Here is a 55,900-nt window from a genome sequence, read left to right as displayed (position 1 = left end):
CGCAGCCGTCCACCGCTTTCATGATAGCTTCGGCACCGGCGGCAACATCCACGCGCACGGTACGACCCTGAGCCTGCAGCTCCAGGTTACCGGCGGGTATTGCGCGCGCTTTGACGTCGCCGGATGGCGTTTTAACCACCACGGCGGAACGGTTGCCAATCAGCGCGCGCGCCATCGGGACGATGTTTTTCGTCTCATCGGCGTTGAGATTAAATACGGTGGCGATGCCGTAAGGGTTGGAGAGGGTTTCGATAACCTTTCCCGGCACGGCGACTTCAATCGCCGCCAGCATCCCCAGCGGAATGCGGTCGATGTACAGCACTTCATCGACAATCGGTAGCGATTTTTCCAGCCGGTTGCTGACCAGTACGCCATCGTCGCGCTGCAAAATGACGCCGGTAATCTGGTATCCGGCGCGCATTGAGGCGTTGATAACATTGGCGATATCAGCAAAATCAAAGGCTGACGATACCACCAGAATATAGGACGAGTCCGCCGGGCGGGTTAACAGCTCCTCCGGCGTAATCGTGATACCCACACCAAGGCCTGCTCCGCCCGGCGTTTTTGGGTTATGGCCGATCATTGTCGATTCGGTGATGATGGTTTCGGTAATGGTTTCCATCGCCACATCGCCAATCACCGGCGTGGCTTCGTTAATGCGGATGAGCGAAATATCGCTGACATTGATCCCCGCGCGCTTTGCAACGAGGGCGAGCGCTTCCTGAATGCCGAACACGTTACGCAACGTGCCTTTGATCCCGGTCGTTTCCGCCAGCGCGCTGTGGGTGATTGTCAGTGCGCCAGTCTCATCTTGCCGCGCCAGTGCGACTTCCGTTGATGAGTTACCGATGTCAATGCCAGCTATATATCGCATACGAAATCCTTAATCGTCGCCTTTGAGTTTTTTACGCTCAACGTACAGCCCTGCCGCTTCACGAACGAAAGCTGCGCAAATCTTTGCCTGATAACGGTTTTCGAGATCGTCGGCGATAGCGAGCAGCTCTTCTTTCGTTGAACGATACGGACGAAGGGCGTTGTAGATTTCAAGAATGCGATCGTCCGGTACCGCGGTCAGTTCGGCGGCGCGTTCGAAGTTCATCGCCAGCCGGTCGCGGCCCGCATCTTTGGCGATAGACGCCTGTAAGCGCAGGGTTTCCGGGGTAATACGCATATCCTGAGCGGTGACTTTATTGCTCAGCACGTTTTCCAGCGTAAAGTCGTCCAGCGTTTTATTGGTGGCGGTTTTCACCCATTCCGGGTGTTTGTTCGCCAGCGGGTAGTCGCTGACCTTTGCGCTGCGGGACGTGCCGCCTGCCGCAGGAGCCGCTGCTGGCGCATCGCCCTGCAGGCTGTTCATGCGGCTCAATACGTCCCGAACCATCGATTCAATTGCGTCGGTATTCATGGAGTTATCCTTTATCAAAGTGCCACGCGCAGTTCCTGCGGGTTTTTGCCCGTCACGACGTACTTGGTCTCTTTAATGTGCAAAATGGCCGACTTTGCCTGGTACTTCGGGCGTGCCATCTGGTCATTCAGCGTAGGGACCGGCTGTGGTGATTCGCGTTTCGCATAGCGGGCGGCGTTTTTACCAATCTGACGGTAGGTTTCCAGCGTCAGCAGCGGCGCCTGCGGGAACAGCTCCAGGTTGGAGAGCGGCGGTAGCCCCTGCTGGTGGATAACCGTAGTACCTTTCGACTGGATGCCGATGGAGATGCCGGAGCCGCTCAGGCGGTTACCTTCAACGGCGACGAACGCCACGTCGGAAGATTTAAAGCAGCGAATCACGCGCGCCCTGATACCTTCTTCTTCAATACCGGCAATGACTTCGCGCAGGATGCTCTTATGCGGTAAGCCGACGATATTAACAGTCTGTGCCAGGCCAAATGCCGGGCCGACGGCGATAATGACTTCGTCCTGCTGAGTGCCCTGGCGCGCTTCGCCCACTTCGGTCAGAAAGCCGTCGCCCGCAGGCGCAGCGGTCTGTGGTGCTATAGATGCCGCAGGCGCATTAAACGAGACGGGTTTATCGCTGCCCTTCATATCGCGGAGCACGTCTTCAATTATCTGGCGCAGCAATTTTTCATTAATTTCCATTTCTCACCCCTTAATCAATCTCGTTGGGATCAAGAGCGCCAGGGATGTTTTTAATCTCTTCCCAGCGTTCTCCCTGCAGGCGATAACCTGTTGCCGGACCGGCATAGTCATTGACGTCATTAACCGCAGAGAGCACTTGTCCGTCGCCGACGATAATGGCGGAGGTGTGCAAATAGTCGCCGGTTAGCTTGGCTTTCTGGATGTTGAGCATGTCCTGGGCCACGTCGGTAAACCCGCCCTGCGCCAGCGCTTTAACGACTTCCAGACCGTTGCGGTTTTTATTGATGATTTCCTGGGCGAACTTGATGTCTTCGACGATGTTACGCTCCGGCATATCTTTCGAACCGTGGGCATAGGTCGCGGCTTCAACTTCTTCATCGGTAATCGGCGGTAGTCCCATTCCGGCAAACACGGCCTGCAGCGCGCGGGCGGCTTTGTTACGGATGGCGATAACGTCCTCTTCGCGAACCGGGCGCAGACCGCCGTCCACTTTCAGGTCACGCTGGATAACGTTGTAGTCGTCAAAGTCTTCCGCATCTTCGTTGGAACCGGCGAACATGTTGTCGTAGTTCGGCACCGCGGAATAACCGGAGGAGATAAAGTCGGTACCCGGCAGGAACTGCATCAGCAGGCGCGCGGTACGACGCATATCGGAGTGGGTGAAGGTCTGGTCGTTACTGGAGGCGCATTCCAGATCCAGTGACGAGCAGATCAGGTTTTCCGCCAGCACGGCACGAATGCCTGATGGCACGGCAGACGGTACGCCGATACAGCTTACGGAGCCATTTTGCAGACCCTGAACGCCAGCCGCTTTGGTGATATAGATGCAGCGCGCTTCCAGATACAGCATGGATTTGCCTTCGGCGTAGCCCATCTGCACTTCGGATCCGGAGCCGGAGGTGAAGCGCATTTTCAGGCCGCGAGAGGCGTAGGAAGAGGCTAAGAAGCCTTTCGACCATGGCGTATCGTCACCGTCGGTGAAGACCGGCTCGGTGCCGTAAACGGAAATGGTTTCGGCGTAGCAGGTGTGGCCCAGCATGCCGAGCTTCAGCTCGGTGGCTTCTTCCAGGGAGCACTGCGTCAGTACGCCCGGACGACCAACCTGAGAGCCGACCAACAGCGCGATGGCGTTGAACGGCGCGTAGCGTGCTACCGCAACCGTGGTTTCTTGTTCGTCAAACCCGCGCCATGCGCCTTCGGCGGCATCGGCGGCAATTTGCACCGGGTTATCCTTGACGTTGGTGACGTGCGCCTGCTGAGACGGCGTGCGGCGTGCGCGCATTTTCTGCATCGCCATCATCATCTCAACCACGTTCATATGCGAAACCACTTCAACAATTTTCGCCGGGGTCATGGCGGTGGTCAGCGGAACGATTTCGCTGCGCTTGACGTTCGGATCGCAGAGCATGTTAGCCAGCTTGACCGAATCCATCGCCATCACTTCTTCGGCGCGGTTCAGGTTGATGCCGTAGCGGGCGATAAAGTGGTCGATCAGGTCGAATTCGCTAACCGGTTTTCCGTCCAGCTCGGTCACCGCGCCGTTAACGATTTTAATCGACGGTTTTGGATCGTTCGGGCTTTCCATCGCGATAAAGCCTTCTTCGATCCACTCCTTAACAAAGCCGTCCTGATTCACAGGGCGTTTCGCCAGTGCTTCAAATCTTTTCGATCTCATGAATCAGCCTCGTGGGTATCAGATGTAGGACGGGCGATCGTTTTTCGGTTCAGAACCGAGGGTCGCAAGGACGGTTTTGCCGATTTCGCGGGCGGAGGTCACCGCCTGACGGACCGCGCCGGAGTCGCCGGAAATCACCAGAATGGCTTCGTTACTAAAGCTGGTGCCGTGCGCCGGAGAGCTGTACGCCACGACTTCAACGTTGGCTGACTTCAGGGCGGTATCGGCCATCAGTACGCCGACGGAAGCCGGAGCGCCGACGATGACGCCGCAGGCACGGCCAATCGGCGCGCCGAACGCTTTTTCCAGCGCGTAGCTGGCGCGAGCGGTGTACTGCAGCTCGATATGCCCGGCTTCGTTGCCGTAAACATCACCGAAGGTGCGGTCCAGTTCTTTCAGCGCGACTTCGATACCGCGCTTGACGTCGGATACATCGTTACCGCCTAAAATAATCAGCGAACCGTGGCCCGCTCCGCCTTTGGTATCGCGCGGCAGCTCAATGCTGACCACTTCGGTGTTGGTGGCTTTCACCGCTTCGTCCGCCGCCATAATGTGCGGGCCTGCGCCGGTGCGGGCGCCGAGAATGCCGATGGAACGATAGCGCTTCTCAAGCTTCATCGCGTCCAGCAGGGCGGTATCGACGTTGGCGATAACCAGGCCCAGGGTATCGCCAATGGCGGTCCCGACAAATTCCGTTAAACTGCAGCTTTTTTCTGCCATAGCCGTCTCTCGTATAGGTTGGGGTTGACCAGGGATGGCCTGTTGTTCCGGCGTTGCCACACGGGCAATCACCTGCGCCATGATCTGTTCCACCAGCTCATTGCTGCTCATTGGCTAATTCCCTTCGGTAAGATTTTTTCTACATCGGTGTGAGGGCGTGGGATGACGTGTACGGCTTTCACTTCACCCACGTTGCGTGCGGCTGCGGCACCTGCATCGGTGGCCGCTTTGACCGCGCCAACATCGCCGCGCACGATGACGGTTACCAGCCCGGAGCCAATCTTTTCATAGCCCACTAACATCACATTGGCTGACTTAACCATTGCATCAGCGGCCTCTATGGCTGCGGTTAAGCCTTTGGTTTCTACCATTCCTAGTGCTTCTTGTTGCATAAAGACCTCGCATGGAGTGTTCCGATAGTTGGGACTATAAGAAGATGCGAGGAAAAAGAATGGCTGACTTGCTGTTGAGCATCAGAAAATAATGGGAAAGCAATATGACTAAATTGCCTTTTATTTTTATAACTGATTGATAATTAACATTTAATTTATTATTGTCTATGTGATTATTTTGTTTTTATTATTTCATTTTTACATTTTTGTTAGTGACGAGAGTATTTCTATTTGATATAGCGAAAGACGCAAAATGTGATGCTTATTCGAAATTGATAAGTTGGCTTGTGCAATATTTTATTATTTCAACAGGCGTATTTTATAGCTCAAATTTCCCGTGTGATGGGCTGATAAAAATATCGGAAAAGCAAAATTTTGCTATCGCAACACGATTTTTCCGGAAGGCAGGCCCGCAGGTTGCCAACAATTTACAGGCGGCACTTTTTATAGTGAGGTTAGCTGTACTCTACCGCCAGCCGAAACTTGCGCTGGCCAGGACACGAACTTTGCTCAGAAGGTGTCACATGAATGATTCTCTAAAGGCGCAATGTGGTGCGGAATTTTTAGGCACCGGACTCTTTTTGTTTTTTGGTATCGGTTGTTTGAGCGCGCTCAAAGTCGCAGGCGCCAGCCTCGGATTATGGGAGATTTGCATTATTTGGGGGCTTGGGATTTCACTGGCCGTTTACCTTACGGCCGGCATCTCCGGCGGACATCTTAACCCTGCGGTGACGATTGCGCTGTGGCTGTTTGCCTGCTTCCCCAAACAGAAAGTATTGCCTTATATTATTGCCCAGTTTGCCGGCGCTTTTGGCGGCGCTCTGCTGGCGTATGTGCTTTATAGTAGCCTTTTTACTGAATTTGAGACTGCGCATCATATGGTGCGCGGTAGCGTCGAAAGTTTGCAATTAGCCAGCATTTTCAGTACCTATCCGGCCGCAGCGCTAAATGTATGGCAGGCTGCGTTGGTGGAAGTGGTCATTACGTCGATTCTGATGGGCATGATCATGGCATTGACGGATGATGGCAATGGCATTCCTAAAGGGCCGCTTGCGCCTTTGCTTATTGGGATACTGGTTGCCGTTATCGGCGCGTCTACTGGACCCCTTACCGGTTTTGCAATGAACCCGGCGCGTGATTTCGGTCCCAAACTGTTCACATGGTTAGCGGGGTGGGGGAGCATGGCGATGAGCGGTGGGCGAGAGATCCCTTATTTTATCGTGCCGATTGTCGCGCCTGTTATCGGCGCCTGTGCCGGAGCAGCCATATATCGCTATTTTATTGGTAAGAATTTACCTTGTAACCGCTGTGAACTGTAAGAAAATGCGAACCAGATTCACAGCAATGATGTATCGTAAAAACAGGTGAGATAATTTCGTGATCTGCTTTCACGAACTGATCAAAACGTCTCCCAGCAATGGGAGACTTTTGATATTGTCATTGTACTTTTTATCAGGGCCAGGATAATGCTAATAAAAAGTGAATGTAAATAATGTGTTTTGTTTATAACAATAAATTAACTGAGGGGTTTTATCATGATTTCTGCGAGCGCTCTGAACTCAGAACTCATTAATAAAATCGCACAGGATTTTGCACAAGCCACCGGTCTGGCGGTTGTGGTTGTCAATATTCATGGTGATGAAATATCTGAGCTATTCAATTTCACGCCGTTTTGTCAGTTGATGCGGCAGCATCCCCAGCATAGTACACGTTGTCGTATGAGCGATCGCTGCGGGGGACTGGAGGCATCGAAGTCCGATCAACCCTGTATTTATCGTTGTCATGCCGGTCTAACGGATTTTTCTATTCCGCTGGTAATCGCAGGGCATTTAGTTGGCTTTGTTTTATGCGGGCAGGTTCGTTTAAGTAATGACGTGGAGCTGGTAAACATTCTTAATGTCGACGATCGCTGGCAGGCTGACCCTGAGCTCTTGAATGAATTTCGGAATGTGCCAGAGATGGACTATTCACGCGTTATTGCTTCCGCCGATCTTCTTAAACTGATTGTTGAGAATTGCCTGAAAAAACAGCTCAATTTCGTGGTTATCAAAGACAATCCGCAGCAATCGGAGGCAAATAAAACCACTCGTGGCCCCACTCCGCATGACAGTAAAATGAAAAAAGCGCTTCGCTATATTGATGCGCATTTGTCCGACGATCTTCGTCTTGAGGATGTCGCCTCACATGTCTATCTCAGCCCCTATTACTTCAGTAAACTATTCAAGAAATATCAGGGAATCGGATTTAATGCGTGGGTAAACCGCCAGAGAATGGTTAGCGCCAGAGAATTGCTTTGCCATAGTGACTGGAGTATTGCCAGTATTGCGCGTAATTTAGGCTTTTCGCAAACCAGCTATTTTTGCAAAGTCTTCCGCCAGACCTATCAGGTTACGCCGCAGGCTTATCGCCAGCAGATAAATGAGAATTCTCATCCTCCATCGTTATGAATAGCAATATTTTGCTATTGCCGATTTTTGATAGTCTTTTGTATCTTAATCATTTCAGAAAGAAAATTTATCTGGTGTAACAATAAATTGTCATAGCGCAACAAAATAATAAAATTTAGGGCATAAACTGCACCAGTTTTTATTTTTGTGATGAAGTACAGTGTCAGGAAAGATAAGTTTTATTACGCTTTGTCGATACGTTTTATCGTCAATATACCGATAAGGATGAGTAGATTAACGTCAGATGAGCAACCGCTCAGGCTATTGCTCACAGAAATGTAAAACGTAGCACATTATTAATTGCCGTTATGGGTGTGCCGTACAGCCATAACGTAAACCAACAGGTTTGCCACATTTGTGGTAGGGAAGGGGGTGAAAATCCCCCGCAGCCCCCGCTGCTGTGATGCTGACGACCCCGTAAAGACCACTGATCGCAAGATTGGGAAGGACGGGCGAGGAGGACGCTAAGCCAGAAGACCTGCCTGTCGGTGATAACCAACAACTTCGGTGGGAAGTGGGTTGCGAAGACGCGTACAGTCGAAAGACTGAACATGCGCGTACCTGTATACCCCTACCACCCTGAACAGGATCAGGGTAATGGCGGCAAGGCATCACGCATTTATTCTTGCAGGCACAGGAAGCGGTTGCGGCAAAACCACGGTGACGCTTGGTTTGTTGAGGCTGCTGCAAAAACGCGCGCTGCGCGTACAGCCGTTTAAAGTTGGGCCAGATTACCTTGATACCGGCTGGCATACCGCTATCTGTGGCGTGGCGTCCCGTAATCTTGACAGTTTCATGCTTCCTCCTCCTGTTCTCAACGCCTTATTTTGCGAACAAATGCGGCAGGCGGATATCGCTGTCATTGAAGGGGTCATGGGGCTGTATGACGGCTATGGCGTCGACCCCAATTACTGCAGCACAGCCGCGATGGCCAAACAGCTTGGTTGCCCGGTCATCCTACTGGTGGACGGCAAGGCTGTTTCAACGTCGCTTGCGGCTACCGTTATGGGATTTCAGCACTTTGACCCGACCCTCAACCTCGCGGGCGTGATTGTGAATCGCGTCACTAGCGACGCCCACTATCAGCTCCTCAAAAATGCCATTGAACATTATTGCTCACTGCCGGTACTGGGGTATCTCCCTCCTTGCGACGGCGTCGCATTACCTGAACGCCACCTGGGGTTGATTACCGCCAGAGAATCCCTCGTCAATCAGCAATCATGGCATGATTTTGCCGCCACGCTGGAACAAACAGTGGATGTGGATGCGCTACTCTCGCTGAGCGTGTTATCAGCGCTTCCGACGGGAATGTGGCCTGAGCGCCCCGATAACACAGCGGGGGCAGGGCTGACGCTTGCTCTGGCGGATGATGAGGCCTTTAACTTTTATTATCCCGATAACATCGATTTGCTGGAGCGTGCCGGCGTTAACATTGTGCGTTTTAGCCCACTGCATGACCGCGCGTTGCCTGATTGTCAGATGATCTGGCTGGGCGGTGGATATCCTGAATTATACGCCGCAGAGCTGGCGGCAAATACGACGATGTTAAAACATTTGCGGGCAGCGCATCAGCGCGGCGTGGCGATTTACGCGGAGTGTGGCGGTCTGATGTATTTGGGGAGCACTCTGGAGGATAGCGGTGGGGAAATTCATCAGATGGCGAATATTATCCCCGGTCACAGCAAAATGGGTAAGCGACTTACCCGCTTTGGCTACTGTGAGGCGCAGGCTATGCAGCCAACGCTATTGGCGGCGCCTGGCGAGATAGTGCGCGGCCATGAATTTCACTACTCAGATTTTATTCCCGAAACACCCGCCGTTATGGCCTGTCGTAAGGTTCGCGATGGCCGCGTGTTACAGGAATGGACTGGCGGCTGGCAGACAGGCAACACGTTTGCCAGCTATCTGCACGTCCATTTCGCCCAGCGTCCGGAAATGTTGCAGCACTGGCTGGCGGCGGCGAGGCGCGTATTATGACGATTCTTGCCTGGTGTATCGCCTGGGTGCTGGATTTTATCATCGGCGACCCTCAACACTGGCCCCATCCGGTACGCTGGATAGGTCGTTTAATCACGTTTGTGCAGCGTATTGTGCGTCGCTATTGTCCCGGCGATAAAGCGCTGCGGATTGGCGGCGGCGTAATGTGGGTTGTGGTTGTCGGGGCGACCTGGGGCGTGGCATGGGGCGTACTGGCGCTGGCGCAGCGGATTCACCCCTGGTTTGGCTGGCTCGTTGAAGTCTGGATGATCTTTACCACGCTGGCCGGACGCTCTCTGGCCCGCGCCGCGCAGGAGGTTGAACGACCGTTGCGGGAGAACGACCTTGCGGAAAGCCGAATAAAACTCTCCTGGATCGTCGGGCGCGATACGTCGCAACTTCAGCCAGCGCAGATCAATCGCGCCGTGGTGGAAACGGTTGCAGAAAACACCGTTGACGGCATTATCGCGCCGCTCTTTTTCCTCTTTCTCGGCGGCGCGCCGCTGGCGATGGCCTACAAAGCCGTCAATACCCTGGATTCAATGGTGGGCTACAAACATGAAAAATACCGGGCGATTGGTATGGTCAGCGCCCGTATGGACGACGTAGCGAACTATCTTCCTGCCCGACTGAGCTGGCTGTTGCTGGGCATTGCGGCAGGACTGTGTCGCCTGAGTGGTTGGCGGGCGCTGCGTATTGGCTGGCGTGACCGTTATAACCACAGTAGCCCAAATTGCGCCTGGTCGGAAGCGTGTGTGGCCGGCGCCTTAGGAATCCAGCTCGGTGGCCCAAATAACTACTTTGGCGAGCGTGTGGACAAGCCCTGGATAGGCGACGCGCAGCGCGATATTTCCGTGGACGATATTTCCCGAACGATTCGATTGATGTGGGTCGCTTCAACCCTGGCGCTGGCGCTGTTTATTGCGGCGCGGTGCGGGTTATCTGGCGTGGCCTGAGGACGACAGTATGCATTATATCCAGCAGCCCCAAACCATTGAGGCCAACAGTTTCACCATTATTAGCGACATTATTCGCGAAACGCGTCCTGATTACCGTTTCGCCAGTCCGCTCCATGAGGCCATTATCAAGCGGGTTATTCATACCACCGCCGATTTCGACTGGCTGGACATTTTGTGGTTCTCTGCCGATGCGCTGGAACAGCTTTGTGATGCGCTACGTCAACCTGGCATTATTTATACCGATACCACGATGGCGCTGTCCGGCATTAATAAAAGATTACTGGCGACGTTTGGCGGCGAGTGTCGCTGTTATATCAGCGATCCGCGCGTGGTGCGCGCCGCAAAAACGCAGGGGATTACCCGCTCAATGGCCGCCGTCGATATCGCTATCGCCGAGGAGGAGAAAAACAAGCTCTTTGTTTTCGGTAATGCGCCGACGGCCCTGTTCCGTTTGCTTGAACATAACGTGACGGTGAGCGGCGTGGTGGGCGTACCGGTAGGCTTTGTCGGCGCGGCGGAGTCCAAAGAGGCGCTCACCCATAGCCATTTCCCCGCGGTTGCCGCGTTAGGGCGTAAAGGCGGCAGTAACGTGGCTGCCGCTATCGTCAATGCGCTGCTCTATCACCTCCGGGAGGCCTGATGAGCGAGCTTTCTTTTGACGCGCCGGTCTGGCGCCACGGTAAAGCGTTACGTAAAGGATATACCACCGGTTCCTGCGCGACGGCGGCGGCAAAAGTCGCCGCGCTGATGGTATTGCGTCAACATCTGATTTATCAGGTCTCCATCGTCACGCCGTCGGGCGTCACGCTATGCCTGAACGTGGAGTCGCCGCACATTGAAGGCCAGCAGGCGATAGCCGCAATTCGTAAAGATGGCGGCGATGATGTGGATGCCACGCACGGAATGCTGATTTTTGCCCGCGTTACGCTCAACGACAGCGGTGAGATTACGCTCACTGGCGGAGAAGGTATTGGTACGGTAACGCGTAAAGGGGTTGGACTACCGCTCGGGAGCGCCGCCATCAATCGTACGCCGCGCCATACCATTGAATCTGCGGTGCGCGAAGCGATAGGCCCGGCGCGTGGGGCCGATGTGGAGATTTTTGCCCCGGAAGGCGAAGTGCGGGCGCAAAAAACGTATAACTCGCGGCTTGGCATTCTTGGCGGCATTTCCATTATTGGCACTACCGGCATTGTGACGCCGATGTCGGAAGAAAGCTGGAAACGCTCGCTATCGCTGGAACTGGAGATCAAACGGGCGTCAGGATTAACGCGGGTGATACTCGTGCCGGGCAACCACGGCGAACGGTTTGTTCGCGAACAAATGGGCGTCGACACACAGGCAGTCGTCACCATGAGCAATTTTGTCGGCTACATGATTGAAGAGGCGGTACGGCTGGGATTTTGCCAGATAGTGCTGGTGGGTCATCCTGGAAAATTGATCAAAATCGCCGCCGGGATCTTTCATACCCATAGCCATATTGCCGATGCGCGCATGGAAACGCTGGTCGCGCATTTAGCTTTACTGGGCGCGCCGCTGGAGTTACTCACCCTGGTCAGCGATTGCGATACCACCGAAGCGGCAATGGAGCACATTGAAGCATATGGCTTCGGGCATATCTATAACCATCTTGCCAGGCGTATTTGTTTGCGAGTCATGCAGATGCTGCGTTTTACCAAAACGCCGCCTGTCTGCGACGCCATCCTGTTTTCTTTTGATAACCATATTCTCGGCAGTAATCGTCCCGTCGACGAGATTGCTAAGGAGCTGCAATGCTAACGGTCGTGGGAATGGGGCCCGCTGGACGGCATTTGATGACGCCTGCGGCGCTGGAAGCGATAGACCACGCCGATGCGCTGGCAGGCGGTAAACGGCATTTGGCGCAGTTTCCGGCGTTTGGCGGCGAACGATTTACGCTGGGCGCGGATATTGGCGCGTTGTTGTCATGGATTGCCGCCCGTCGGGATAAAGGGATCGTGGTGCTGGCCTCCGGCGATCCGCTGTTTTATGGCATCGGTACACGCCTGGTGGCGCATTTTGGTATCGAACAGGTTCGCATTATCCCTGGCATCAGCGCCGTACAGTATCTGTGCGCACAGGCTGGAATTGATATGAATGACATGTGGTTGACCAGTAGCCACGGTCGTTGCGTCAGCTTCGAGCAGTTGGCGAACCATCGCAAAGTGGCGATGGTCACGGATGCCCGCTGCGGGCCGCGAGAAATCGCGCGGGAACTGGTCGCGCGCGGTAAAGGGCATCGCTTAATGGTGATTGGTGAAAATCTGGCGATGGAAAATGAGCGGATCCACTGGCTACCCGTCAGTGCGGTCAACGCCGACTATGAAATGAATGCAGTGGTGATCCTTGATGAAAGATGAGCTTTTTCTGCGCGGCGAGAACGTGCCGATGACCAAAGAGGCGGTACGGGCGCTGGCACTGTCGAAACTTGAGCTCCACCGCGCCAGTCACCTGATTGACGTCGGGGCGGGAACGGGAAGCGTCTCAATTGAAGCGGCGCTGCAATTTCCTTCGTTGCAGGTGACGGCTATCGAGCGTAATCCTGCCGCGCTACGGCTGCTTGATGAGAATCGTCAGCGCTTTGCCTGCGGCAATATCGATATTCTCCCCGGCGAAGCGCCAATGACCATAACCGGGAAAGCCGATGCGGTGTTTATGGGCGGCAGCGGCGGGCATCTGACGGCGCTGATTGACTGGGCGATGGGGCATCTGCATCCCGGTGGCCGTCTGGTGATGACCTTTATCTTGCAGGAAAACCTCCATAGCGCGCTGGCGCATCTTGCCCACATCGGCGCATGTCGAATGGACTGTGTACAGCTTCAGCTTTCATCGTTAACGCCGCTGGGGGCGGGACACTATTTCAAACCGAACAACCCTGTTTTTGTTATCGCCTGTCAGAAGGAAGAAAACCATGTCAGAGACATTTGATCCACGCTGTGTATGGTTCGTCGGCGCCGGGCCGGGCGATCGCGAGCTGATCACGCTTAAAGGCTACCGCCTGCTGCAACAGGCGCAGGTAGTTATCTATGCCGGTTCGCTGATCAATACCGAACTGCTGGATTATTGCCCCGCGCAGGCAGAACGCTACGACAGCGCCGAACTGCATCTTGAGCAGATTATCGAGCTGATGGCTGCGGGCGTGAAAGCGGGAAAAACGGTGGTGCGGTTGCAAACGGGCGATGTCTCGCTGTACGGCTCCGTACGTGAGCAAGGCGAAGAGTTAACCCGCCGTGGTATCGACTGGCAGGTAGTGCCTGGCGTCAGCGCGTTTCTCGGCGCTGCGGCGGAGCTGGGTGTGGAATATACCGTACCGGAGGTATCGCAGAGTCTCATTATTACCCGTCTGGAAGGGCGTACGCCAGTACCGGCGCGCGAACAACTGGAGGCGTTCGCCAGTCACCAGACGTCGATGGCGATTTATCTCTCCGTTCAGCGTATTCACCGAGTGGCGGAACGTCTCATTGCCGGCGGTTATCCGGCAGCTACGCCTGTCGCGGTCATCTATAAGGCTACCTGGCCGGAAAGCCAGACCGTTCGCGGCACATTAGCGGATATTAGCGACAAAGTACGTGATGCTGGCATCCGTAAGACGGCGCTAATCCTGGTCGGGAATTTTCTGGGTAAGGAGTATCACTACTCAAGACTTTATGCAGCGGACTTTAGCCATGAATACCGTAAAGCCTGAATCCATTGCGTTGTTTTGCCTGACGCCCGGCGGCGTGGCGCTGGCAAAGAGACTCGCCGCGATGCTGCCGTTAACCTGCTTTACCAGTGAAAAACTGCGGGAAGAGGGATTTATTCCCTTCGATGGCGGATTCGCTAATACCGCCCGGCAGGCTTTTACCACTTATACCGCGCTTATTTTTATCGGCGCGACCGGCATCGCCGTTCGTGTCCTGGCGCCGTTAGTGAACGACAAGTTCAGCGATCCGGCGGTGGTCGTCATTGATGAACGTGGTCAGCATGTCATTAGCCTGCTTTCCGGTCATGCGGGCGGGGCCAATGCCTTGACGCGCTACCTGGCAGGAATGTTAGGCGCCGATCCGGTGATTACCACGGCAACGGATGTCAATGAGATGTCCGCGTTGGACACCTTAGCTTTCCAGCTTAACGCCCGCATGTCCGATCTTCGAACGGCGGTAAAAACCGTTAACCAGATGTTGGTCAGTCATCAACGTGTGGGGTTATGGTGGGATGCCGAACTAACGGAAGAGATCGGCCAGTGCGATATTCGCGGTTTTATCCCTGTTGATGATTTGCAGCGGTTGCCTGAACTGGATGCGCTTATCTGCGTCTCTTTGCGTAATGACCTCCCTGAGCTTCCCGTACCGCACTGGAAACTGGTGCCCCAGCGTGTGGTGGCGGGAATTGGCTGTCGCCGCGATACGCCATTTCCCCTGTTAGCGACATTACTGGCGCGTCAGCTTGAAGCGCAGAAACTCGATCCGCTGGCGTTAAAAGCGATTGGCAGCGTCACGCTCAAAAAAGGGGAGCCGGGGCTTATTCAGCTCGCCTCCTGCTGCCGCGTGCCTTTTAAAACCTTTACCGCCGAAGCGTTGCGCGAATTCGAACACCATTTTCCCGGTTCTGGCTTCGTCAGAAAAACGGTGGGCGTTGGCAGCGTATCCGGCCCGGCTGCGTGGTTATTAAGCCAGGGACAATTGTTAGGCGAAACCCTGCGCGAACAGGGCGTCACTATTACTTTGGGAGTTTCACACTGATGTTAAGCGTAATCGGAATTGGCCCTGGCTCACAGGCAATGATGACGATGGAGGCGATTGAGGCGCTTCAGGCGGCGGAAATCGTCGTGGGCTACAAAACCTATACCCATCTGGTTAAAGCATTCACCGGCGACAAACAGGTGATCAAGACCGGCATGTGTAAGGAAATTGAACGCTGCCAGGCGGCTATTGAACTGGCGCAGGCCGGGCATAACGTAGCGCTGATTAGCAGCGGCGATGCCGGTATTTACGGCATGGCGGGTCTGGTGCTGGAACTGGTCGGCAAGCAAAAACTGGACGTCGAGGTGCGGCTCATTCCTGGCATGACCGCCAGCATCGCCGCCGCCTCGCTGCTGGGCGCGCCGCTGATGCATGACTTCTGCCATATCAGCCTCAGCGACCTGCTGACTCCGTGGCCGGTGATTGAAAAACGCATCGTTGCCGCCGGAGAGGCAGACTTTGTTATCTGTTTTTACAACCCGCGCAGCCGCGGGCGCGAAGGGCATCTGGCGCGCGCGTTTGACCTGCTTGCCGCCAGTAAAAGCGCGCAAACGCCGGTTGGCGTGGTGAAATCCGCCGGGCGTAAGAAAGAGGAAAAATGGCTGACCACCCTGGGGGAGATGGATTTTGAACCCGTCGATATGACCAGTCTGGTCATCGTTGGTAATAAAACGACCTATGTTCAAGATGGGCTGATGATCACGCCGCGAGGTTACACGCTGTGAATGAGGGGGAGGTGCTGGTGGTGGGCGGCACCAGCGACGCGCGGGCGCTATGCCAACAGCTGGACGCGGCGCAGGTCAAATACACCCTGTCGGTGGCAACGCCGACCGGCCAGCAGCTGGCTGGCGACATTAAAGGACAGGTGCGCTGTGGTCGTCTGGAATACGGGCAGATGGTCGACTGGCTAAAAGAAAATCGTACTCGCTGGGTAATAGATGCGTCACATCCTTATGCAGAAATGGTCAGCCATAACCTCCTTCGCGCCTGTGAAACGGCGGGCGTGTTGTTAAGTCGTTATCAGCGCCCGGAGCAGCTTAGCAATCTGACGCATCCGCTTCTCTATACGGCGCGCAGTATTGCCGATGCCTGCGAGATAGCGAGGCGTTTTGGTCCGCGCGTGTTACTGACGACCGGCAGTAAAGATCTGGCCGTCTGGCGTGCCGGGCTGGCGGAAAAAACGTTGCTGGCGCGCGTACTGCCCGTGGCGGAGGTGATTCAACGCTGCAGCGAACTGGGGTTCGGCGTTGGAGAAATTTTCGCTCTGTGTGGGCCGTTCAGCGCTGATTTTAACGCCGCGTTTTACCACCAGTGCCGGGCCGACGTAGTCATTACCAAAGCGTCCGGCGCGGAGGGGGGATATCAGGAAAAAGTTCAGCCCTGTCTGGATGCGGGCATTCCCTGCATCGTTATTGCGCGCCCGACGCCGCTTGTGACGGGTGATGAGTTACTGGAAAGCCAGGCCGCCTTTGCGCAGCGTTTATCGCGCTGGCTGGCCGCAGCTAAGGAGTAAAAATGAAAAAAGCGCTTCTGGTAGTCAGTTTTGGCACCAGCTATCACGACACCTGTGAAAAAAACATTGTGGCGTGCGAACGTGATCTGGCGGCGTCCTGTCCCGATCGCGACCTGTTTCGCGCCTTCACTTCCGGAATGATCATTCGCAAGCTTCGCCAGCGTGACGGTATCGACATCGATACGCCATTACAGGCTTTGCAAAAGCTTGCCGCACAGGGATATCAGGACGTGGCGATTCAGTCGTTGCACATTATTAACGGCGACGAATATGAAAAAATTGTCCGTGAGGTACAACTCTTGCGTCCGTTATTCACTCGCCTGACGCTGGGCGTGCCGCTGCTGAGCAGCCATAACGATTATGTGCAGCTAATGCAGGCGTTGCGACAACAGATGCCATCGCTCAGACAAACGGAGAAAGTCGTTTTTATGGGCCACGGCGCCAGCCATCACGCATTCGCAGCTTATGCCTGTCTCGATCATATGATGACCGCGCAGTGCTTCCCGGCGCGCGTCGGCGCCGTAGAAAGCTACCCGGAGGTCGACATTCTGATCGACAGCCTGCGTGACGAAGGCGTCACCGGCGTACATTTGATGCCATTAATGCTGGTGGCGGGCGATCACGCCATTAATGATATGGCTTCAGACGACGGCGACTCATGGAAAATGCGCTTTAACGCGGCGGGCATTCCGGCGACGCCGTGGCTGAGCGGGCTGGGAGAAAACCCGGCTATCCGGGCGATGTTTGTCGCGCATTTGCACCAGGCGCTGAACATGGCGGTAGAGGAGGCGGCATGAACGGTAAATTATACGCATTAAGTACCGGGCCAGGCGCGCCCGACCTGATAACCGTCCGCGCAGCGCGGATTCTTGGCTCGCTGGACATTCTGTATGCGCCCGCCGGTCGTAAGGGGGGCGATAGTCTGGCGCTGTCGATTGTGCGCGACTATCTCGGCGAGCAGACGGAAGTACGTTGTTGCCATTTCCCTATGAGCGCTGACGGCGCCGAGAAAGAAGCGGTCTGGAACGAGGTTGCCGCCGCGCTTACCGCAGAGGTGGAAGCAGGTAAACAGGTCGGTTTTATTACCCTGGGCGATGCGATGCTATTCAGTACCTGGATTTTTTTACTCCACCGAATCGGCTGCCCGGAGTGGCTGGAGATTGTCCCCGGCGTCACGTCCTTCGCCGCGATAGCCGCCCGCGCGAAAATGCCGCTCGCCATAGAACGGCAATCGCTGGCGGTTATTTCTTGTACCGCGCCGGAAGCGGAAATAGCCCAGGCGCTACAACAGCATGATAGCCTGGTGTTGATGAAAGTGTATGGCCGGTTCGCCCGTATTAAAGCGTTGCTGGCGCAGGCTGGCCTGCTGGAATGCGCCTTAATGATGTCCGAGGCCACACTGCCCGGCGAGCAGTGCTGGCGCCATCTCCACGAGGTCAACGATGATCGACCGTTGCCCTATTTTTCGACCATTCTGGTCAATAAACAGTGGGAGTATGCAGAATGAAACTTGAACAGCAGCTTCGACAGTTGTCTTTCAGTGGACTGGCTGCAGCGCTATTGCTGATGGTTGTCCCGCAACAGGCGTTTGCGATGCATATCATGGAGGGTTTTTTACCGCCAGTGTGGGCGCTGGCCTGGTGGTTACTGTTTTTACCCTGCTTGTGGTATGGACTGGTGCGCTTACGGCGTATTGTGCAGGAGGATAATCATCAGAAGGTACTGCTGGCGCTGTGCGGCGCGTTTATTTTTGTCCTGTCCGCGCTCAAAATTCCGTCGGTAACGGGGAGTTGTTCACATCCGACCGGCGTTGGTCTGGCGGTTATCTTGTTCGGGCCCGGGGTGGTGGCGATTCTCGGCGCGGTTGTGCTGTTGTTTCAGGCGCTGTTGCTGGCGCACGGCGGCCTGACGACGCTTGGCGCAAACGGAATGTCGATGGCGGTGATTGGCCCGGTTGTCGGTTATCTGGTGTGGAAAATGGCCTGCCGTGCCGGACTGCGCCGCGATGTCGCCGTTTTTCTGTGCGCGATGCTGGCGGATTTGGCGACCTATTTTGTGACTTCAGTCCAGCTTGGCGTTGCGTTTCCCGATCCCCATGCCGGAGCGACAGGGTCTGTTGTGAAATTTATGGGGATTTTCTGCCTCACACAGATTCCTGTCGCCATTGCTGAAGGTTTATTAACCGTCATGATTTATGACCAGTTAACCAAACGGCAAGTGATTACCGTACAAGGACATTAAAATGAAAAAAACGTTGATGTTGTTAGCGATGGTGGTGGCGCTGGTGATTCTGCCGTTTTTTATTAACCATGGCGGTGAATATGGCGGTTCAGACGGCGAAGCGGAAAGCCAGATTCAGGCTATTGCGCCGCAGTATAAACCCTGGGTTCAGCCGTTATATGAACCTGCCAGCGGTGAAATTGAAAGCCTGCTGTTTACCCTTCAGGGCTCTCTTGGCGCGGCGGTGATTTTTTATATCCTGGGGTATTGCAAAGGTAAACAACGCCGTGATGACCGGGCTTGATCGACTCAGCTATCAAAGCCGCTGGGCACACGTTGCGCCGCAGCGCAAGTTTTTGCTGTGGCTGGCGATGATGATACTGGCGTTTGTTCTGCCGCCTGTAGGGCAGGGCATTGAGCTGCTGATCATTGCCGGATTGAGCTGTTGGCTATTGCGCATATCCCTCTGGCGCTGGTGTCGATGGATGGCGATACCTTTTGGATTTTTGTTGGTCGGCGTGATAACGATTATCTTCAGCATCAGCCGCGAGCCGCAAATGCTGCTGGCTGGCATATCTGTTGGGCCGTACTGGATCGGGATTACCCGTGCGGGCGTGGTTACGGCGAATGAAACGTTCTGGCGTAGCCTGACGGCGCTGTCCGCGACGTTGTGGCTGGTGATGAACCTACCGTTTCCGCAGTTAATTAGCTTGCTTAAGCGCGCGCATATTCCACGCCTGCTTACCGAGCAAATCCTGTTAACGTGGCGCTTTCTCTTTATTCTTCTGGATGAGGCGGCGGCAATTCGTCGCTCGCAAACGCTGCGTTTTGGTTATTGCAGCCTGCCGAACGGCTATCGATCTCTGGCAATGCTGACTGGACTCCTGTTTACGCGGGTGTTAATGCGTTATCAGCAAATGACCACCACGCTGGATATCAAACTGTATCAGGGTGATTTTCACCTGTAAGGACTATTATGCTTGCCACTTCAGACCTGTGGTTTCGTTATCAGAATGAGCCGGTACTTAAAGGGTTAAATCTGGATTTTTCGCTTTCGCCTGTTACCGGTTTGGTGGGCGCGAACGGCTGTGGGAAGTCTACGCTTTTTATGAACCTGAGCGGCCTGTTGCGTCCGCAAAAAGGGGCCGTGTTGTGGCAGGGAAAACCGCTGGATTACAGCAAGCGCGGACTACTGGCGCTGCGCCAGCAAGTTGCGACGGTTTTTCAGGACCCTGAACAGCAGATTTTTTATACTGATATCGATAGCGATATTGCATTTAGTTTACGTAATTTGGGGGTGCCGGAGGCGGAAATCACGCGCCGCGTCGACGAGGCGCTAACGCTGGTTGACGCCCAACATTTTCGCCATCAGCCCATTCAGTGTTTGAGTCATGGGCAAAAAAAACGTGTGGCTATCGCCGGAGCGCTGGTGCTACAGGCGCGCTATCTATTGCTGGATGAACCCACTGCTGGTCTCGATCCCGCAGGGCGCACTCAGATGATTGCTATCATCAGGCGGATTGTGGCGCAGGGCAATCATGTCATTATCTCCAGCCATGATATCGATCTTATTTATGAAATTAGCGATGCCGTATACGTATTACGCCAGGGCCAGATCCTGACGCATGGCGCGCCTGGCGAGGTTTTCGCGTGTACGGAAGCGATGGAACAAGCGGGGCTAACCCAGCCCTGGCTGGTCAAACTTCATACTCAACTGGGACTGCCGCTGTGTAAAACAGAAACGGAGTTTTTTCATCGAATGCAAAAGTGCGCATTCAGGGAGGCGTCATGACGCAGGCAGTTATGTTGCAGGGGACGGCATCCGACGTCGGCAAAAGTGTGCTGGCGGCGGGTTTATGCCGCATTTTTTATCAGGATGGTCTGCGTACCGCGCCGTTTAAATCGCAAAATATGGCGCTTAATTCTGGTATTACGCCGGATGGTAAAGAGATGGGGCGGGCGCAAATTTTTCAGGCGGAAGCCGCGGGGATCACGCCAGATGTGCGTATGAACCCGGTGCTGCTCAAACCGACCAGCGATCGCCAGGCGCAGGTCGTGCTGATGGGGAAAGTGGCGACCAATATGGATGCGGTGAGTTACCATGACTATAAACCGCGTTTGCGTGAGCAAATCCTTGCGGTCTATAACAGCCTGGCGCAGGAATATGACGTTATTGTGCTGGAAGGCGCCGGAAGCCCGGCGGAAATCAATCTGCGCGATCGCGATATCGTCAATATGGGAATGGCGGAAATGGCCCAGTGTCCGGTTATTCTGGTGGCGGATATCGACCGGGGCGGCGTATTCGCCGCTATTTATGGCACGCTGGCGCTGCTGCAGAAACAGGAGCGTGACAGAGTAAAGGGCGTCATTATCAACAAATTCCGCGGCGACGTGGCGCTACTCTATTCCGGTATCGAACAAATCGAATCGCTTACCGGCGTCCCGATCCTGGGAGTGATGCCATGGCTGGATGTGGATCTGGAAGATGAAGATGGCGTCGCGCTGCAAAACGATAAATATCGCGGTAACGCCCCCCGTGATATCACTATTGCCATTGTGCAACTGCCACATATTTCTAACTTTACGGATTTTAACGCTCTGGCGGCGCAGCCGGATGTGCGCATACGCTATATTCGCCGCCCGGAAGCGTTGACTGACGTTGATCTGGTGATCCTGCCGGGCAGTAAGAATACGCTGAGCGACCTCGCCTGGCTGCGCGAAAGCGGGATGGCGGATGCGGTATTGCAGACACATCGGCAGGGCGTGCCGGTGATGGGGATTTGCGGCGGCTACCAGATGCTGGGCGACACCATTGTGGATGAGGTGGAGTCGGGGCTGGGTACGCAGCCGGGCCTGGGGCTGCTTAATACGATCACTCGCTTTGCACAGGATAAAACCACGACGCAGGTTAACGCGACAATGTCAGGCGAGCTGCCCGGCTGGCTGGCTGCCGCGGCGGGGCTACCGGTACGCGGTTATGAAATTCACATGGGGGAAACGGTGCTGCAGGAAGGATGCTGTACGGCCATGACGTTACAGAAAAATGGATGCTCTGTGGCGGATGGCGCGGTCACCGCCGACGGACTGGCGTTTGGCACTTACCTTCACGGCCTGTTTGACAGCGATGCCTTTACCCGTGCGGTGGTCAATGGGTTACGGGCGCGAAAAGGGCTTGCGCCGTGGGAAACGACTTTTTGTTATGCGGAGCATAAAGCGCGGCAATTTGATCTGCTGGCGGAAGCGATGCGGCAACATATTGATATTGATAAAATTTATACCATCATGCAACAACATCAGGAGCCGGTATGATGATTCTGGTGACGGGCGGGGCACGTAGTGGTAAAAGCCGTCATGCTGAAGCCTTAATTGGCGATGCGCCGCAGGTACTGTATATCGCCACCTCGCAGATTCTTGATGACGAGATGGCGGCGAGAATTCAGCATCATAAATATGGCAGGCCGGCACACTGGCGGACCGCAGAATGCTGGCGGCATCTTGATACGTTGATTACCGCGGATCTTGCCCCTGACGACGCGATTTTGCTGGAATGTATTACCACCATGGTGACGAATCTGCTGTTTGCGCTGGGAGGCGAAAACGATCCCGAGCAGTGGGATTATGCGGCGATGGAGCGCGCCATTGACGATGAAATTCAGATTTTAATTGCAGCCTGCCAGCGCTGCCCGGCGAAAGTGGTACTGGTGACAAATGAGGTGGGAATGGGGATCGTCCCGGAAAACCGTCTGGCGCGCCATTTTCGTGATATTGCTGGTCGGGTCAACCAACGACTGGCGGCAGCGGCGGATGAGGTCTGGCTGGTAGTCTCAGGTATTGGAGTCAAAATTAAATGAGTAAGCTGTTTTGGGCCATGCTCGCTTTTATTAGCCGCTTGCCCGTGCCGTCACGCTGGTCGCAGGGACTGGATTTCGAGCAGTATTCGCGTGGGATCGTGATGTTTCCCTTTATCGGGTTGATTCTGGGGGGCGTAAGCGGCCTGATTTTCATCCTCCTGCAATCCTGGTGCGGTATTCCGCTAGCGGCGTTGTTCTGTATTCTGGCGCTGGCGCTGCTGACCGGTGGTTTTCACCTGGATGGGTTGGCCGATACCTGCGATGGTATTTTTTCCGCGCGCCGCCGTGAGCGAATGCTGGAGATTATGCGTGATAGTCGTCTGGGAACCCATGGCGGGCTGGCGCTTATTTTTGTGCTACTGGCAAAAATTCTGGTGGTCAGCGAACTGGCGTTACGTGGAACGCCAATGTTGGCGGCGCTGGCAGCGGCCTGTGCGGCTGGGCGCGGCAGCGCCGTTTTATTGATGTACCGTCATCGCTACGCCCGTGAAGAGGGGCTTGGCAATGTATTTATCGGTAAAGTCAGCGGACGGCAAACCTGCATTACTCTGGGATTGGCGGTAATCGTCGCCACGGTATTACTGCCTGGTATGCAAGGACTGGCCGCAATGGTGGTCACACTCGCGGCGATTTTCATCCTTGGCCAGTTGCTTAAACGTACGCTTGGCGGTCAAACCGGCGATACGCTGGGCGCGGCGATCGAACTTGGCGAACTGATCTTTCTGCTGGCTCTATTATGAGCCGATTATTACGGACGAGACATCTTATGCAGACACTGCACGCTTTACTCCGTGACATTCCTGCGCCGGACGCCGAGGCGATGGCGCGTGCGCAGCAACATATTGACGGCCTGCTCAAACCGCCGGGCAGCCTGGGCAGACTGGAAACCTTAGCCGTTCAGCTCGCGGGAATGCCGGGTCTTAACGGTACGCCGCAGATAGGTGAAAAGGCGGTGCTGGTGATGTGCGCCGACCATGGCGTCTGGGATGAAGGCGTAGCGGTTTCGCCCAAAATCGTGACGGCGATTCAGGCGGCGAATATGACGCGGGGAACAACCGGCGTATGCGTGCTTGCCGCTCAGGCCGGTGCGAAGGTGCATGTCATTGATGTCGGTATTGATGCCGAACCTATTCCTGGCGTAGTTGATATGCGCGTCGCGCGCGGCTGCGGAAATATTGCCGTTGGCCCGGCGATGAGTCGCTCGCAGGCTGAAGCGCTTTTGTTGGAGGTTTCCCGCTACACCTGCGACCTGGCGCAACGCGGCGTGACCTTATTTGGCGTAGGGGAGCTGGGAATGGCGAACACTACGCCAGCCGCCGCGATGGTCAGCGTTTTTACAGGAAGTGATGCAAAAGAGGTGGTGGGGATTGGCGCGAATCTTCCGCCTTCCCGCATCGATAATAAAGTGGACGTCGTGCGGCGGGCGATTGCGATTAATCAGCCCAATCCGCGCGACGGCATTGATGTGTTGTCGAAGGTGGGTGGTTTTGATCTGGTCGGGATGACCGGCGTGATGCTTGGCGCGGCAAGGTGTGGCTTACCCGTATTGCTGGATGGCTTTCTTTCCTACTCGGCAGCGCTGGCGGCCTGTCAGATTGCGCCTGCGGTGAGACCTTATCTGATCCCGTCGCACTTTTCGGCGGAAAAGGGCGCCCGCATCGCGCTCGCGCATTTGTCTATGGAACCCTATTTGCATATGGCGATGCGGTTAGGTGAAGGAAGCGGCGCGGCGCTGGCGATGCCGATCGTGGAAGCCGCGTGCGCCATGTTCCACAATATGGGGGAGTTAGCGGCCAGTAATATTGTCCTGCCGGAGGGGAACGCAAACGCAACATAACCCGGGCGCACAACACCAGCCATGTGAGAAAAAAGCTATACTTAACGCACACCTGCCGCGACAAAGGAAGGGATATAATGCGTCGTATCACACCTTTTTTTCCGTTTTTCGTCTTGTTGGTAAGCCATTTCTCGCTGGCTATAAGCTATCCGTTGCCGCCCGAAGGCAGTCGTCTGGTAGGACAGCCTGTCACAATCGCCGTACCACAGAACAATACTCAGCCCTTAGAGTCATTTGCCGCCCGCTACGGTCAGGGGCTGAGTAATATGCTTGAAGCGAATCCCGGCGTGGATGTGTTTTTACCTCAGTCTGGTTCCACACTGGTAGTGCCGCAGCAGTTGATTCTGCCTGACACCGTTCGTGAAGGTATTGTGGTAAACGTCGCCGAGATGCGCCTTTATTATTATCCCGCAGGCACGAATACGGTTGAGGTGCTACCCATTGGTATTGGTCAGGCTGGCCGTGAAACGCCGCGCAACTGGGTAACTGCGGTTGAACGCAAACAAGATGGCCCGGTTTGGGTGCCAACGGCTAATACGCGTCGGGAATATGCTAAAGAGGGAAAAACGCTGCCCGCGATGGTGCCTGCGGGGCCGGATAACCCTATGGGGCTATACGCAATATATATCGGCAGGTTATATGCCATCCATGGCACTAATGCTAACTTTGGCATTGGCCTTCGCGTCAGTCAGGGCTGTATCCGTTTACGCAATGACGATATTAAATATTTATTCGACCATGTTCCTGTAGGAACCCGCGTTCAGATTATCGACAGGCCCGTTAAATTTTCGGTAGAGCCGGATGGCAGTCGTTGGCTGGAGGTACACGAACCGCTTTCTCGCAACCGTGCTGAATTTGAGTCAGACAAAAAAGTTCCATTGCCCGTTACGCCAGTGCTGCGCACGTTTATCAAAGGGGATGACGTTGATACTTCGCGGGTTAATGAGGTGCTGGAGCGCCGTTCCGGAATGCCGGTCAACATTAGCGCGGGCAGGTCTGGCCTTTAAATATCCTGCCACATTGCTGGTTTTCATGGGCTGGAGCATCTGTATTAGTAGTGAGTGTCATGGCAGGGGCTCCATTTTCTCAACGAACCGTGAGGCCCCCGATTAAGCTCAAAGCTATAAATCTTTTCTCCGGCATCGCCGGAGATTTTTCATATGCGTCTGCAAGGCTCTCTTATCCACCGCGCCGAGTATTCTTTTCGGTCGAAATGATATTTGAGATACCAGAGGCGGGAACCGCCCGGATTGATAAGCAGATACAGACCGTGAGAAGCGGTCAGTTTAAAGGGAGTTGGTGAAGGTTTAGTAGCGCGGATTTTACTGTCAGTAAGGGGCATATGGTGATCACTCCTTTATCTAACTGAAATGACCCCAAAGCAGACCACCAATTTGTCCCGATGCGGAGAGATAAATCAATATGCACTGAGACAGTTTTCTACGCTAACTCTCTGAATCAAAATACTATTGAGACATGCTGAGATGCCTGAAAACAGGAATTTGGCTCCTCTGACTGGGTGCGTTTTTTATCTCATTGAATAATAAAATATTTATTTTCTAAATTCAAAATAAGGCCCTTATAAAAGCCCCGATCGTAATGATGCACTAAGAATGTGATTTTTATCACATTTTAAAAGTGGGATTATTTCCCCCCATCTTGCCATTTCCACTAGATATTATTAACGGATACTTGAATTAATTCGATTATTCAATAATGATTGAAATATTGAATCATAGAGGGCCGCCCCACATTATGAACAAACAAACTGCCACAACCATCTTTGAATCCCTCTCCTCCGGCGTGCGTCTGGATGTATATCGCCTACTGATCAAAATGGGTACCGAGGGCATGGTTGCCGGGGAGATCGCTTCAACGCTGGATATCCCGCCGACTAACTTATCGTTTCATTTAAAGGCGCTGACGCAAGCCGGGATGCTGACGGTAGAACAGGAAGGTCGTTACCAGCGTTATCGTGCCAACATCCCACTGATGCTGGATTTAATCGGCTGGCTGACCGAGGAGTGTTGTTCAGGCCACCCGGAACAATGCGCAGATTTTCGTTCGGCTTCTTCCTGCTCAGAAGCCGTTTTACCCCCACTCAACACCACGAAAAAGAGTAAATCATGAACGTACTTTTTCTCTGTACCGGCAACTCCTGCCGTTCCGTGCTGGCCGAAGCCACGTTTAACCATCTGGCTCTTGCCGGATGGCGCGCCATGAGCGCAGGCAGTCACCCGGCGGGTTACGTACATCCGCGAGCACTGGCGTTGTTGGCGCGGGAAGGAATTTCAACAGAAGGCTATTTCAGCAAATCGTGGGATGGCCTACCGCAGACGCCGGATATTGTCGTGACAGTCTGTTCAAACGCTGCCGGAGAAACCTGTCCGGCCTGGCTCGGTAACGTGATGCGTACCCATTGGGGCGTTGACGATCCGGCTCATGCTACCGGTAGCGATGCCGAAATCGATGCGGCTTTTGTCACTGCTTACCAGACATTACGTGCGCGTATTGAAGCTTTTCTGGCGCTGCCGCTGAATGAATTGCTGCACGATCGCGCTCGTCTGAAAGTCGAACTGGATCGTATTGGTGAAATTTTTTAACGACCTGTATTTCAATAATTGATGGAGAGTCAAATGAAGACGATTCAGATTTTCGATCCCGCTTTATGCTGTTCTTCCGGTGTCTGTGGCCCGGAAACCGATCCGGCGCTGGTAGCGTTCACCGCTGATTTTGAGTGGGCCAGAACGCAGGGCGTCAATATTGAGCGTTTCAATCTGGCACAGCAACCATTGCTCTTCGCACAGAACGAAATCGTTAAAGGCTTTCTGGCCCGTTCCGGCAAAGAGGCGCTACCGCTGATTCTGGTGGATGGTGAAGTCGCACTGGCTGGTCGTTACCCTCGCAGAGAGGAACTGGCGCGTTGGATGGGGCTTACCGTCTATTCGAGTTTTACGCCAGCGACTTCCTCCTGTTGCGGTGGCGATAAGTGCTGCTGATGGACTGATTTCCCGCTTTATTTAATTTAAAGGAGTCTTTTTTATGCTGATGCTTCGGCAGGTGCCCCCCTTTTTGTTTTTTACCGGTAAAGGCGGTGTGGGTAAAACATCGCTGGCCTGCGCTACCGCGATTCATCTGACCGCCTCTGGCAAACGTGTACTGTTGGTCAGCACCGATCCGGCTTCCAATGTGGCGCAGGTATTTGAACAGACTATCGGTCATCAGATAACCCCGATTGCAGCGGTCAACGGACTGGCTGCGCTGGAAGTCGATCCGTCCGCTGCCGCAGCGACATACCGTGAGCGCATTGTTGGACCGGTGCGTGGAATTCTGCCGGACGATATCGTGGCGGGTATTGAGGAACAGCTCTCCGGTGCCTGTACCACCGAGATTGCCGCCTTTGACGAATTCACCGCGCTGCTGACTAATCAACAACTGCGCGATGAGTACGATCATATTGTGTTCGACACCGCGCCAACCGGGCATACGCTACGAATGCTGCAACTGCCCGGCGCGTGGAGCGGTTATCTCGACAACAGCCAGCACGGTGCGTCCTGTCTCGGACCGCTGGCCGGGCTGGAAAAACAGCGCAGCCAGTATCGCGCCGCCGTAGACGCACTGGCGAATGCGGAACTGACGCGGATGGTGCTGGTCGCCAGATCGCAAACCGCAACGCTGAAAGAAGTATCGCGTACCTATGACGAACTGGCCGCCATCGGTCTGACGCAGCAGTATCTGGTCATTAACGGCCTGTTGCCTGAGCAGGAAACCGTACGCGATAAGCTGGCGCAGGCACTGTATCAGCGTGAACAACAGGCGCTGCAACATTTACCTGATAACCTGCGCGCATTGCCCTGCGATCGCCTGCCGTTAAAACCGTTCAATATGGTGGGGCTGGCGGCATTACGGGGTCTGTTGGACGACAGTTCAACTGGCACCCCGGCGGAAGTCGGAGATATCTCCCCCGTAGATCTTCCTTCGTTGTCATCACTGATCGACGGATTCGCGTCGCAGGGACATGGCCTGATCATGCTGATGGGCAAAGGCGGCGTGGGGAAAACTACGCTGGCAGCGGCGATTGCCGTTGAACTGGCTCGTCGCGGCTATCCTGTTCACCTGTCCACATCCGATCCGGCGGCGCACCTGACTGACACGCTGGACGGCTCATTCGACGGTCTGAGCGTCAGCCGTATCGACCCGCAGGCTGAAACCGAGCGTTACCGGCAGCAGGTGATGGCTGAGCAGGGTAAAAACCTCGACGAACAGGGGCGTGCCGTTCTTGAAGAAGATCTGCGTTCTCCCTGTACGGAAGAAATTGCCGTGTTTCAGGCTTTTTCACGCATCATTCAGGAAGCGGGTAAGCAGTTTGTCGTTATGGATACAGCGCCAACCGGCCATACATTGCTACTGCTTGACGCCACCGGCGCTTACCACCGTGAGATTGCCCGACTGGCCGGTGAGCACGGTCAGCCCGTACTGACGCCCATGATGCGCCTGCAGGACAGCGAGCAGACGAAAGTTCTCATCGCCACGCTGGCGGAAACCACGCCGGTGCTGGAAGCCGCTCATTTGCAGGACGACCTGCGTCGCGCGGGGATTGAACCGTGGGGCTGGGTCATTAATAACAGCCTGATCAATACGCCGACTACATCGCCGCTGCTGCGCCAGCGTGCCGAATGCGAACGGTCGCAGATTGATGCCGTTTGTACCCACCATGCCCGACGCTGTGCGCTGGTGCCGCTACAGGCGGAAGAGCCTGTCGGCGTTGAGCGTTTACTACAACTGAGCACAACCGGAAAATAACCCCAAAGGAGCCTGACATGTCAGCACAAACCCAGGCCGCTCCGGCCATGAACCTGTTTGAACGTTACCTGAGCGTCTGGGTTGCGCTCTGCATCGCCATCGGTATTCTGCTCGGGCAGGTAATGCCGGGCGTCTTTCGCGTTATCGGCGGTCTGGAGATTGCCCGCGTCAATTTGCCGGTCGGTTTACTTATCTGGGTAATGATTATTCCTATGCTGCTGCGCATTGATTTCGGGGCGCTGGGTCAGGTCAAAGCGCACTGGCGCGGGATCGGCGTAACGTTGTTTATCAACTGGCTGGTTAAACCATTCTCAATGGCGCTGCTCGGCTGGCTGTTTATCCGTTATTTATTTGCGCCGTGGCTGCCAGCCGATCAGCTTGACAGCTACATTGCCGGGCTTATTCTGCTGGCCGCCGCGCCCTGTACGGCAATGGTGTTTGTCTGGAGCCGACTCACCAACGGCGACCCTTATTTCACGCTGTCGCAGGTGGCGCTGAACGATGCCATCATGATTTTCGCCTTTGCGCCGATTGTTGGGCTGCTGCTCGGCTTGTCCTCAATCATCGTGCCGTGGGCCACCCTGTTAACCTCCGTGGTACTGTACATCGTTGTGCCGGTTATTCTGGCCCAGCTCTGGCGTAAGGCCCTGCTACGCAAGGGACAAGCGGCATTCGATAATGCGCTGACGAAAATCGGCCCGTGGTCAATGGCGGCATTACTGGCAACGCTGGTGTTACTGTTTGCGTTTCAGGGCGAAGCCATTCTGCAACAGCCGCTGGTCATTGCCCTGCTGGCGGTGCCAATTCTGATTCAGGTGCTGTTTAACTCGGCACTGGCCTATGGGTTGAATCGACTGGTGGGCGAAAAGCACAATATTGCCTGTCCATCCAGCCTGATCGGCGCATCGAACTTCTTTGAACTGGCTGTCGCAGCGGCAATTAGCCTGTTTGGTTTTCATTCCGGTGCGGCGCTGGCGACCGTGGTTGGGGTGCTCATTGAGGTGCCGGTGATGCTGCTGGTTGTGCGGGTGGTGAATCGTTCGAAAGGGTGGTATGAGAGAGCTTAGCGGAGATATTATCCCTCTCTAATTATCCGTTCGCGGCAAACATTCAGGCAGTTTCTCAAGGGGCAGGGCCGGGTAATGCTGTGTTTCAGGCGGCGTGAACTCACCATCCAGATTTCGCGCAGGGTTCGACCTGATTAACTGTTTTTTCACCGCATAGGTGCCAAAAGCCAGCTTCTTCTCTTTCTCGTCAATGCGGTACTTCATGTACCAGAGTTTCGAGCCGTTAGGTTTGATCAGCAGGTAGAGTCCTGAACTATCGGTAATTTTGAAGGATTTCTCGGTGGGTTTGATCTTGCGGATAGCGGTATCGGTTAATGGCATCGGCGGGGGCTTCATTTTCTCAAAGAACCGTGAGGCCCCCGATTAAGTCCCCAAAAACTATGGGTGTCAAAAAACCCGGCAAACCTTATCAGGTCAACCGGGTAAAGATAACTTCTTGTTTTCTAAACGTCTCCGGACTCACCAGGATGTCCCGAAACTAAAATCTGGCTCCTCTGACTGGACTCGAACCAGTGACATACGGATTAACAGTCCGCCGTTCTACCGACTGAACTACAGAGGAATCGTGTGGGGTCGTATATTAGCGGCGGAAAAATTTTTGTCAAACCCCATTTAACCTCTTACAGATTCGATTGCGGGTTATCTCATCACTTTGTTGCATTTGCAGACATTTTTTCTGCAAAAAGCTTTGCAGCCTTACGATTTCTCGCTCATTATTGAAATGTGGTTTCAACTCTCTTCTTTAAGGTCCATTTTGAACGTCTCCACTGCCTTACGCCAGGCTGTCGTCCGTACGCCCTGGTATGCCAAACGCAAGAGCTACAAAGTGTTGTTCTGGCGTGAAATCACCCCACTTGCTATCCCCATTTTTCTGGAAAATACCTGTGTTTTGCTAATGGGCGTGCTCAGTACTTTTCTCGTCAGTTGGCTGGGCAAGGAAGCAATGGCGGGCGTGGGGCTTGCCGACAGTTTTAATATGGTAATTATGGCTTTTTTTGCGGCTATCGATCTTGGTACTACGGTGGTGGTTGCCTTTAGCCTGGGCAAGCGCGACAGGCGACGCGCAAGGGCGGCGGCGCGCCAGTCGCTGGTGATTATGACGCTATTTGCCGTTGTGCTGGCAGTGGTCATTCATTATTTCGGCAGTGAAATTATTAATATTGTCGCAGGCGAGGCGACGCCAGAAGTAAAGGGGCTGGCGTTAACGTACCTTGAACTGACGGTGCTGAGTTATCCGGCTGCGGCAATTGCGCTAATCGGTAGCGGCGCGCTGCGTGGGGCAGGGAATACGAAAATCCCGTTGATGATTAACGGCGGGATGAACATACTCAATATTATCATCAGCAGCATCCTGATTTACGGGGCTTTCTCCTGGCAAGGGCTGGGTTTTGCCGGCGCGGGGTTGGGATTAACCATTTCGCGCTACATCGGCGCGGTAGCGATTATTTGGGTGCTGATGATTGGTTTTAATCCGGCGCTGCGCATTCCGCTGAAAAGCTATCTGAAGCCGCTGAATTTCGGCATTATCTGGGAAGTGATGGGTATCGGTATTCCGGCGAGCATTGAATCAGTGCTGTTCAACGGTGGCAAGCTACTGACGCAAATGTTTGTCGCCGGAATGGGCACTAACGTTATTGCGGGTAACTTTATTGCCTTTTCCGTGGCGGCGCTTATCAACCTGCCGGGTAACGCCCTTGGTTCGGCGTCGACTATTATCACCGGTAAGCGTCTTGGTACCGGACAAATTGGTCAGGCAGAGCGTCAATTGCGCCATGTATTCTGGATGTCGACTATCGTACTTACGGCAATTGCCTGGGGGACGGCGCCGTTCGCGGGTCTGTTTGCCTCATTTTATACCCAGGAGCAGGACGTAAAAGAGGTAGTGAAAGTTCTGCTCTGGCTTAATGCTGCCTTTATGCCAATTTGGGCGGCCGCGTGGGTGCTGCCGTCGGGTTTTAAAGGCGCGCGCGATGTGCGATTTGCGATGTGGGTATCGATGCTGGGGATGTGGGGCTGTCGCGTTGTGGCAGGGTATACGCTTGGTATTGTGCTGGGTATGGGGGTTGTAGGGGTTTGGCTGGGGATGTTTCTTGACTGGGCCGTGCGCGGCGCACTGTTTTACTGGCGTCTGGTAAGCGGGCGCTGGCTGTGGAGGTACCCGCGCGTAAAGAGGGAGTAAGCGCTTTTTGCTGTGAAAATCATCAGGAAACGGTGAATTTTAACCGAAGTGTGGAATAAAGCAGCAAACGAACTTTTTTTGTGAAAACAGGCTTTGACAAGCCAGGGGCACCTCGTTAATATTCGCCCCGTTCACACGATTCCTCTGTAGTTCAGTCGGTAGAACGGCGGACTGTTAATCCGTATGTCACTGGTTCGAGTCCAGTCAGAGGAGCCAAATTTTAGTTTCGGGATATCCCAGCGAGTCCGGAGACGTTTAAAAAAACAATAACTTATCTTTACCCGGTTGACCTGAGAAGGTTTACCGGGTTTTTTGACATCCATGGTTTTTGGGGGCTTAATCGGGGCCTCACGGTTCGTTGAGTAAATGGAGCCCCCTCCTATGGCATTAACCGATACCGCTATCCGCAAGATCAAACCCGTATCAGTATGCTGACATATAGATGCGTTCGGTTCAAACGGAGCGATCACACAAGCTTGCGAGGTGATGCCCCTGGTGGGAATCGCGACCGTCTCTTTCATCTGATTTCAGATATTTCCCGTGATCTTGATCCGTTCTTTCCCAAAAGATTGATTTCTTTCATTCGAAACAAGGCTGTACAATAAGTAAACCAAAATAGCAACTATAGAGTTTCTAATGGATACAGTAGAAGAACTAAATGGAACATACTTCTATGCAGGAAAATCCAATCTGACTGCTGCCGAACTTCTGTTTATGATTTTTTGTGAGAATACCGCAAGCCAGTTTGGGATTGGTGTTGCAGATTTCGGGGCCGTTGTTGCTCTGCTATCAGGTCGTAATAATCTCTGGACAAGGGCGAAACCCGCTGGAGCGACTAAAGGCACATCATACGCGTCCAGGACTGCACGTGCAGTGTTTAAAAAGTCAAAATTTCCCTTTGGAATATCCCTTCCGACATGGTTAGGCGGTTACACCCCATGGACAGCCAGACGTGTTATGGTTCGTAACATTGCGCCGTTTGTTGGACGTTCCATTCCTTTGATCGGGGAAATTATCCTTGCCGCAGATGTGTCACAAATAACATATCGCACTATACGCGACTACAATACCATTGCTCGGGGCAATGATAAGTTATGGTAGACAATATTGAACAGCAAGTTTACGAGCTTGTACGGCCTTATGCTGGCACATATCTTTTCAACATTAAGCAAGTGGAATTAACACCAGAGATTGACCTTGATACTGATCTGAGCATTGATGAACTTGAAGCCGAAGATCTCATGAATAAATTCTTCGAGAAACTCAATGTCGAGCGAGGTAACTTCAGAATAGAAACCTATTTTCCTAATCACCCTTTTTCATGGCATCCGTTCAAGAAAACGGAGCCTGTACCCGTCCCAGATTTCACTATCAGCATGCTGATCGAGTCAGCAAAAGCCGGGAAATGGTTATATGACTAATTGTAATGAACTTAACAAATGGCTGTACCAGTACCCTTCTTTTTGAGCGATGATGGTGGCGCTAAGATAGTTCTCTTTTCTTTTTAAAGGGTTCATGTTTACTGCCGCCACCCTTACGCTAACCCCTTTAGTTTCCTCCTTTGCTGTCATACTATCGAATGACGTGCCTCACCTGTGAACGCTAAGGAGAATAATATGGAAAATAAAGGCACAAACCTGACGCCCGAGCAGGCGCTGGATCGCCTGGAGGAGCTGTACGAGCAGTCGGTTAACGCGCTCCGTGAAGCCATCGCTGACTATGTTGATAACGGTACGCTGCCCGATCCCCACGCCAGGCTTAACGGACTGTTTGTTTATCCTTCGCTGTCTGTAAGCTGGGATGGCGCGACACCGAACCCGCCTAAAACACGCGCTTTTGGACGCTTTACTCATCCTGGCTGTTATACCACTACCGTTACGCGGCCTGCGCTATTTCGCGCTTATCTTCTGGAACAGCTTAACCTCGTTTACCATGATTATGGCGCGCATATTGCGGTGGAGGCCTCGCACCATGAGATCCCGTATCCTTACGTGATCGATGGCTCGGCTCTGACGCTGGATCGTTCTATGAGCGCTGGGCTAACGCGCCATTTTCCTACCACAGAACTGGCGCAGATTGGCGATGAGACGGCAGACGGTCTGTTCCACCCCGGCGAATTCTATCCGTTATCGCACTTCGACGCGCGTCGTGTTGACTTCTCGTTGGCCCGGTTACGGCACTATACCGGTACGCCGGTTGAACATTTTCAGCCCTTCGTTTTGTTTACCAACTACACCCGCTATGTCGATGAGTTTGTGCGCTGGGGATGCAGCCAAATTCTTGATCCTGACAGCCCCTATATCGCGCTTTCCTGTGCTGGCGGAATTTGGATCACTGCGGAAACGGAAGCGCCGGAAGAGGCTATTTCCGATCTGGCCTGGAAGAAACATCAGATGCCCGCCTGGCACCTGGTAACGGCAGATGGGCAGGGGATTACGCTGGTAAATATCGGTGTCGGCCCTTCAAATGCTAAAACGATTTGCGACCATTTGGCCGTGTTGCGGCCTGACGTCTGGCTTATGATTGGGCACTGTGGAGGGTTACGAGAAAGTCAGGCGATTGGCGATTATGTGCTGGCCCATGCCTACTTACGCGATGATCATGTGCTGGATGCCGTTCTGCCGCCTGATATTCCGATTCCAAGCATTGCGGAAGTACAGCGTGCGCTGTACGACGCTACCAAAGCGGTTAGCGGAATGCCCGGCGAAGAGGTGAAACAGCGACTGCGCACGGGAACGGTCGTCACCACGGATGACCGTAACTGGGAGCTTCGTTATTCCGCATCGGCGCTGCGATTCAACCTTAGCCGCGCGGTCGCGATTGATATGGAGAGCGCGACGATTGCAGCCCAGGGCTATCGCTTCCGCGTGCCTTACGGCACGCTGCTTTGTGTTTCTGACAAACCTTTACACGGTGAAATTAAACTGCCCGGGCAGGCAAACCGGTTTTATGAGGGGGCTATTTCAGAACATTTGCAAATTGGTATTCGTGCTATTGATTTACTACGCGCAGAAGGTGATCGTTTGCACTCACGTAAATTACGCACGTTTAATGAGCCACCGTTTCGCTAACGAAATGAGCTGTCGCCTGCTGTTGGACAGGAGTGGAAGAGGCGTATTTATGTGATATGAAAAGCGGCTGAATGAAGCCTTAGCGGGAGGCGATTTTGCATCCCGCCAAGGCCTTATTGTGCCGCGAGCTTCATCACCATCGCCGGATACCTGCCGCCGATAATCGCGTCTACGCCAGGAAACGCGCCGGAAGGCGAAAACATTGCGTCGCACTTCACGCTCCTTGAGCGCCTGACCCACAAGCCCGGATTAACAAGCAGATACCGACCGTGAGAAGCGGTCAGCTTAAAGGGGTGTCAGAAGGCTTGATATTGAGGATTTTCGCGTTGGACAGGGATATAGGGTGGTCACGTCATTATCGAACTCATAGCGCCACGAGTGGCGCGCAAAGCTGGCGCACGTCGGTAAAGCGCACCAGCCGGTGCTCGCCGTTCCATTCAAATCGGTGCTCCCGGCACTGCGCCTTGCCCCAGCGGTCAGCGATGGGATTGCCGAACTCGCCGTACTCATAGTGGTGGTCTGCCCTGTAGCAGCAGGCGGTCGCCTTTGACTTTCGCCTGATGCTCGCCACCTTCGGGCGGCATGTTCATGCCCAGCAGGTTGTCGTCGTCGTCAAAGCTGAACTCCTCGTGCAGGGCGTTCCAGCGCGGGTCTTCCGGCAGGCGGTGTTGGGTCAACATTAATATCTTGCGGTAATCTCTGTGGGTTTGGATTCGAATTTACGTTAGTGCGTGTGACCGGTAAATCCCGCGACGATCTGCAGGCAGCGATGGTGCTGATGCGCGGCGGCAATCTGGGCCAGCCGTTCCAGTTCAAAAACTTCCGCGATTGATTTTTCCCGCCCGCCGCCTTCCCGCATGTGAGAAAGGTGGCCGGGCGGGTAAATCGATTAAGGCGTGGCTTTTTTAGTCTCTGCGGCCTTGTTATACAACGCCTGAATCAGCGCCTGCTGTTCCGCTCCCGGTATGATACCCAATCTGTGAAAAATATTCCCAATCTGATAAAGCTGCTGATTACCGGTGTCGTCCTGGCGGGTAATCGACGCCTGCGTGGTTAATTTTTTCAGCGTAAAGGTAATATGTTCCTGACACTCGGGCGTGTTTTCAGCACAAATCTGGCGTAACAGCATCAGGTTTTTATTATCGACCCTATCTGCGTTAATCATCAATTCCCTTGCCTGACTCCACTGTTTTGCATTCATGTAGTGGTCGATCATCGCCTCCTCTTCGAGAGAGGGAACGTGCTGGTGTAACACCCGTTTGGCATTCACCGTGTCGTTGCCATAGCCGTAAAGCTCCGCAAGTCTTTGAAAGGAACGCGACATATCTTCATCAGGCCAGGCTTTTGCCTGGCTGAGGTAAATCGCCTCGGCGCTGACGGCTAATTTTTGCGCTGCCTCAGGATGACCAATTTCTTCGAGTACTTCACCCATTTCATTTGTTGCATCTTCCCATTCGGCGAACGTCAGGGTTTGCGCCTCGGCGGAGAGGGTTGCGATATGCTTTTCCGCCACAGCATTCTGCTTATGCTGAAAGAGATTCTTCAGCGCTTTGATTTTGTACTCGTAGCAATACCTGTCGTCGTAGCAGGTATATTCCGGCGCGCTCATCAGCAAATCGATACGCTTATTCATCAGCGCAACATCATCAAGCTTGCTTAATAAATCAATCAGCTCCCTTTCAATGCGCGGTGAAGGGGCAAAATTGAATATTTTATCGACCTGCGTCACATAGGTTGAAAGCGTCTCTTGATAATTCTGTGTCAGCTCGTTTTTCTTATAAAAAGAGAGCAATCCCGATAATGAATACTGGAAATAGCTTCCTTTATTGCCGGTTGCTTTGCGCAATCTCGCAGACAACGCCATCGCCTTCTCTTTATTACCCGTGGCGTAATAGATCTCCATCAGGTCGAGATACTCCTGATAACGGTAGGCTTCAGCACTCGGTTGTTGAGCAATAGCCGTATCAAACATTTTCAGCGCGCTATCTGCGTAAACCAACGCCTTTGCGGTGTCGCCCTTGGCATGGTACTGCTTCGCAATAATAAGCAGCATTTTTAGCTGAGTATAAGGAACAACAATTTTATCAGCGTAATTTTCATTATAAATAGCGGCGGTTTTATCAGGCTCTGAGTGCCAGGATTCTAAAACCGTGGCTAAATAAAAATTCCTCGCGTCGGCATTTTTGCTAAGAAGGGCTAAGGCTTTTTCAGGCTGTTTGCGATTAACCCAGCCATCAACGTAGCTCTCGTAGGCGGTAATGCTCGACGGTTTATCGAGACCAATTTTGGACAGGAAAACCATCGCGGCATCCGGGCTATTATTTTCAGCGATCCACGAGGCCTCATGGTTTAGCGAAAACTTCGCATCATTCGATTGTGTGTCCAGCTTTTTCAGTAATGCATCCGCACGGCTCATCGGGCCGTACATAAACAGTTCCCTGTGTAATTCAAACCAGGCTGCCTGCGATTTAAAAGTGGTGTTTTCATTTAAAGGGACGGCATTTTGCAGTTTCTGTTCGACAACTGACCAGACATCAGGCGATTGCTGACTTTGTGCAACGCTCTGATAAGAGTAAAAAACCGTGGCGGCTGTGAGTAATGTGGCGAATTTAAATTTCATAGCAACGTGTATCCTTTCAGTTCCGTTTGAATAGCCTCTTTACAGCAAAGTCATATTTACTTAGTTTGAGGCGTTAATTCCTTTAAGGCTGCCAGTGCAGGTTTGACGCCGCCTTTTACCGCCGCTGTAAGATGAAGTTTGGCTTTGTTGAGGTCTTTCTCAACGCCATCACCATTCCTGTACATGAGTCCAAGGTTATAGTGCGCCCGAGCATTTCCCTGGTCAGCGGATTTTTTAATCCACTTATAGGCTTCCGGCAGGTTTTTCGGCATTCCTTCGCCGATAAGATTTAAATATCCCACTTCTAACTGCGCATCACTTTCGCCAAGCTCTGCCGCTTTGAATAAATAGGAGAGATATTTTTTGCTGTCTTGCGCTACGCCATCACCGTCGTTGTACGCATAGGCCAAAAAGAGAAGCGCGCCGGGATGATTTTGCTCTGCGGACTGAGTTAACCATTTCATCGCCGCATCGTAGTTTGTGCATTCAAACTCATACTTACCTAAATGATATTGCGCAGTGCTGTCACCCTGCTTTGCCTTATTGGTGACGTCAGTCGGCGCATATAGCTCTGAAAGCTCTTTATCGTTGTGGTAACAACGGATGTATTTTATGCCGTCTTCATCATAGGCTTCTTCTGTACCTTCCTTGTCGCCATCGACATAGGGCAGCGCACTTAAGACCTTACCCGTACGATCGTTAAACTCTCTTTTCAGGCCGTTTCTTTCATCATTAGCAAACATAACCTCTTCAACAAGTTTACCGGTACGTTCGCTCCAGCGGCGATCGGCTCCCTGCTTTTTATCGTCTTTATATTCGGTGGTATAGGTGAGTTTGCCCTGTTCATTCCAGTGCTTAGCGTCCCCATTTAGCATACCGTTTTTATAGGGATAGACTGATTCGCGGTGACCATTTTCGTACCACTTTTCGGAATCCCCGTCTAACACATCATGTTTATACATTTTGGATGAGGCAGGCTTTCCGTTGCTGAACCATTCTTTGACCGCACCATGTTTACGGCCTTCACTATCAAAAGAGGATTCTTCTTTGGGATGCCCATTTCCATACCAGCTCTGAGCAGAAAGCTGTTTGCCATTTTTATAGGTCGCTTTAGAAAGGAGTTTGCCCTCTTCACTGTATTGTTCGAACGTTCCGTCGTTTTCACCTTGGTTATTTCTGTGGTAAACACCACGAATTTTACCGGTAGAATAATATTCCGTACTAGTGCCGACAATGGTGCCTTTACTGTATGAATATTTCCCCTTTATTTTCCCATCAGGGAAATATTCAAATGCCGGGCCTTCCAGTTTCTGATTTAAATAGCTGTGTTTTTGTTTTAAAACGCCGTTATCATAAAAATGTGGGCATTCGCCATCTTTAATTTTACCTTGGGCAAAGTAACGTTTACTTTCAACGGCTCCGTTTTCATGGTATACGATGTATTCCCCTTCGGGTTGACCATCTTTAAACGTCAGCGTTTCCGCTATTTTGTCTTTTTCATCAAAGTAAGTTTCAGCTTTTCCGTCACGCTTATTTTGTGCATTATAATGATAAATACTTTTGAGATTGCCGCTTTCATAGAAAGATTTAAATACAGAAACACGTTGTCGGTTAGCGAAGTTTTCTTCGTTGGTATAGCCTTCAAAGGCTATCTGTTTACTCTGCATCACCTCCCCTGTTTCTTCTGAGGATTCCAGATACCAGCCGGTGACTTTCCATAATTTTTTCTCTTTGTCATAGGGGAGGGGCATATGGACTATTGTTGTTGCCTGACGTTTAACCGTCGGTTGCAGTTCATCATCCAGCCACAAGTCAGACGATCTTTTCATGTATTCGGCACCGCACAGCGCTTCGGTACATAGCTCGATTCCAGTCAGCATGGGCGTGCCGCCAGCATCGCACTGATCGACCGTCAGGTAAAAATAACGGTCATCGAGAATAGCCGGTCTTAAACTGCGTATTTTATTAATATATTCTTCTGTCGTCAGTCCCATTGATTCTGCGCGCGCAGAAAGGGTATTAGTATTACAGGGTGTTTTATCTTTAAAATAATAACGGTCGGCGAGTAAAAGTTTCAGGTCACTGCTAATGGCGGTTTTATTAAAATCGATATTTACAATTTTGGAGATGAAACTAACGGGTTTGGATTCTGTACTGGGGGATTGTTTTGCACATATATTCGCGCAATATAATGAAACTATAATTGTTATGAATGTTTTCTTCAAGATGTTCTCCTTGTATGAATAATAACTTCCTGAAACTTATTTCATGCTATAGAAACAAAGAGTTAATGTAAAGGATGCGAGGAGCATATTCTGGCAGGAGAGAGTTTGCTTCAGTTACCAGTAAGAATAATTTAAGTATTACGAGCGCGTTGTTTTTAATTTGATAATAACGCGCTGATGATTATTAACGATTATATACCCAATAAACCTCAAGATGCGGGAGTGAGCACCTGAAAGTGATCTTTAATTCGGGATGTCAGTGAGTCCGCTATATCCGGCAGCGTCTGGTTAAAAAAGACAGATATTGCGTCCCTGAACTCTCGCGTACTGCTGAAGTAGCGATTATTCCGGGCATGTTCGTTCATTAATTTCCACATTCGTTCTATCGGATTCAGGTTTGGACTGTAAGGGGGAAGGTAATGCAGCCTGATATTTACCACCTCCGCCCAGTCTTTCACTAACTGTGAACTGTGGTAACCTGCTCCACCCGCTTCTCGCTCTTAGTCAACTGTCAAATTTGCCCATACACCTGCGCCACATACCGCCCACGCCCGTCCCCATGCCCCAGATCCATCGCCACAATTGCCAGCGCTTCTTTCCTGTTGAACCCCTGCGCCAGATAGTGACTAATGGCATCCTGCGCCCACGCATAACGCAGGGAATGCGGAGAATATGCGCCAGTCAGACCAATACGCGCCGCCTGGTTGTGCCAGTAGTCCATCGCGCTTTTCAGATCCGGTTTGTCGATCAGTCGGCCATGACGGCTTTCTGCAATAGCCAGCGCATTATCCAGCGCTTTTCTGACAGCTATAGTATCCAGAATCACCGTTTCGCGGGCCGTCCGCCTTTGGTGCCGAACACCACGGTTAAGCGCGTATCGCTGCGTTCAATGGCCTGTTTCCACGTTTTCAGCGATTGCACGCTCTGCACCGCTTCCTGTGAACGTAAGCCCATCAGCCTCGCCAGTTCCAGCGCCGCCGCCAGTCCCGGATCTTTCATGCGGGCCGTCTCCAGCACATGATGATAATGTTCAGGCGTGATCGCCTGTCGCGTCCCGCTGCGCGATGCACCAGCCAGACCCAGCGATTTATTAGTCAGCCACTCATGCTCTGCCACCTGTTTACGCCCGGCCTGTTGCAGAACAGCGCGCAGCGAGGCCATTTCATTTTGCAGCGTGCGTTTGCCGATCCCCTGCGCCAACCTTTCATGAATATAGCTTTCAATGTGGCGCACCTTAATCTGCGCAACCCGCTGGATATGGACGTTCAAAGCCCGTAAGTGGTGATCGAAACGCTGCACGATATGAATGCGATCGTTCACCGTTTTATGGCTACCGCCACAGTGCTTTGCCAGTGCCTTCATTTCACCACCTAACTTGCCCATACACTTCTCCTATGATTTTGAGAACACAAACAGTCTCCGGCGTATGCTTTTTGGCTGTGCCAGAACGATACCTTTACGCCGGAGTGGCAGTTTGTTGAGGTATAGGGAGTTTCAGACTGTACGCGGTACAGGCTGCCTGCGTGAGCAGGAATTCTCCGGGGCATCATGCCCCCCCTCGGTATCGATCTTTTTCTCTTCTTTCTTGCTGACAGCGGCCCCAAAAAGGCGCGTCAGATTCGGGAATGAACGCCGGAACCCCGAAAACAGGGGCATGGCGCGGTGTAGTGGTTGTGCGTCACTTTGTCGCTTTACGCGACGAAAGCGACGCACTGGTCGAGTGCAGTACGCGAAAGATCGCAGACTCTGGTGTTGTTTTACGGTCACGCGGCAGCAAAGCCGGACGTCTTTGCAGGCCGCAGCCCGTAAAGTAAAAGGCGTTGATGTGGTAACGGGTGCCGGGTGGAATCGCTTCCGTCACGGTGCAGCATTGACCAGAGATCTGGCGCAGGTACCATCGAGATACTCTTTCAGTTCTTTGGTACCGAACGTGTCGATAGCCCGCTGAGCTGCGCCGAGATTAGACGCCAGCTTGTCACCGCCAATGTCTTTATCGGCTTTAACTGCCGCAGCCCAGTCTTCTGTTTGCTTCTGCCATGACTCCGCTTGCTGTTGTTGCACTCCCGCCAGCACTTTCGGATAGACGTCCACCAGCTTCTGCGCTTGCTCTTGCGTCAGGTTCAGTTCACGCGCCACTGGTTCGAACTGCGCCAGCGCGCTGGTATCGAGTTCCTGACCTTCAGGGGCGGTGAACGCGTATTTCTCCGGCGCGCCGGGCGGCGTTTCTTCTTTCGGTGGAGTGGGCTTATTGGGATCGGCGGGTGGGTCGTGTGGTTTTTCAGAAGCGGGACCATCTGACGGTGGATCGGCGGGTGGATTTTCTGACGGTTTTCCTGTACCCGGATCGGTCTGCGTGCCGCCAGCGGTATCGGTTAATGCCATAGGAGGGGGCTCTATTTACTCAACGAACCGTGAGGCCCCGATTAAGCCCCAAAAACCATGGATGTCAAAAAACCCGGCAAACCTTATCAGATCAACCGGGTAAAGATAAATTCTTGTTTTTTAAACGTCTCCGGACTCGCCAGGATGTCCCGAAACTAAAATCTGGCTCCTCTGACTGGACTCGAACCAGTGACATACGGATTAACAGTCCGCCGTTCTACCGACTGAACTACAGAGGAATCGTGTGAACGGGGCGCATAGTAACGATGTGCGATCGGCTTGTCAAAGGGGGAAATAAGGTTGCGCGTTTGTTTGCTGACAAAAACAACAAAGCGTTGAAGTTTTGATCTAATTTCTACTTTGCCCCAGCATGGCGCAACTTTGTCTGTAATTGCACAAGTCAAATGCTGTGACCTTACCGCAATGGCTATGTACCAGCGCCTGATGAGGCCTGAAAAACTGGCAGGCACTTGGCAAATAATTCTGAGACATAACGCCGTAGAGATTAAGGGCAGGGGGCAGAATGAACTTTAGACGTGAAATATTTTGTGAAAATGGTTGATACAGGCAGTCTGACGCCGGTAGCGGAAATGGCAGATAAATTTCTGGTGCAGGCGAAAAGATTTCCGTCAATATCATAGGCAGAATTATGGCGCATCAGCTTTTGGCGACGACACGGAACGAGCGGGTTTTATCGCGCTTTTCCTGAAGGATTTTTTCATCAGCCTGTTTTTTGCGTTCGGGTCAATCCCCTGATCCAGCAGCCTTTTGACCTCGTCACGGCGTTGTCTGGCATCAGCAAGCGATACAGCAAGGTAAACCCCAATAGAAAACACCTTCTGTTTGCCATCGAAGCGATAGCCTGTCTGCCAGTATTTTGAATCGATAGAGGCCAAACCCGTCAGCGAGCTTGACGGCCTTTTCCGCTGGTCTGGCATTTTTTACTTTAGTATCAGTCAGTGACATGACGGTTCCCTCCGCGTGCTGGTAAAACGCAAATCGAACCAGCTTTACCAGCAAAAGGGTATGGCTGCGAGTGGTTTTTAGTGAACGAGAGTGAACCTGAAGAAAGGGATAATCGATTGATATAAATACAGAAAGCAGACGTCAGTAAACGTCTGCTTTCCTTAATTTGGCTCCTCTGACTGGATGCGAAACTTCATCTATCAGATTGAATTTAAAGAAATTTACTTTCATGACTTAAGATGAAGCCCTCAATAAGGCCCCAAATATTATTGATGATTAAAAATGTGATATTTATCATGTTTTAGGCTATTGTTTTGGCTGTAAACCGATAAGACTGCCGTCTCTCTGTCAATGGTAACTATTTTATTATTCAGGAAAATACCAGCGCAGAGAACCCGTTAACAACTGTAAAGCAATCTGACTTACTGTTGACGACTATAAACTTCCTCATGATGAACCAAAACTGATAGAATTCCACACTATCAATAGGTTAATGGAGGAATTACATGCGGTTATCAAGATCCTTATGCAAAGTAGTTGGCGATGTTATTGCTAACTCAGGCTCTCATGCAGCTTTAGACATGTTATTCCTATCGTCAGGTGCACCGGGAGAGCCCCCTGCTGGATCTCATAGTACAAAATGGAAAGATTGGCTATTCCTTGCGGGACAAGATCCAGCTACTGATAGTTTGTCTGTACTCGGTGGAGTCATTGAGGAGTTTATGGATCTTCCTCCGAAAGAAGAAACTCCAGAATATATAGAGTGGAAAGAAAAACGAGAAAAAATAGAAGCCGTATTACAAGATAATGGGCTTAGATATTATCGCTTTGGTCGCGTATTGCCTCAAGGCCAAATCCCGCCAAACCAAGTGGATTATCCTGATAGTGTAATCACCTATCAACAACCGGTTATGCCAGAAAAGGTTGAGAGCTTACTAGAAAGACTGATTAAAGGTTTGCATCGTGCAATGCACCCACTTACTCACAGAAGAAAAGGGAGTCAGGTATTATCTTTCAATAATGAATACGATGTGCAAGACCTTCTTCATGCCTTGCTTAGACCATGGGTTCAGGACATCCGTCCTGAAGAATTTACCCCAAGCTATGCTGGTTCAAGCACACGAATGGATTTTTTGTTACCTGCACACAAATTAGTTCTGGAAACAAAAATTGTCCGAGATCGTAACCATGCAAAAAAAATAGGCGATGAACTTATTATTGACACTGAACATTATCGGCGTCATATGGACTGTAAAAATCTCTGGTGTGTGATCTACGATCCGAACAAGTTCATTACAAATTCTGAAGGTCTTAAATCAGACCTAGAAGGGAAAAGAATCTCTAAAGATGGTGAACTAATCGTTAAAGTTTTTGTACTTTAGCTGTGCGATTCATAGACATCGTTTCACTGTGCCGCTTTCCAATTGAGTTTGTAAGTAGCTAAATGATGTAAAAAACGATGGTTAAATAAGTTCATCATATAAGGATTAGTAAGTTCAGCTATGTATGGAGATAAGCGATGAAAGATGAGGAAGATAATTTATCTGTGTTTATATCCTATGCTTGGGGTGGGGCATTGGAAAAAAAAGAATGGATCAGGCAACACATTGTCGAAAGTCTGAAATGGAAATACCCAGTCTTCTGGGATCGTGACAGTATTGGTTTCGGCGAGTCAATTGATGCTTGTATATCAAAAGCACTTGACCAGAGACCTCTAATGGTTTTTTGTATTTGCGATACCGATTATTTGGTTTCTGCCCAAAAAGTTGGATCAGGTCTGTACCGGGAATTGCAGTTACTGACAAAAATTGCCACATTGGAAGGTGTGAAAATAATTCCGCTAATTTTTGATACTGAATGTGCTCAGAATCTTCCTGAACCTCTTGATGGTAGGACTTACCTCAATTTGGAAGAGATGCATCATCGCGGTTTGTACCTTGGAGATGCTATGCTAGCTTTAGCTGATGGTAGAACTCAGTCATGGATGACTATGTGGTTAAAAAAAAGGATTGCTCGGGATGATCTCCATAGATATGCAAGTAGCTATTTTCAGATGCAGCAATTAAGCATTTGGGGGAATGCGAGTACTCATGAGGTAACGATTAGACCGGGAGAATTGTTGCTAGCCCCGCAATGGATGTGGGATAGTAATGAGTGGAACTATATGCTATCGGACGAAAATGCTACTTTTTGTCCCCTTAAAGGGCGTTGGCATTGGGATTATTTTACGCCGTCTCGTGGTATGAGAGCTCTTGGTACTGCTGTCATGTCAGCGTTTTTTCCACAATGTACTACTCAAGTTGAGCGAGCTGCATTGCAAAATGCAGGAGTAGTCTTAGCTCAGAAAGTTTTTGCTATGACGTATATGACGGAATCGTTTATTCTTGAATATAAGGAGATTATTAGTATTTTACTTAACGATAGCAACGGCTATAAAGCCATAGAGTTATTATTAGAATCAACAAGACGATTGAAATAACTATTGATGAAGCAATCTTCCTTATATATTTAAAATAAGGAAGATTGATAGGGTGCACTAACAACCTTATTTCTTAAATATCTTATATGTTTCATTTGCTCCAATTATTATTGGTTCAACAGAAAGGGCAAACCAATCACTAATTTTCTTTGATGTATCAATATTTGTATCCAAAAGGGAAGAGTCGTATCCAAGGATACCCGCTGCATGACCTATTTGTCTTGATATTTCTCCGATTGTAATTTCAGGTATGGATATAATTAAGTGAGCAATGTTATCTGCAATTTCCTCTTTACTTTTCATTTTGCTTGATTGGTGCTTAGAAAGTATGCGAGATACTGGTTTTGAAACTTCAATCCCGGATAAGAGATGCTTATCAAGAATATTCAAGAAATTCTTTTTATTTAATTTTTTTGCTATTTTTGTATACAGATCAGCATATAGAATATCGAAATGAAATTGAATTTCATTAGCGTGAGCTATATTCAGTTCATAGATGGAAAATAATTCCCCACATAAATTGCTGTTTTTTCTATATTTATGAATTTTATCAATATTCTTAATAAAAATAAATATTAATTCGATATTGTGATCAATCAAATCATCTAAGTTATATGGAAACTCATATTGTTCGAGACATAATTTAATAGTGTCTTCAAATTTTTTAGTATCATTATTTTTTAGAAAAATTTCTGCTAATATTTTTTTAGCTTCAATATCATCCGGATATTTTTCAAGCTGTTGTGAGAAATCTTGAATTGCCATTTCGGCTAATGTAGTGTCAGTTGACCATCTCTGGGCTAAAATTGATAGCTTGAGATTAGTAAGATAAAAGTCGCCAGGGAAATATATGAGTCCATCTTGTATTGTAGATATAGCGTCTAAATTTTTATCTGCCTGGAAAAAAGACAGCGATTTTTGATAGAAAATAGAGTTCATATCGAAACCTGTTTGAGTGGCGATATTCATTGCTTGATCATAAAGTTCTACTGCATTAAGAGGGGCTTTTTTAACATCACGAAGCATTGCTGCTTTAGTTAGAATAGCTTCAATTAATTCTGGATTAATAATTAGGGCCTGATCAAGACAAGAAAATGCTTTTTTGTTTTTACCTATTTCATAGTAACATTGTGCCAAATTTTTCCATGTTCTTGCATCTTTTTGATTTATTTTTAATGCCTTATTGTATTTGTTAATGGCATCCTTAAAATTACCGAGTGCTAAATCCATATTTGCATAATTATAGTAGTCTAGCCAATCCCAGCATTCGCCATTTAAAGCTTCCTCATGTATTTTTTTCGCATCTTTAACAAGATTAAGATTTTTTTCTTTTATTCCTTTCTCACAAAAAATACACGCTTTAATTTTTAATAGATGATTGTTTTTAAATCCTTTGTTTTCAAATCTTAGAATAACCATCAAAGCCTTATCATACTGATACATATTATAATAACTTAGTGATAATAAACTTATTTCACCTAATGTAGGATCTTTTATATTCTTTAATTTACCCACTATAGAATCGTAGTCATTCTTCTTGAAGAAATTCAGTAATAAATCATAACTAATATCTTCAGTAATTAGATTCTCTAACACACCTTTCTCTAAAGAGTTTAACCCTAAATTAATTATAATCTCATTCTTATTTTTTATGGTGAGATATATTTCATCAATGCTTTTATCATCAAGAGTTTTATAGAAAGCGTATTTGAAGCTTTTTGTCCCTGTTTTTGTACTTTGATTTATTTTTTCTAAAATTACGGAGTTCCACTCCCAATAGACAACGTCCTCAGATTCGGAATAAATAAGAAATATAGAGCTCAGTGTATTTGATAGATAATTGATTGTTTTGATTGGTACGGAATATTTAAAGTATCCATCAGAATCGAGAAATTGATTTTGTTTACTCTTTAGCTGAATGTGGCTTCTGATATTCGTTGCAAAACCATCCTCGATAATTTCAAGGATACAATCGACACCATAATCCCCACCGCTTTCTTTACGAAGAATAAATTTTTCAGATGGGATTATTGATTCTATTTTTCTAAAGCTATCGGTTTCTTGTTGATGTGTTGAATAGACTTGAGGAAGTATTCCCATCGTAATTACCTGTTTAAAAAAGAAAATATGCCTACAATTATTCTACTAACTGGATTAAAAGTAAAATTGAACATATCTCATCACCTTTGTCCATACACCTGCGCCACATACCGCCCACGCCCATCGCCATGCCCCAAATCCATCGCCACCATTGCCAGCGCCTCTTTCCTGCTGAACCCCTGCGCCAGATAGTGACGGATGGTATCCTGCGCCCACGCATAACGTAGCGAATGCGGAGAATATGCGCCAGTCAGACCAATACGCGTCGCCTGGTTGTGCCAGTAATCCATCGCACTTTTAAGATCAGGTTTGTCAATCAACCGGTCATTACGGTTTTCTGCAACAGCTAACGCATTATCCAGCGCTTTTTTGACTGCGCCAGTATCCAGAATCACCGTTTCGCGGGGCCGTCCGCCCTTAGTGCCGAAAATCTCGGTTAAGCGTGTATCGCCACGTTCAATGGCCTGTTTCCACGTTTTCAGTGACTGAACACTTTGCACCGCCTCCTGCGAGCGCAATCCCATCAGCCGCGCCAGTTCCAGAGCCGCAGCCAGCCCCGGATCTTTCATCCGGGCAGTTTCCAGCGCATGACGATAATGTTCCGGCGTAATTGCCTGCCGCGTACCGCTACGCGATGCACCAGACAAACCCAGTGATTTATTAGTTAGCCGCTCATGTTCAGCTACTTGTTTACGCCCGGCCTGTTGCAGAATAGCACGCAACGAAGCCATTTCATTTTGCAGCGTTCGCTTGCCGATCCCCTGCGCCAGCCTTTCATGAATGTAGTTTTCAATGTGGCGAACCTTGATCTTCGCCACGCGCTGGATCTGTACATTAAGCGCCCGTAAATGCTGATCAAAACGCTGTACGATATGGATACGATCGTTCACCGTTTTATGGCTGCCGCCACAGTGCTTTGCCAGCACCTTCATTTCACCACCTAACTTACCCATACATTCCCCCTTGATTTTGAGAACACAAACAGTCTCCAGCGTATGCTTTTTGGCTGCGCCAGAACGATACCTCCACGCCGGAGTGGCAGTTTGTTGAGGTATAGGGAGTTTCAGACTGTACGCGGTACAGGCTGCCTGCGTGAGCAGGGGATTCTCCGGGGCATCATGCCCCCCTCGGTATCGATCTTTTTCTCCTCTTTCTTGCTGACAGCGGCCCCAAAAAGGCGTGTCAGATTCGGAAATGAGCGCCGGAACCCCAAAAACAGTGGTATAGCGCGGTGTGGTGGTTGTGCGTCACTTTGTCGCTTTGCGCGACGAAAGTGACGCACTGGTCAGGGGCAGTGCGCGAAAGATCGCGGATTCTGGTGCAGTTTTACGGTCACGCGGCAGCAAAGCCGGAGGTCTTTGCAGGCCGCAGCCCGTAAAGTAAAAGGTGCTGATGTGGTAACAAGTGCAAGAGGTCGGATCGCTTCCGGCACGGAGCAGCAATGACCAGAGATCTGGCGCAGATAAAAGGCGCTGAAATTTAGCAGGTGTAAACATGCCGGGAAACCAGAGAATTTCCGGTTGTGTAGAGTTACAGCCGGTGAACCGGCGCAGTTAAAGAATGCATCGTGTATGACTTCGGGCCTCCGCCGCAATATTTTGCGGCCCGGTGTTTGCAGAGGTCTGCACCGGTAAAGGGATCAACCGTCCTGACGGAACAGGTGCTTCTTTCAGGTTGTGAAGCAAAGGGAGCTGTCTACGACAGCATAGGGCAAAAGGGAGATTACAACCGTTTTATGCGGATGAAAAGGGGAAACCTTTTTTCTGGAAAATGGGTTGATTGTGGATTTTTTCGCAATTTTATGAATGACAGTCTGCCGCGCTTCGCTTGTCTTCTCCCGCTCTTCCGCCAGCAAAGCTGACAGAAGAGCGGGAGAGCCGGTTTAGTTTTGACGGTATTCTGTCTTTCGGTAGCGGGACGGCCAGATCTGTTCGGGCGCAACGCCTAATGCTTCAGCGATCAACCTTTCACCTTTAGGCCAGCGTCTTGTCAGCGCATTTGCCAGCGTGGAAGATGACAAACCCGCTTTGCGTGAAACAGCAGCGAGCGTGGTTCCTTTCTTTCTTAGCCCGGCGATGATGTCTGCCGGATGCCAGTCCTTATCAATCATTTCCATCATCCTTGTTCTGTAGTTTCGAATAAAAGCCATTTGTTCAGGATGTCTAAACAACTACGATGTTAAGTAATGCTAAACATTAAGTCAATGTATGATCATTGATGGTGTAATTTGATGCTTCCTGTTCGTCTCAAAACAGCCCGGTTACACGCTCGTCTGACTCAGGAAAAGCTAGGTGTTCTTGCTGGTATTGAGGAAGAAACCGCACGTTCTCGCGTATCTCAGTACGAGGGTGGGGTACATCGCCCGACTTTTGAAATGATGTGCGCATTTGCGAGGGTGCTTAATGTGCCGGAATGCTATTTCTATGCAGTTAATGATAACTTTGCTGAAATGGTTCTGGAGCTTTATCAGAAATATCAGAATCAGTCCTGAAAGCAATTGATCTATTCCATTAATGTTGTTCAGGAAGTCTAAGCACCTCATCTGTAAAGTAATGCTAAACATGCTGTCAATATTTTTTATTGATGGTGCCACTATGTTGCCAGTCCGTCTTAAAATTGCTCGCTTACGGGCCAATCTCACTCAAGAAAAATTAGGTGTACTTGCCGGTATTGAAGAAGCGACTGCTCGATCCCGTATATCTCAGTATGAAAGCGGCATACACCGTCCGACATTTGAAACGATGTGTGCCTTTGCCAGAGTGCTCAACGTACCGGAGTGCTATTTCTATACGGTCGATGATGATTTTGCCGAAGCGGTGCTGGATCTTTATGTCCGGTGGGAAAATAAATCCTGAATTGATGGTTGTCAGAAAATAACTTTGCCCCTGAACAGGGGCAAAGGGCAGGCTTTCCGTTAATTAACGGAAAAATAAAGCGCTGTGTTTTTATTACGATACGTTTTTCAGCGGCACGGCGTACTGGTAAGGTGAAATATATCTGTCGATATTTGCATCAAGATAATCCGCCCACCATTGCATCATCGCAATCCGTTCTTCCAGATACTCGGCCTTATGAATATAGGCAGCCCGCACGCTGTTTCTTTCCTGATGGCTCATCTGCTTTTCAATGGCGTCTTTACTCCACAATCCCGACTCGCTCAGCGCACTGCACGCCATCGCCCGGAAGCCGTGGCCGCAGATCTCTTGTTTAGTATCGTAGCCCATCACGCGCAACGCCTTGTTAATGGTGTTGTCGCTCATGCATTTATCCTGATCGTATTCGCCGGGGAAGATAAACGCCAGATGACCGGAGAGCGCTTCAATTTGCTTTAAGACAGCAATAGCCTGATCGGACAGCGGAACGATATGCTGCGTTTTCATTTTCGTGCCGCGATGAGAAAAGCGCACGTTCTCGACCTGTTCCCGTTCTTCCGGGATTATCCATAGCTTCTGCTGCCAGTCGATTTCACTCCAGCGGGCAAAGCGTAGTTCGCTGGAACGCACGAAGAACAGCAGCGACAGCTTAAGCGCATATCTGGTCAGCTGCCTGCCGGAGTAGCTATCCGTCCGGGATAATAGTTCAGGTAGTTTCTCAAGCGGCAGGGCCGGGTAATGCTGTGTTTCTGGCGGTGTAAACTCACCATCCAGATCCAGCGCCGGATTTGATTTGATTAACTGCTTTTTCACCGCATAGCGCATGATTTCCGTGACGTAGTTTTTCAGCCTCGCGGTGATCTCCAGAAAGCCTTTGTTCTCCACCTTACGCAGAGTAAACAGCAAATCTTCCGTGACGATCTGATCGATGTATCTGTCCCCGATATCCGGGAAAACATACATTTCCAGCCTGCGCTGGATAGTCACGGCATAATGCGCAGACCAGCGCCGGTGATCGGCGTGCCAGTTCATGGCGATCTGGCGGAAGGTATGTCCGTTTTTCTTTTTCTGCTGAGCAATCTTCTTATCAGCGGCAGGATCTGCCCCTTCACGCACTCGGGCGCGGGCAGCATCGCGTAGCTGACGCGCCTTAAACAACGAGACATCCGGGTAGGGGCCAAAGGCCAGCTTTTTCTCTTTACCGTCGATGCGGTACTTCATGTACCAGAGCTTTGAGCCGTTAGGTTTGATCAGCAGGTAGAGTCCTGAACTGTCGGTAATCTTGAAGGATTTCTCGGTGGGTTTGATCTTGCGGATAGCGGTATCGGTTAATGCCATAGGTGGGGGCTCCATTTTTCCAACGAACCGTGAGGCCCCCGATTAAGCCCCCAAAAACTATGGATGTCAAGAAACCCGGTAGGCCTTCGCAGACCAACCGGGTAAAGATAAGTTCTTGTTTTTTAAACGTCTCCGGACTCGCTGGGATGTCCCGAAACTAAAATTTGGCTCCTCTGACTGGACTCGAACCAGTGACATACGGATTAACAGTCCGCCGTTCTACCGACTGAACTACAGAGGAATTGTTTCAACGAGGCGCATAATACTGGGCCCGCTATAACGTGTCAACAGTAAAATTAACGCGCCAATTCAATTGGTTAATTAACCCACAAAGTGAGGAATTAATGTTCGGATTCCTCGCCGTAGTCGCCTTCGGCAGCGCTTACCCGTAAGCGCTGAGAAGGATCCTGGCGATAGAACTGGCAAAAACGCTGCCATAGCGCCGGGAAACGTGGAGCAAACAGTTCTGGCGCGCTGAAAAAATACTCTGACAACACGGCAAAACATTCTGCAGGGTCGGTGGCGGCATAGGCATCTATACTGGCAGCGCTTTCGCCAACAAGATCGATTTCATCCTGAATATTATTCATTGCCGCGTGGAGATCGTGTTCCCAGCCAGCCACATCGCGCAACGGGATGAAAGGGATGCCGCTGGCGCGATCGCCATTACGCATATCCAGTTTGTGCGCGACTTCATGAATAATGAGGTTGAAACCCGAAGCATCGAACGAGTCCTGGATATCCAGCCAGTTCAGAATGATGGGCCCTTGTTGCCAGCTTTGCCCCGACTGTACGACACGCTGGCTGTGCACCAGACCTATGTCATCTTCCCATTCATCATCTACCACAAAGGGCGCGGGATAAATGAGCACTTCATGAAAACCATCAAGCCACTCAATACCGAGCTCCAGGATCGGTAAGCAAAAAATTAACGCAATACGTGCACTTTTTAACGAGTCGAGCTCAAATCCCTGTAGCGCTACCAGTCTTTTCTGCTGCAAAAAACGTTCGGCTAGCGCAATAAGCCGAGCCTGTTCTTGCGCGGTGAGGTTTACCAGAAGAGGTATAGCTAGCGCATCATCCCACGGCCAGTCTTCGTTCTGGGTTATTTCTTGTGCTTTCCAGGGCCACTTAATCATCGTTTTGCTCGTAAACTCGTCACTTGAACAAAATTACCCGAATAGGGTCTGTTAAAATGCCAAATTACCTGGCATCATTGCAATATACGGAGAGATGCCGGAGCGGCTGAACGGACCGGTCTCGAAAACCGGAGTAGGGGCAACTCTACCGGGGGTTCAAATCCCCCTCTCTCCGCCAATCATTCAACAAAATCAATCACTGACAAAGCGTTTTTGATTTCGTCATACATAAATCCCTGCATTAAAATTTCTTTCACTCGCTCGATTTTTCTTACTACTGATGCTGTTTTTTACCATTTTGCTGCGCGTCGGGCATCCACTTTTATCTTCTTTAGCTCACAAGCTCACACTCTTTTGCAACGCCCATCTCACATCTCTGGTGACAAAACAGTTTAACTGCCGTTGCTTCACACGGATCTTGTAAGGGTATCTTAAAGGAAATGGATTGCTGGAGGATGGAGGAAAAGAGGCGAAATCTTTTTCAGTGGTGATACCGCCTCCCCTGGACATGAGCTTGCCAGAACCTACGCGGTAAATCCTACGACACGAAGCCACGCGCAATTTTATGCGAAAACGCTGGCAATAGCCTTGCTGACTGATGCAAGCTATCTAAAATCGCTTGAAGATGACATCATGCAAAACAATCGCTTAAAAGACTCACCTGTTGATAAGCATGTTGAGGACGAAAAGAAGAAGAAAAATGCAGCCAGGTAAAAAAGGGTTACGTTCGCCGTAAGCGAACGTGATCGCATCCAGCCTTAACGAACCTTTTTCCGTTCATCTCCCTTCATGTTTTTCAAAAAACTCTTTTATGAATGCCCCTAAAACGTCATACGCGAATTCGCTATTATTGTTCCCGTCGCGACAACATAGAGATTACGTAAAACAACAGAGGGCAGACAATGAAAAATATTGGAAATAACGTAAAACGATTTGTCCGTGTTTTTTATTTGTCATTTAAACTTACAGAAATGGCTGTACTGTTATCAGTATAAAGATAATTTCAGTTGTCCAGATGAATCATTTTTAAAACTATTTGTATTAACTCGGTTTATTCATTTGTTGAATGGATGCGTGCTCGTTTGGTCTTGTCATCTTGACGCTTTGAGATCACATATTCTATTCTATCATAGACAGCAGGGGAAATTAGCTGCTGGGATCGATTTTTGATTAATAAAATACTGGATGGAACCATAATGCAATTACCAGAACAGGATGAGTTTTTTGATTTTTTTGCTGCCAATGATGATGAACAAGCCTCTTTAAGGCGTAAGTTTTTTTTGGAGAAACATAAAGAACCGTGGCTGTCTGAGTCTGCATTAGAGGACTACCAGGCGCTGTTTATGAGTATCTACGGAATTAATATTGACTGGAAAGAGGGAACTTTTAGCCTGCTTGAGGCACTTTCAGATAATCAGAAAGAGAAGCCTGTCACGGTCAAATTCGATTATGACAGTGAGATTGAAACAGCAACGATAAATTTGGTTGATACGCAGTATGTGTTTCATCACTACCCAATGGGAAGTGATGGTTTTGATACAGAACTGGTGCGCATTGAGCATATATTGGCTAATAGTGGATATAGTTTGCGGGTATATCAGAATAGCACTTTTAGTGATACATTATCGTTCTTACTCATTCCGTCAGATGAGTGGAAACGTGTTGAACAGCGTTATAGCCCAGAGCATATTTCTGCATACTTCGTTCCGTATGGAAAACAACTTGTTATTCCTGAGGTTGCTGCTCCGGTCGTAAATTATGTGCCATCCGTTAAACAAGAAACATCAAATGTCCCTGCGTTGTTTAATGCTCGGGGTATCCGTATTTATTTTTTAAGTATAATGCTAATCGCATTTGCAATTTATATTTTGTGGAATATCCTGACGAAAATAGAACCTTTATCATCAGGCCAACCTGCTGGCTGTGAAAATGTACAAAATTTATACTCAAAATTACGTCCAGAAGTAGCCGAGCCATTAAAAGAAAAAATGCGTAAGAGTTTGGGCTGTAAATGATAAATTTTCAGTTTAAGAAAATTACACTAATGGATAGGTAATAGAGATATATTTAATTTGATATTGTGTTATCGAAATAGTAATAACAGATAATATACATATTCTTGCGGTGGTGGATGAAGCGATTTTTATCTTATTTGTACAGGAAAAGAAAAAGAGTTTTTTTAGCTACCATGACTCTTATTAATTTTGTTGCCGCAAATCAAAAATACTACGCTT

55 protein-coding genes, 5 tRNA genes, 6 pseudogenes and 1 riboswitch (1 of these 67 only partly in view) are annotated in these 55,900 nt (G+C 50.8%); of the genes and pseudogenes, 42 read left to right on the top strand and 24 right to left on the bottom strand.

Features of this window, described 5'->3' with window-relative positions; all coding sequences use genetic code 11:
• The 6 genes in view from pduG to pduA are tightly spaced (at most 18 nt apart) and all read right to left on the bottom strand, a layout consistent with a single transcriptional unit that may run on beyond the window.
• Positions 1–874: the 5' end (the start) of a propanediol dehydratase reactivase alpha subunit PduG gene (pduG, locus tag EOS97_RS24235; RefSeq protein ID WP_001268879.1), read on the bottom strand. Its footprint begins 959 nt before the window's first position; 874 of the gene's 1,833 nt are visible here — the first part of the coding sequence; it begins with the start codon at positions 872–874; its stop codon lies off the left edge, out of view.
• 9 nt (positions 875–883) lie between these two features.
• Entirely contained in the window at positions 884–1,405 is a 522-nt protein-coding gene (gene pduE, locus EOS97_RS24230; RefSeq protein ID WP_001090597.1) for a propanediol dehydratase small subunit PduE, read from the bottom strand.
• 14 nt (positions 1,406–1,419) lie between these two features.
• Positions 1,420–2,094 (bottom strand): propanediol dehydratase medium subunit PduD, encoded by a 675-nt coding sequence (pduD, locus tag EOS97_RS24225; RefSeq protein ID WP_000405047.1) that lies wholly within the window; start codon positions 2,092–2,094, stop codon positions 1,420–1,422.
• A 10-nt stretch (positions 2,095–2,104) separates the two neighbouring features.
• The gene (gene pduC / locus EOS97_RS24220; RefSeq protein WP_001256896.1) at positions 2,105–3,769 is read right to left on the bottom strand and encodes a propanediol dehydratase large subunit PduC; all 1,665 of its coding nucleotides are present in this window, start codon (positions 3,767–3,769) and stop codon (positions 2,105–2,107) included.
• Positions 3,770–3,787: 18 nt separating this feature from the next.
• Positions 3,788–4,600, bottom strand: a complete 813-nt coding sequence (gene pduB, locus EOS97_RS24215; RefSeq protein WP_000097500.1) for a propanediol utilization microcompartment protein PduB — start codon at positions 4,598–4,600, stop codon at positions 3,788–3,790.
• Positions 4,597–4,881, bottom strand: a complete 285-nt coding sequence (pduA, locus tag EOS97_RS24210) for a propanediol utilization microcompartment protein PduA (protein WP_001183618.1) — start codon at positions 4,879–4,881, stop codon at positions 4,597–4,599. The genes pduB and pduA overlap by 4 nt, the downstream gene beginning before the upstream one ends.
• A gap of 524 nt (positions 4,882–5,405) precedes the next feature.
• Between pduA and pduF the strand changes: the two genes are divergently transcribed.
• The 23 genes from pduF (at position 5,406) to ldtA (ending at position 25,431) form a co-directional block, all read left to right on the top strand.
• Positions 5,406–6,200, top strand: coding sequence for a propanediol diffusion facilitator PduF (pduF, locus tag EOS97_RS24205; RefSeq protein WP_001000025.1), 795 nt, complete (start codon positions 5,406–5,408; stop codon positions 6,198–6,200).
• Between the two features lie 216 nt (positions 6,201–6,416).
• On the top strand, positions 6,417–7,328 hold the full coding sequence (gene pocR / locus EOS97_RS24200; RefSeq protein ID WP_000622326.1) for a regulatory protein PocR: 912 nt from the start codon (positions 6,417–6,419) through the stop codon (positions 7,326–7,328).
• A gap of 325 nt (positions 7,329–7,653) precedes the next feature.
• Positions 7,654–7,829: riboswitch (cobalamin riboswitch) on the top strand.
• A gap of 96 nt (positions 7,830–7,925) precedes the next feature.
• On the top strand, positions 7,926–9,305 hold the full coding sequence (locus EOS97_RS24195; RefSeq protein ID WP_000741249.1) for a cobyrinate a,c-diamide synthase: 1,380 nt from the start codon (positions 7,926–7,928) through the stop codon (positions 9,303–9,305).
• Positions 9,302–10,261, top strand: a complete 960-nt coding sequence (cbiB, locus tag EOS97_RS24190) for an adenosylcobinamide-phosphate synthase CbiB (protein ID WP_127836210.1) — start codon at positions 9,302–9,304, stop codon at positions 10,259–10,261. Before EOS97_RS24195 ends, cbiB begins: the two co-directional genes overlap by 4 nt.
• A gap of 10 nt (positions 10,262–10,271) precedes the next feature.
• The gene (locus EOS97_RS24185) at positions 10,272–10,904 is read left to right on the top strand and encodes a cobalt-precorrin-8 methylmutase (RefSeq protein ID WP_000558995.1); all 633 of its coding nucleotides are present in this window, start codon (positions 10,272–10,274) and stop codon (positions 10,902–10,904) included.
• A complete protein-coding gene (gene cbiD / locus EOS97_RS24180; RefSeq protein ID WP_001292923.1) occupies positions 10,904–12,043 on the top strand; it encodes a cobalt-precorrin-5B (C(1))-methyltransferase CbiD in 1,140 nt (379 codons plus the stop codon). The genes EOS97_RS24185 and cbiD overlap by 1 nt, the downstream gene beginning before the upstream one ends.
• Positions 12,037–12,642 carry a cobalt-precorrin-7 (C(5))-methyltransferase gene (locus tag EOS97_RS24175; protein WP_000958833.1) on the top strand — a complete coding sequence of 202 codons (606 nt, stop codon included), beginning with the start codon at positions 12,037–12,039 and terminating at the stop codon, positions 12,640–12,642. Before cbiD ends, EOS97_RS24175 begins: the two co-directional genes overlap by 7 nt.
• Complete coding sequence (locus tag EOS97_RS24170; RefSeq protein ID WP_000650985.1) at positions 12,632–13,210, top strand: decarboxylating cobalt-precorrin-6B (C(15))-methyltransferase; 579 nt, start codon at positions 12,632–12,634, stop codon at positions 13,208–13,210. The genes EOS97_RS24175 and EOS97_RS24170 overlap by 11 nt, the downstream gene beginning before the upstream one ends.
• Positions 13,194–13,967: a cobalt-precorrin-4 methyltransferase gene (locus EOS97_RS24165; RefSeq protein WP_000004867.1), complete on the top strand. Its 774-nt coding sequence runs from the start codon at positions 13,194–13,196 to the stop codon at positions 13,965–13,967. The genes EOS97_RS24170 and EOS97_RS24165 overlap by 17 nt, the downstream gene beginning before the upstream one ends.
• Positions 13,948–15,003: a cobalt-precorrin 5A hydrolase gene (gene cbiG, locus EOS97_RS24160; RefSeq protein WP_001098915.1), complete on the top strand. Its 1,056-nt coding sequence runs from the start codon at positions 13,948–13,950 to the stop codon at positions 15,001–15,003. Before EOS97_RS24165 ends, cbiG begins: the two co-directional genes overlap by 20 nt.
• Positions 15,003–15,728 (top strand): precorrin-3B C(17)-methyltransferase, encoded by a 726-nt coding sequence (locus EOS97_RS24155; protein ID WP_000953639.1) that lies wholly within the window; start codon positions 15,003–15,005, stop codon positions 15,726–15,728. The genes cbiG and EOS97_RS24155 overlap by 1 nt, the downstream gene beginning before the upstream one ends.
• Positions 15,725–16,516, top strand: a complete 792-nt coding sequence (locus tag EOS97_RS24150; RefSeq protein ID WP_001001978.1) for a cobalt-precorrin-6A reductase — start codon at positions 15,725–15,727, stop codon at positions 16,514–16,516. The genes EOS97_RS24155 and EOS97_RS24150 overlap by 4 nt, the downstream gene beginning before the upstream one ends.
• Before the next feature lie 2 nt (positions 16,517–16,518).
• On the top strand, positions 16,519–17,313 hold the full coding sequence (locus EOS97_RS24145; protein WP_000709780.1) for a sirohydrochlorin cobaltochelatase: 795 nt from the start codon (positions 16,519–16,521) through the stop codon (positions 17,311–17,313).
• Positions 17,310–18,023, top strand: a complete 714-nt coding sequence (locus EOS97_RS24140; protein ID WP_001013547.1) for a cobalt-factor II C(20)-methyltransferase — start codon at positions 17,310–17,312, stop codon at positions 18,021–18,023. The genes EOS97_RS24145 and EOS97_RS24140 overlap by 4 nt, the downstream gene beginning before the upstream one ends.
• A complete protein-coding gene (gene cbiM / locus EOS97_RS24135; protein ID WP_000764336.1) occupies positions 18,020–18,757 on the top strand; it encodes a cobalt ECF transporter S component CbiM in 738 nt (245 codons plus the stop codon). Before EOS97_RS24140 ends, cbiM begins: the two co-directional genes overlap by 4 nt.
• Position 18,758: 1 nt before the next feature.
• The gene (locus tag EOS97_RS24130; protein WP_000753214.1) at positions 18,759–19,040 is read left to right on the top strand and encodes an energy-coupling factor ABC transporter substrate-binding protein; all 282 of its coding nucleotides are present in this window, start codon (positions 18,759–18,761) and stop codon (positions 19,038–19,040) included.
• A complete protein-coding gene (locus EOS97_RS24125; protein WP_000147136.1) occupies positions 19,027–19,704 on the top strand; it encodes an energy-coupling factor ABC transporter transmembrane protein in 678 nt (225 codons plus the stop codon). Before EOS97_RS24130 ends, EOS97_RS24125 begins: the two co-directional genes overlap by 14 nt.
• Positions 19,705–19,712: 8 nt before the next feature.
• Positions 19,713–20,528, top strand: coding sequence for an energy-coupling factor ABC transporter ATP-binding protein (locus EOS97_RS24120; protein ID WP_000881550.1), 816 nt, complete (start codon positions 19,713–19,715; stop codon positions 20,526–20,528).
• On the top strand, positions 20,525–22,045 hold the full coding sequence (locus tag EOS97_RS24115) for a cobyric acid synthase (RefSeq protein ID WP_023165987.1): 1,521 nt from the start codon (positions 20,525–20,527) through the stop codon (positions 22,043–22,045). The genes EOS97_RS24120 and EOS97_RS24115 overlap by 4 nt, the downstream gene beginning before the upstream one ends.
• Positions 22,042–22,587 (top strand): bifunctional adenosylcobinamide kinase/adenosylcobinamide-phosphate guanylyltransferase, encoded by a 546-nt coding sequence (gene cobU / locus EOS97_RS24110; protein WP_000973149.1) that lies wholly within the window; start codon positions 22,042–22,044, stop codon positions 22,585–22,587. Before EOS97_RS24115 ends, cobU begins: the two co-directional genes overlap by 4 nt.
• A complete protein-coding gene (gene cobS / locus EOS97_RS24105) occupies positions 22,584–23,327 on the top strand; it encodes an adenosylcobinamide-GDP ribazoletransferase (protein WP_000040004.1) in 744 nt (247 codons plus the stop codon). The genes cobU and cobS overlap by 4 nt, the downstream gene beginning before the upstream one ends.
• 26 nt (positions 23,328–23,353) lie before the next feature.
• Complete coding sequence (gene cobT / locus EOS97_RS24100) at positions 23,354–24,424, top strand: nicotinate-nucleotide--dimethylbenzimidazole phosphoribosyltransferase (RefSeq protein ID WP_001193970.1); 1,071 nt, start codon at positions 23,354–23,356, stop codon at positions 24,422–24,424.
• Between the two features lie 77 nt (positions 24,425–24,501).
• A complete protein-coding gene (gene ldtA, locus EOS97_RS24095) occupies positions 24,502–25,431 on the top strand; it encodes a L,D-transpeptidase (protein WP_001252817.1) in 930 nt (309 codons plus the stop codon).
• A 149-nt stretch (positions 25,432–25,580) separates the two neighbouring features.
• On the opposite strand, the gene EOS97_RS27540 is transcribed toward ldtA, so the two are convergent.
• Positions 25,581–25,766 (bottom strand): Arm DNA-binding domain-containing protein, encoded by a 186-nt coding sequence (locus tag EOS97_RS27540; protein ID WP_023231728.1) that lies wholly within the window; start codon positions 25,764–25,766, stop codon positions 25,581–25,583.
• Between the two features lie 413 nt (positions 25,767–26,179).
• Between EOS97_RS27540 and EOS97_RS24085 the strand changes: the two genes are divergently transcribed.
• The 5 genes from EOS97_RS24085 to arsB are packed head-to-tail and all read left to right on the top strand — an operon-like array spanning position 26,180 to position 30,294.
• A complete protein-coding gene (locus EOS97_RS24085; protein ID WP_001041816.1) occupies positions 26,180–26,554 on the top strand; it encodes a helix-turn-helix transcriptional regulator in 375 nt (124 codons plus the stop codon).
• Positions 26,551–27,027, top strand: coding sequence for an arsenate reductase ArsC (locus EOS97_RS24080; RefSeq protein WP_001101537.1), 477 nt, complete (start codon positions 26,551–26,553; stop codon positions 27,025–27,027). Before EOS97_RS24085 ends, EOS97_RS24080 begins: the two co-directional genes overlap by 4 nt.
• A 33-nt stretch (positions 27,028–27,060) precedes the next feature.
• Complete coding sequence (gene arsD, locus EOS97_RS24075; RefSeq protein ID WP_000849421.1) at positions 27,061–27,423, top strand: arsenite efflux transporter metallochaperone ArsD; 363 nt, start codon at positions 27,061–27,063, stop codon at positions 27,421–27,423.
• A 43-nt stretch (positions 27,424–27,466) separates the two neighbouring features.
• The gene (gene arsA, locus EOS97_RS24070; RefSeq protein WP_000928875.1) at positions 27,467–29,227 is read left to right on the top strand and encodes an arsenical pump-driving ATPase; all 1,761 of its coding nucleotides are present in this window, start codon (positions 27,467–27,469) and stop codon (positions 29,225–29,227) included.
• A 17-nt stretch (positions 29,228–29,244) separates the two neighbouring features.
• Positions 29,245–30,294 carry an ACR3 family arsenite efflux transporter gene (gene arsB / locus EOS97_RS24065; RefSeq protein WP_001276038.1) on the top strand — a complete coding sequence of 350 codons (1,050 nt, stop codon included), beginning with the start codon at positions 29,245–29,247 and terminating at the stop codon, positions 30,292–30,294.
• An 18-nt stretch (positions 30,295–30,312) separates the two neighbouring features.
• Here arsB and EOS97_RS24060 read toward each other — a convergent pair whose 3' ends face one another.
• Positions 30,313–30,615, bottom strand: a complete 303-nt coding sequence (locus EOS97_RS24060; protein WP_127836209.1) for an Arm DNA-binding domain-containing protein — start codon at positions 30,613–30,615, stop codon at positions 30,313–30,315.
• Positions 30,616–30,780: 165 nt separating this feature from the next.
• Positions 30,781–30,856: transfer RNA gene (locus tag EOS97_RS24055), tRNA-Asn, on the bottom strand.
• Between the two features lie 159 nt (positions 30,857–31,015).
• Between EOS97_RS24055 and EOS97_RS24050 the strand changes: the two genes are divergently transcribed.
• From EOS97_RS24050 to EOS97_RS24035, 4 genes are all read left to right on the top strand, one after another.
• Entirely contained in the window at positions 31,016–32,473 is a 1,458-nt protein-coding gene (locus tag EOS97_RS24050; protein ID WP_001538409.1) for an EmmdR/YeeO family multidrug/toxin efflux MATE transporter, read from the top strand.
• Between the two features lie 140 nt (positions 32,474–32,613).
• Positions 32,614–32,689: transfer RNA gene (locus tag EOS97_RS24045), tRNA-Asn, on the top strand.
• 420 nt (positions 32,690–33,109) lie between these two features.
• On the top strand, positions 33,110–33,574 hold the full coding sequence (locus EOS97_RS24040) for an STM2901 family protein (RefSeq protein ID WP_000381834.1): 465 nt from the start codon (positions 33,110–33,112) through the stop codon (positions 33,572–33,574).
• Positions 33,568–33,894 (top strand): DUF1493 family protein, encoded by a 327-nt coding sequence (locus EOS97_RS24035; protein WP_000228159.1) that lies wholly within the window; start codon positions 33,568–33,570, stop codon positions 33,892–33,894. Before EOS97_RS24040 ends, EOS97_RS24035 begins: the two co-directional genes overlap by 7 nt.
• Here the strand turns inward: EOS97_RS24035 and EOS97_RS24030 are convergent.
• The gene (locus EOS97_RS24030; protein ID WP_023888257.1) at positions 33,883–34,044 is read right to left on the bottom strand and encodes a hypothetical protein; all 162 of its coding nucleotides are present in this window, start codon (positions 34,042–34,044) and stop codon (positions 33,883–33,885) included. The genes EOS97_RS24035 and EOS97_RS24030 overlap by 12 nt on opposite strands.
• Before the next feature lie 45 nt (positions 34,045–34,089).
• Here EOS97_RS24030 and EOS97_RS24025 point away from each other — a divergent pair, with 45 nt between their 5' ends.
• Positions 34,090–35,544, top strand: coding sequence for an AMP nucleosidase (locus EOS97_RS24025; RefSeq protein ID WP_000428191.1), 1,455 nt, complete (start codon positions 34,090–34,092; stop codon positions 35,542–35,544).
• A gap of 506 nt (positions 35,545–36,050) precedes the next feature.
• Here the strand turns inward: EOS97_RS24025 and EOS97_RS26820 are convergent.
• Positions 36,051–36,224: a hypothetical protein gene (locus EOS97_RS26820; RefSeq protein WP_000957535.1), complete on the bottom strand. Its 174-nt coding sequence runs from the start codon at positions 36,222–36,224 to the stop codon at positions 36,051–36,053.
• A gap of 47 nt (positions 36,225–36,271) precedes the next feature.
• On the opposite strand from EOS97_RS26820, the pseudogene EOS97_RS24015 reads away from it, so the two are divergent.
• Positions 36,272–36,376: pseudogene (locus EOS97_RS24015) on the top strand (DUF520 family protein); the annotation flags it as partial.
• Positions 36,377–36,433: 57 nt separating this feature from the next.
• On the opposite strand, the gene EOS97_RS24010 reads toward EOS97_RS24015, so the two are convergent.
• The 4 genes and pseudogenes from EOS97_RS24010 to EOS97_RS23995 form a co-directional block, all read right to left on the bottom strand.
• Positions 36,434–38,164, bottom strand: a complete 1,731-nt coding sequence (locus EOS97_RS24010; protein ID WP_000669114.1) for a hypothetical protein — start codon at positions 38,162–38,164, stop codon at positions 36,434–36,436.
• Positions 38,165–38,220: 56 nt separating this feature from the next.
• A complete protein-coding gene (locus tag EOS97_RS24005) occupies positions 38,221–39,915 on the bottom strand; it encodes an SEL1-like repeat protein (RefSeq protein ID WP_077909852.1) in 1,695 nt (564 codons plus the stop codon).
• 683 nt (positions 39,916–40,598) lie between these two features.
• A pseudogene (locus EOS97_RS24000) lies at positions 40,599–40,874 on the bottom strand (transposase); the annotation flags it as partial.
• A gap of 26 nt (positions 40,875–40,900) precedes the next feature.
• A pseudogene (locus EOS97_RS23995) lies at positions 40,901–41,772 on the bottom strand (integrase domain-containing protein).
• A 242-nt stretch (positions 41,773–42,014) separates the two neighbouring features.
• Between EOS97_RS23995 and EOS97_RS26815 the strand changes: the two are divergent.
• A complete protein-coding gene (locus EOS97_RS26815) occupies positions 42,015–42,203 on the top strand; it encodes a hypothetical protein (protein WP_136164418.1) in 189 nt (62 codons plus the stop codon).
• A 43-nt stretch (positions 42,204–42,246) separates the two neighbouring features.
• Here EOS97_RS26815 and EOS97_RS23985 read toward each other — a convergent pair whose 3' ends face one another.
• From EOS97_RS23985 to EOS97_RS23975, 3 genes and pseudogenes are all read right to left on the bottom strand, one after another.
• Positions 42,247–42,771, bottom strand: a complete 525-nt coding sequence (locus EOS97_RS23985) for a peptidase (protein WP_001219023.1) — start codon at positions 42,769–42,771, stop codon at positions 42,247–42,249.
• A gap of 163 nt (positions 42,772–42,934) precedes the next feature.
• Positions 42,935–43,010 (bottom strand) — tRNA-Asn (locus tag EOS97_RS23980).
• A 421-nt stretch (positions 43,011–43,431) separates the two neighbouring features.
• Positions 43,432–43,737 (bottom strand): annotated as a pseudogene (locus EOS97_RS23975) (Arm DNA-binding domain-containing protein); the annotation flags it as partial.
• A gap of 506 nt (positions 43,738–44,243) precedes the next feature.
• Here EOS97_RS23975 and EOS97_RS23970 point away from each other — a divergent pair.
• Both EOS97_RS23970 and EOS97_RS23965 read left to right on the top strand, forming a co-directional pair.
• On the top strand, positions 44,244–45,119 hold the full coding sequence (locus EOS97_RS23970; protein WP_001239960.1) for a hypothetical protein: 876 nt from the start codon (positions 44,244–44,246) through the stop codon (positions 45,117–45,119).
• Positions 45,120–45,256: 137 nt separating this feature from the next.
• Positions 45,257–46,216, top strand: a complete 960-nt coding sequence (locus EOS97_RS23965; RefSeq protein ID WP_000650782.1) for a toll/interleukin-1 receptor domain-containing protein — start codon at positions 45,257–45,259, stop codon at positions 46,214–46,216.
• A 66-nt stretch (positions 46,217–46,282) separates the two neighbouring features.
• On the opposite strand, the gene EOS97_RS23960 is transcribed toward EOS97_RS23965, so the two are convergent.
• The 3 genes and pseudogenes from EOS97_RS23960 to EOS97_RS23945 form a co-directional block, all read right to left on the bottom strand.
• Positions 46,283–48,316 (bottom strand): DUF4365 domain-containing protein, encoded by a 2,034-nt coding sequence (locus EOS97_RS23960; protein WP_039505037.1) that lies wholly within the window; start codon positions 48,314–48,316, stop codon positions 46,283–46,285.
• A gap of 80 nt (positions 48,317–48,396) precedes the next feature.
• On the bottom strand, positions 48,397–49,269 hold the full coding sequence (locus EOS97_RS23955) for an integrase domain-containing protein (protein ID WP_000517123.1): 873 nt from the start codon (positions 49,267–49,269) through the stop codon (positions 48,397–48,399).
• A 956-nt stretch (positions 49,270–50,225) separates the two neighbouring features.
• A pseudogene (locus EOS97_RS23945) lies at positions 50,226–50,432 on the bottom strand (helix-turn-helix domain-containing protein); the annotation flags it as partial.
• A gap of 114 nt (positions 50,433–50,546) precedes the next feature.
• Here EOS97_RS23945 and EOS97_RS23940 point away from each other — a divergent pair.
• Together EOS97_RS23940 and EOS97_RS23935 are read left to right on the top strand one after the other, a co-directional pair.
• A complete protein-coding gene (locus EOS97_RS23940) occupies positions 50,547–50,807 on the top strand; it encodes a helix-turn-helix transcriptional regulator (protein ID WP_020898917.1) in 261 nt (86 codons plus the stop codon).
• 103 nt (positions 50,808–50,910) lie between these two features.
• Positions 50,911–51,171 carry a helix-turn-helix domain-containing protein gene (locus EOS97_RS23935; RefSeq protein WP_023204952.1) on the top strand — a complete coding sequence of 87 codons (261 nt, stop codon included), beginning with the start codon at positions 50,911–50,913 and terminating at the stop codon, positions 51,169–51,171.
• A 93-nt stretch (positions 51,172–51,264) separates the two neighbouring features.
• Here the strand turns inward: EOS97_RS23935 and EOS97_RS23930 are convergent, their stop codons facing one another.
• From EOS97_RS23930 to mtfA, 3 genes are all read right to left on the bottom strand, one after another.
• Positions 51,265–52,527, bottom strand: a complete 1,263-nt coding sequence (locus EOS97_RS23930; RefSeq protein ID WP_001219032.1) for an integrase arm-type DNA-binding domain-containing protein — start codon at positions 52,525–52,527, stop codon at positions 51,265–51,267.
• Between the two features lie 165 nt (positions 52,528–52,692).
• Positions 52,693–52,768, bottom strand: a tRNA-Asn gene (locus EOS97_RS23925).
• Between the two features lie 100 nt (positions 52,769–52,868).
• On the bottom strand, positions 52,869–53,666 hold the full coding sequence (gene mtfA / locus EOS97_RS23920; RefSeq protein ID WP_000598920.1) for a DgsA anti-repressor MtfA: 798 nt from the start codon (positions 53,664–53,666) through the stop codon (positions 52,869–52,871).
• A gap of 88 nt (positions 53,667–53,754) precedes the next feature.
• Between mtfA and EOS97_RS23915 the strand changes: the two genes are divergently transcribed.
• The 3 genes and pseudogenes from EOS97_RS23915 to EOS97_RS23900 all read left to right on the top strand — a co-directional run bounded on the left by EOS97_RS23915 (position 53,755) and on the right by EOS97_RS23900 (position 55,681).
• A tRNA-Ser gene (locus tag EOS97_RS23915) sits at positions 53,755–53,844 on the top strand.
• Positions 53,845–54,134: 290 nt separating this feature from the next.
• Positions 54,135–54,380: pseudogene (locus EOS97_RS27535) on the top strand (hypothetical protein); the annotation flags it as partial.
• A gap of 482 nt (positions 54,381–54,862) precedes the next feature.
• Positions 54,863–55,681 carry a hypothetical protein gene (locus tag EOS97_RS23900; RefSeq protein WP_023165976.1) on the top strand — a complete coding sequence of 273 codons (819 nt, stop codon included), beginning with the start codon at positions 54,863–54,865 and terminating at the stop codon, positions 55,679–55,681.
• Positions 55,682–55,900 lie beyond the last annotated feature (219 nt).

It is taken from the genome of Salmonella sp. SSDFZ54 (assembly GCF_004010735.1).
Lineage (GTDB): Bacteria > Pseudomonadota > Gammaproteobacteria > Enterobacterales > Enterobacteriaceae > Salmonella > Salmonella enterica.
This window is presented reverse-complemented; position numbering and strand designations above follow the sequence as displayed.

Coding starts and splice junctions, on each gene's coding strand:
- pduE (WP_001090597.1), bottom strand. CDS start 1,405: ATGAATACCGACGCAATTGAATCGATGGTTCGGGACGTATTGAGCCGC.
- pduD (WP_000405047.1), bottom strand. CDS start 2,094: ATGGAAATTAATGAAAAATTGCTGCGCCAGATAATTGAAGACGTGCTC.
- pduC (WP_001256896.1), bottom strand. CDS start 3,769: ATGAGATCGAAAAGATTTGAAGCACTGGCGAAACGCCCTGTGAATCAG.
- pduB (WP_000097500.1), bottom strand. CDS start 4,600: ATGAGCAGCAATGAGCTGGTGGAACAGATCATGGCGCAGGTGATTGCC.
- pduA (WP_001183618.1), bottom strand. CDS start 4,881: ATGCAACAAGAAGCACTAGGAATGGTAGAAACCAAAGGCTTAACCGCA.
- pduF (WP_001000025.1), top strand. CDS start 5,406: ATGAATGATTCTCTAAAGGCGCAATGTGGTGCGGAATTTTTAGGCACC.
- pocR (WP_000622326.1), top strand. CDS start 6,417: ATGATTTCTGCGAGCGCTCTGAACTCAGAACTCATTAATAAAATCGCA.
- EOS97_RS24195 (WP_000741249.1), top strand. CDS start 7,926: ATGGCGGCAAGGCATCACGCATTTATTCTTGCAGGCACAGGAAGCGGT.
- cbiB (WP_127836210.1), top strand. CDS start 9,302: ATGACGATTCTTGCCTGGTGTATCGCCTGGGTGCTGGATTTTATCATC.
- EOS97_RS24185 (WP_000558995.1), top strand. CDS start 10,272: ATGCATTATATCCAGCAGCCCCAAACCATTGAGGCCAACAGTTTCACC.
- cbiD (WP_001292923.1), top strand. CDS start 10,904: ATGAGCGAGCTTTCTTTTGACGCGCCGGTCTGGCGCCACGGTAAAGCG.
- EOS97_RS24175 (WP_000958833.1), top strand. CDS start 12,037: ATGCTAACGGTCGTGGGAATGGGGCCCGCTGGACGGCATTTGATGACG.
- EOS97_RS24170 (WP_000650985.1), top strand. CDS start 12,632: ATGAAAGATGAGCTTTTTCTGCGCGGCGAGAACGTGCCGATGACCAAA.
- EOS97_RS24165 (WP_000004867.1), top strand. CDS start 13,194: ATGTCAGAGACATTTGATCCACGCTGTGTATGGTTCGTCGGCGCCGGG.
- cbiG (WP_001098915.1), top strand. CDS start 13,948: ATGAATACCGTAAAGCCTGAATCCATTGCGTTGTTTTGCCTGACGCCC.
- EOS97_RS24155 (WP_000953639.1), top strand. CDS start 15,003: ATGTTAAGCGTAATCGGAATTGGCCCTGGCTCACAGGCAATGATGACG.
- EOS97_RS24145 (WP_000709780.1), top strand. CDS start 16,519: ATGAAAAAAGCGCTTCTGGTAGTCAGTTTTGGCACCAGCTATCACGAC.
- EOS97_RS24140 (WP_001013547.1), top strand. CDS start 17,310: ATGAACGGTAAATTATACGCATTAAGTACCGGGCCAGGCGCGCCCGAC.
- cbiM (WP_000764336.1), top strand. CDS start 18,020: ATGAAACTTGAACAGCAGCTTCGACAGTTGTCTTTCAGTGGACTGGCT.
- EOS97_RS24130 (WP_000753214.1), top strand. CDS start 18,759: ATGAAAAAAACGTTGATGTTGTTAGCGATGGTGGTGGCGCTGGTGATT.
- EOS97_RS24125 (WP_000147136.1), top strand. CDS start 19,027: ATGACCGGGCTTGATCGACTCAGCTATCAAAGCCGCTGGGCACACGTT.
- EOS97_RS24120 (WP_000881550.1), top strand. CDS start 19,713: ATGCTTGCCACTTCAGACCTGTGGTTTCGTTATCAGAATGAGCCGGTA.
- EOS97_RS24115 (WP_023165987.1), top strand. CDS start 20,525: ATGACGCAGGCAGTTATGTTGCAGGGGACGGCATCCGACGTCGGCAAA.
- cobU (WP_000973149.1), top strand. CDS start 22,042: ATGATGATTCTGGTGACGGGCGGGGCACGTAGTGGTAAAAGCCGTCAT.
- cobS (WP_000040004.1), top strand. CDS start 22,584: ATGAGTAAGCTGTTTTGGGCCATGCTCGCTTTTATTAGCCGCTTGCCC.
- cobT (WP_001193970.1), top strand. CDS start 23,354: ATGCAGACACTGCACGCTTTACTCCGTGACATTCCTGCGCCGGACGCC.
- ldtA (WP_001252817.1), top strand. CDS start 24,502: ATGCGTCGTATCACACCTTTTTTTCCGTTTTTCGTCTTGTTGGTAAGC.
- EOS97_RS27540 (WP_023231728.1), bottom strand. CDS start 25,766: ATGCCCCTTACTGACAGTAAAATCCGCGCTACTAAACCTTCACCAACT.
- EOS97_RS24085 (WP_001041816.1), top strand. CDS start 26,180: ATGAACAAACAAACTGCCACAACCATCTTTGAATCCCTCTCCTCCGGC.
- EOS97_RS24080 (WP_001101537.1), top strand. CDS start 26,551: ATGAACGTACTTTTTCTCTGTACCGGCAACTCCTGCCGTTCCGTGCTG.
- arsD (WP_000849421.1), top strand. CDS start 27,061: ATGAAGACGATTCAGATTTTCGATCCCGCTTTATGCTGTTCTTCCGGT.
- arsA (WP_000928875.1), top strand. CDS start 27,467: ATGCTGATGCTTCGGCAGGTGCCCCCCTTTTTGTTTTTTACCGGTAAA.
- arsB (WP_001276038.1), top strand. CDS start 29,245: ATGTCAGCACAAACCCAGGCCGCTCCGGCCATGAACCTGTTTGAACGT.
- EOS97_RS24060 (WP_127836209.1), bottom strand. CDS start 30,615: ATGCCATTAACCGATACCGCTATCCGCAAGATCAAACCCACCGAGAAA.
- EOS97_RS24050 (WP_001538409.1), top strand. CDS start 31,016: ATGTGGTTTCAACTCTCTTCTTTAAGGTCCATTTTGAACGTCTCCACT.
- EOS97_RS24040 (WP_000381834.1), top strand. CDS start 33,110: ATGGATACAGTAGAAGAACTAAATGGAACATACTTCTATGCAGGAAAA.
- EOS97_RS24035 (WP_000228159.1), top strand. CDS start 33,568: ATGGTAGACAATATTGAACAGCAAGTTTACGAGCTTGTACGGCCTTAT.
- EOS97_RS24030 (WP_023888257.1), bottom strand. CDS start 34,044: ATGACAGCAAAGGAGGAAACTAAAGGGGTTAGCGTAAGGGTGGCGGCA.
- EOS97_RS24025 (WP_000428191.1), top strand. CDS start 34,090: ATGGAAAATAAAGGCACAAACCTGACGCCCGAGCAGGCGCTGGATCGC.
- EOS97_RS26820 (WP_000957535.1), bottom strand. CDS start 36,224: ATGTTGACCCAACACCGCCTGCCGGAAGACCCGCGCTGGAACGCCCTG.
- EOS97_RS24010 (WP_000669114.1), bottom strand. CDS start 38,164: ATGAAATTTAAATTCGCCACATTACTCACAGCCGCCACGGTTTTTTAC.
- EOS97_RS24005 (WP_077909852.1), bottom strand. CDS start 39,915: ATGCCCCTCCCCTATGACAAAGAGAAAAAATTATGGAAAGTCACCGGC.
- EOS97_RS26815 (WP_136164418.1), top strand. CDS start 42,015: ATGAACGCCGGAACCCCGAAAACAGGGGCATGGCGCGGTGTAGTGGTT.
- EOS97_RS23985 (WP_001219023.1), bottom strand. CDS start 42,771: ATGGCATTAACCGATACCGCTGGCGGCACGCAGACCGATCCGGGTACA.
- EOS97_RS23970 (WP_001239960.1), top strand. CDS start 44,244: ATGCGGTTATCAAGATCCTTATGCAAAGTAGTTGGCGATGTTATTGCT.
- EOS97_RS23965 (WP_000650782.1), top strand. CDS start 45,257: ATGAAAGATGAGGAAGATAATTTATCTGTGTTTATATCCTATGCTTGG.
- EOS97_RS23960 (WP_039505037.1), bottom strand. CDS start 48,316: ATGGGAATACTTCCTCAAGTCTATTCAACACATCAACAAGAAACCGAT.
- EOS97_RS23955 (WP_000517123.1), bottom strand. CDS start 49,269: ATGGGTAAGTTAGGTGGTGAAATGAAGGTGCTGGCAAAGCACTGTGGC.
- EOS97_RS23940 (WP_020898917.1), top strand. CDS start 50,547: ATGCTTCCTGTTCGTCTCAAAACAGCCCGGTTACACGCTCGTCTGACT.
- EOS97_RS23935 (WP_023204952.1), top strand. CDS start 50,911: ATGTTGCCAGTCCGTCTTAAAATTGCTCGCTTACGGGCCAATCTCACT.
- EOS97_RS23930 (WP_001219032.1), bottom strand. CDS start 52,527: ATGGCATTAACCGATACCGCTATCCGCAAGATCAAACCCACCGAGAAA.
- mtfA (WP_000598920.1), bottom strand. CDS start 53,666: ATGATTAAGTGGCCCTGGAAAGCACAAGAAATAACCCAGAACGAAGAC.
- EOS97_RS23900 (WP_023165976.1), top strand. CDS start 54,863: ATGCAATTACCAGAACAGGATGAGTTTTTTGATTTTTTTGCTGCCAAT.